The sequence below is a fragment of the Kitasatospora sp. NPDC004723 genome (assembly GCF_040609255.1).
Taxonomy (GTDB): domain Bacteria; phylum Actinomycetota; class Actinomycetes; order Streptomycetales; family Streptomycetaceae; genus Kitasatospora.
In genome coordinates this window covers 1-55,337 of record NZ_JBEXJT010000052.1, presented here as the reverse complement: position 1 = coordinate 55,337, position 55,337 = coordinate 1, and the positions used below count along the sequence as shown (strand labels likewise).

The following is a 55,337-nucleotide window of genomic DNA, read 5'->3' as shown; positions in this document are numbered from 1 at the left end:
CGCCAGTCGGGGCCGCCGGTGGCGACCTCGTTGCGGGCCCACGCGATGGTGTCCGCGGTCGAGCGGGGGTTCTTCACCTCGGCGGGCCAGGGCGAGGATGCGTCGTGGAACGGGGTTCCGGGAGTGCCGGGGGTCTCGGGGTAGCAGTCCGTCGGGTTGCTGGGCGAGGCGCTGGTGCCAGTACCGGGGTTGGTGCCGGTGGCGGTGCCCGCCCGTTCGAGGTCGATGCCGGCCTGTGCGGCGATCCGGCGCGCGTTCTGCTCGTGCCGGTCGTAGAGGTCCGGGTATGCGCTGCGCTGCACGGCCTGGGCGGCGGCGCCGTAGGGCATGAGCTGCCACCCCTTGATGTCGGTCAGGCCGGGTGGGTCGCCGCTGTCGCCGCCGAAGAAGAACATGTGGGCCTGGTAGTCGGGGTGGTGGAGGATCTGCTCGACGGTGCCCCAGCCCTGCGAGGGGCGCTGCTGGAACAGGCCGATGGAGTCGCGGTCACCGCCGGCGAGGTCGACCAGCGAGCTCTCTTGGAGTGCGGTCATGAGGGCGATCAGGGTCGCGCGTCCGGGGAGTCCTCCCCGGACGGCCACCCCGTCAATGATCATCGCGTTGGTGACCTGTCCCTCGGCGACGGGTCCGGGCGGGGCCGGACCGCTGCCGGGCTGCGGGGCACCGGGCACCCCTCGCCCGCCGCAGGAGCTCCCGGCGGCGGCGGCAGTGCCGCCGGTGGTGGCGCCGAGCAGGCCGAGGATCACCAGGAGGATGAGGAAGACGACGGCGACGACGCCGCCGACCTTGACCATGGCCCCGCGGCCCGCCACCTGCGTGAGGGCACGGGCGACCCGGGCCGCGTCGCGGCTGTCCACCTATGCCCCCAGACCGAGGATCGCGGACACCCGCCACCGGTCGCCGTCGAGGGTCACCTCGACGCGCAGCTCGGTCGTCTGCGTGGTGGTGGTGTAGCCCTCGACGGTGACGGCCGCAGTCGCCTTGCGCCAGATCCGCAGCGGGTTGTCGGGCGGCAGGTCGGTACCGGCGGGGGCGAGGGTGACGGCGGTGACGGTGGCGATGCCGGACTGACTGTTGAGCTTGTCGAACGCCGGGTCGGTGTGCGCCTTGAGGTTGTCGACCAGGGCTGCGGTCAGGTAGGGCGCGGCCCGGTCGACCGAGGCCCGGTGGTCCTGGTCCTTGACCGGGTCGCGGGTGAGGTAGAGCCGGACGGCCTCCCGGGCGACAGCCTCCCCGTTGGTGCGGTCGACGGGGGATGCGGTGGGCGACGGCGAGGACGTCGTCGCGGTGGGGGCGGGCCCCGCCCCGGTGGTCACCGGGGCGGGGGCGGAGGTTGCCGCGGGCGGGGCGGCGGCGGGTTGGCGGTCGCCGTTGAGGCCGGGCCACAGCCAGTGGAGGGCGGCGCCGATGCCGATGACGACGGCGACGACCAGGAGGGCGCCAGCAGGGTTGATCGGCTCCCGGGCACGCTCCTCCCGCAGTGCTTCCTTGATCTCCTTCCGTCCGGCGGCGCGGTGGCCGGCGCGGGCCGACCGGCGGTCCCGGCGCTTGCCGGTGCGGGCTTCCGGCGGGGTCTCCGTGGCGCGGGCGAGGAGCTCGCGCCACTGCTGCGGCGTGCGGTCGTCGGACATCGTCAGACCCTCCCGGCCGTGCGGGTGGGCGCCGCGTCCGTGGTGCGGGCGTTGGGTGCGGTGCGGCGGGCCGGAGGCGGCGGGCTGGTCGAGGCCCGGCGGGTGGGCGGACGGTGGGCGACGGTCGGGGCGCTGCGGGCGACGACGGTTCCCCGGATGACGCGGGGCGCGCCGGGGGCCGCCGGGGGCGGGGCCTGCCGGAAGTCGTAGCCGGGCACGGTGTCGCCGCGCTCGGGGCGCAGGGTGGACGTGGTCGGCCGCGGGGTGCCGGTGGTGGCGTCCTGCGGGGTGCGGGCGGGAGGCAGGGCGGGGCGGCTGCCGGTGGCGCCGGCGCCGACCGCGGGGCGGGGCCGGTCGGCGGTGGCGGCGCCGGTGCCGGTGCCGACTGCGGGGCGGGGCGCGCCGGCGGCGGTGGCCGGGATGGGCCGGGGCTGTCGACGCGCGGGGACGGTGGGCGCCGTGGTGGTGCCCGGGGGTGAGGTGCGGTCGAGGCGGTCGAGGGTGACGGCGTGCTCGGGGGTGGGCACGGGTGCCTCGGCCGAGCGGGGCGGGGTGGGTGCGGGTGGGCGGTGGTTGGGCACGCGGCTGGGCGTGCTGCCGCCCGATGGGCCTCCGCTGCCGGGTGCTCCGGCGGTGGCTCCGCCGGTGCTGCCGCCGCTGGGGCTGCTGCTGCCGCCACGGCCGCCGCCGGGGCGGGCCGGGCCGCTGCTGTCCTTGGGGCGCCACTTCGTGCCGCTGCCGCCGGTGAGCTTGCTCAGGGCCTTGGCGGCGAGGAACCCGCCGAGCATGCCGCTGCTGGACCCGGAGACGCCGAAGATCTGGGCGACGGTGGACCGGAACTTGAAGCCGACGACGGCGGTCGCGATCGACAGGCCCACGCTCGGCAGCCAGCCGTACGACCCGAACATCTGCGTCGTGGCGGTCTGCAACGAGAGGACGGCGCCGAGGACCAGGGTCGCGATCAAGCTCTCCAGCGTGCGGCCGAGGAGCTGGTCGAACCACGCCAGCCCCCATTGCCGCGGCTTCCCGGGGATGACCCAGAGGCACGCGAAGATCACGCCCGTCAGCAACAGCATGAGAGCGCCGAGGAGGCTCGCCAGCGAGGTGAAGGCCAGCATGATGACCAGCGCCGCGAAGATCGTCACGCTGATCAGCGAGGGCACGGTCACCGCGATCCGGCCGATCGGGTTGTGCCCCTGACGCCACGACACGGAGTCCGAGCCGACGGCGTCCTTGGTCACGTTGTCCTGCAACCACTCCTTGCGCTTGTCTCGGTCGATGCCCTTGTCGAGCACCTGGCCGCCGAACTTCTTGCACGCCTCGAACGACCCGAACTCGGCCAGGCACCACGGGGTCGCCACGTAGGCGCGCCACACGGCATCCGAGCTCTTGCGGAGCATGTCGTCGCGTCCGTTGCCGGTGAACTGCGGGGCGTGGTCGAGCTTGAACGGATACTCCGTCGTACCGTCGCCGAGGCCGGCGGCGGTCGCGCTCATGGTGACGTTGGCGCCGACGCTGCGGACCGTGTCGACACCCTGCACCCACGCGCCGGGGGTGGTCAGGAGCGACATGGAGACGACGCCGGAGACGACCAGCCAGGCGATCTGAGACATGCCGCCGCCGCCCTTGCGGTGCTGGGCGAAGGCGACGACCGCGCCGACCGCGAGGGCGGCCGGGAGCAGCGTGGCCGTCAGACCGGAGGCCGCGCCGCCGATCGAGCGGGTGATCGAGTCCTCAAGCGCGGGGATCGAGGTCAGTTGGAACACCCACTGCACGACGACGACCGCGGCCGACCCGATGACGGTGATCAGCGCCATGCAGATGTCCGCGACGCCTTCGAGGGTGGAGTCGAGGACGTCGCTGACGCCGAAATCCGAGTCGAGCTGCCACAACAGCAGGTTGTGGTACGTCTCGTACATGGTGCCCTGCCCGGCCGGGACCGACCTCGACGGCGAGGGCATCAGGTCGCCGATGCCGACGGGCTCGATGTTGGCCGCGTTCGCCGGGTGGGCGAAAAGGGTCATGAGGCAAAGCAGGAACAGCAGCGGCACGGCGAGGTTCCGCAGCCGCGGCAGGCGGTACAGGATCGGCACTACTACCCCCCTAGGACGGTGCGCAGCTCCCCCGCGCCCTTGATGTTGTCTTCGTGCTGGTCGACCCTCCAGCCGCCTTCCTCGGCGACCAGGCGCAGCGCGCGGCGGTCCGTCTCGGGCGTCTTGCCGGGCCAGGTGACCGACCAGGTGGCCAGGACGCCGTACCCGGCGGGGTGCGCGCCGGCGGCGGGCACCTGGATGACGTCGCCGAGGGTGACCGGGCTGGTGTCGGCGTAGTCGGGGCCGGTGGCCTTGGCGGTGGCGGGCGGCGGGACGGTGGAGCCGTCGGCGTAGGTGGCGACGGGGCTCGGGCTGGCGGTCGGCGAAGGCGAGGCGTGCTCGACGGAGGCCGGGTTCGCGGCGTGGTCGTCAAGGCAGTGTTGTACGTCGCCGCCGCGCAGCCGGGCGGACATCAGCGGGCAGGCGGTCGGCCAGTCGCCTTTGTTGGCCGCGTCCTGGTAGCGCTTGGCCGTGGCGCGGACGTCCTCGGTCGGGTCGCCGGTCTTCTTGGCGGCGCCGGAGGAGCAGCCGGCGGCGGTGAGGACGGCGGCGGCGGCGAGCGTGGCGGCGAGGGCGCGGCGGTTCACGGGGTGGTCACCTTCTCCAGGGGGACGGCCTGGCCGTCGGGGTCGTCGGCAGGGTCGTGCTCGACGTCGTCCTCGGGGTCGACGTCGGGGCGGGGCGAGGTGTCCAACAGGTCCCGCAGTTCGAGGCTGGGGATGTCCCACTGGACGGTGGCCGCGGCGAACTTCCGGTCGCGCACGATGCTGTGGCCGTGGCGGATCTCGCCGTCCGGGAGGAGGCCGATCGAGCGGATCAGGGCCCGGGTGTGCGCGTCCTGCGGCAGGCCGAGGAGCTCGGCAAGCGCGTCCTGCTGGCTCGGGGTGGTCAACTGGAACCCCACCACCGTCGTGAGCTGCTCCACGACGCCGATCAGCTTCGCCAGGCTCTCCGGGTCCTGGGAGTCGAGCAGCAGGGCCGTCCCGAGGGCGCGGCCGACTCGGGCGATGTAGCTCAGGAAGGCACTGCCCTCCTTGGTCGAAGTGAGGACGTGCACCTCCGGCACCGCGACGATCTTCCGCAGGCCGCGCAGGTCCCGGCGGCCGGCGGTGGTGATGCCGAACGCCAGCATGCTGTGCATGAGGGCGACCGAGAGGCGCTGCGAGACGGACCAGTCCTCGCGGTCCGACTCGATGTCCGGCAGAGACAGGCCGGGCATCTGCACGACCCAGAGCCCCGGTTCGGGGCGCAGCGGCGGGACGTCGGTGGTCGGGCGGCCCATGAAGGGCGCGCCGATCGACGTCTGTGCGAGTTCGTGCAGGGCCTCACCGGCCTCGCGGGCGAGGGGGTCCTCCATCTGCCGCAGGTACTCGATCACCTTCCACGTCGCGGGGTCGCCCTCGGCGATGACCGCGTTGGTGGCGTGCTGGATCGGGGTCTCGGCGCCGCGGGCCCACAGGTGGCCGGGCAGGGCGATGCCGAGCTGAGTGGGCACCTCGGTCTGCGCTCGCTCGCTGCCCTCGCGGTCGAGGAGCTTGAACAGGTCGGCGAAGCCCGACCACCTCGGTCCGGTCTCGACCAGGTGCGCGCTCAGGCCGTAGTACCTCGCGGCGCTGACGAGTCCACCCAAGTCGCCCTTGAAGTCGAGGGCGAGGCCGAACCCGCCGCGGAACCCGGCGTCGAGGAGCGACAACATCATCGCCGTCGTCTTGCCTCGGCCGGAGCGGCCGAGGTAGGCGGTCGTCGTCGCGTCGCCCCTGCTCGAACCGGCGGTCACGTCGTTGCGGAACGGGGCCGGCGTCGATCCGGTGAGGTACCCGGCGATCGGGCCGTCGGTGTCGCCGACGGCCGCGCCGCCCCACCACCACGACCCGGCGAGCGCGGCGACGTCCCGGACGTGGCCGAGGTCGGGCACCCGCAGCCGGTCGCCCGGCTGCGCTTCGAGCCACAGCTCGCGCTGCTCCTCGGTGGCGACGTGGACCTCGATCCCGAGTCCGCCGTAAAAGGTGATCACGGCGTCGACCCGGGCGCGGAGGTCGTCGAGGCTCTCCTCGCTGGTGACGATCAGCCGCGGGTGGTCCTCGGCGAGGGTGACGTCGTCCCTCCTCATGTCGCGGGTGAGCGAGGCCATCACGTCCTCGGTCTCCTCGATCTCCCGGCCCGGGTCCTCCGCACTGTTGGCCGCGGCCGAGCGGCGCTGCTCCTTGGCCTGCTTGCGGGCGTCGTCCACCAGCTTGAGCGCCTCGCGCTTGGGGTGGACGCGGAACCGGAGGGACGCCTCGGGGCTGACGGGCACGACCGACACGTTGTCGTCGAGGTCGCCGAGGTCCGGAACGTAATTGACCTCGGCGAGCATGCGCAGCCACTCGCCCGGCCCGGGGGCTTCCATCGACTCGGGAAAGCCCGTCATGACCAGCACCGAGGACCAGGCCGCCACGCTGCCATCCGGCGCGGTCACCTGTAGGTGGTCGGGGAACGGCAGGACGCGCCCTCGGGTGAGGTTGGCGAGGGCCGCGCCGGTGACGGTGCCGCGGTGCGCCGCCGGGGCCGGGGCCCCGCGGTGCTGCTCCCGGCTGATCATCCATGCGAGCATCTCGACCGAGGCCGGCTGCGCCCGCCAGGGGGACGCCGCGAGGCGGTGTCCGAGGCGGCGCATCTGCGCGTCGAGGCGGGCGAGCTCGCGGGGGCTGAGCGCCGAGGTTCCGATGCCAAGGCTGTTCTGCACCGTGCGGCGGCCGGCGGCCTGTGCCGCGCCGGTGCGGTCGGTCAGCCGGACACCGAGGAGCAGGTGCCTCGACGGTAGCTCGATCTGGTCGAGCCGCTGGACGCGCAGTTCCGCCCACGCCCGCCAGTCGCCGGCGCTGAACATCTGCTCGGCCTCGGCGAGGTAGTCGGCGGCGTGCAGGGGCGACCACAGCACACGCAGGTGGCAGTCGAGGCCCACCAGGGTCCGCGACAGGGCGGCGATGGCCTGGTCGAGTTCGTCGTCGCGGGCGCCCTCCGACATGAGGTCGGTGTTGCTGGTGCCGAGCAGGTACCAGCCTTCGACGTGCGTCTCGGTCACGATCAGGCCGTCGGCGAGCGCGACGTACCGGGGCGGCACCGCCGAGCGGTCGCCGCCGAGGCCGAGGAACCGCCCCACCCTCTCAACGATCTTCACCATGCGTTCTGTCCCTCCCCCTTGAATGCCTTGCGGCCGTAGGCCCGCACCATTGCGTCGGGTCCGTACAGCCGGGACCGGGAGGCCAGGCGCAGCGGCGCGCCCGAGCCTTCCGGGATCTGCCCCTCGGGGCCGAGCCACCGGCTCAGCAGCGGGTCGAGGGGCGAGTCGAGCAGCAGGTCGAGCCGGCCGCCCCAGCGGGCGCGGCGGCCGAGCCATTCGCTCCGGTGGGCGGCGCGGCGGCCCCCGCAGATGATCGGCCGGTGCCCGAGGACCAGGTACCGGATGCCGATCGCCCACATCGTGATGTTCCACCGCCGCTCGATCCGCCCGGAGCGCTGGGCTCCGAAGACGGCGAGCAGGACCGGCGGCAGGAAGTAGAGCGTGAACGTGAACTTGCTCGGCAGCCCGAGCAGCAGCAGGAACGTGCCCGTCCACGCGGCCACCAGGACCAGGCCGAGGATCAGGGCGCGGCGCGGCGCGCCCTCCCCGAGGTCCATGCCGAGTAGTTCGTGCTGCCGCGTCTCCAGGTCGAAGTGACGGGTGTAGGTGTGCCCCTCGCGCGCCATCAGGCGTTTCCGCTGACCTTGGTCCAGATGTCGCCGAGGAGGGCAATCGCGGTGTCGGGGAAGTAGACGAAGCCGGCGACCACGACGCCGGCGACGATCATCGTGATCAGCTCCCCCCACTGCTGCTTCATGAAGTGCCCGACTCCGCGGGCGGCGATGAGGATGATGAAGAAGTTGCCGATGATGATCAGCAGCCACGTCTTGAGCGCGGAGCCGTCCGTCAATGCGGCGAGTTGGACGTTCACTGATCCCCCTTGGTGCAGTGCGACGTTCTGAGCAGGGTGTATGACGAGAGCTCAACTGCGGTGAGTGGTGCTCACCTTGGAGCGTGGGGGTCAGCCGGTGCCGCCGTAGACCGCGGCGACCTGCCAGGTGGCAGCCGCCGCGCTGGTGACGCGGGTGAGCCTGACGCGGTAGGTCTGTTCGACCGTGGCGGCGCCGAGCGTCCAGGAGATCCGGGCGGTGCCGGTCCTGTCGCTGCCGTCGCCGCGGTCGACCGACCAGGCCGCCACGCTGCTGAACTCGACCCCGTCCGGGAGGGGCGGGATCGCGGCTCCGGGAGCCGCTGCCGTGGCCACGGTCCCGCCGGCGTAAGCCTTGAAGAAGGCTTCGACGGCGGGGCGTGACTCGGTGGACAGGGCGCTGTCGACCTCCGCGGTGGTAAGGCGCGGGAGGCTCGGGCCCTGAGACGGGAGACCGACGAGACCGGGCTCGCCGGTGACGGCCATGCGGCCGGAGGAGGCGACCGCGACGGGCACCTCAAGGGCGACCCACTGCGGTGCCGTCGCGGGAGCCGCGGCGGCGGCGGATCGGATGAGCGCCTCGACCCGCACCCGGGCCTGCCCCTGCGCGCCCACGGTGACCGCGCCCGCTTGGACGTCGACCACCTCCTGACGGCCCTTGCCGTTCCAGCCGAGCGACGGGTCGGTGCCCGTCGGGAGCAGGGGGGCGAGGGCGGCGACACGCTGCTGCGGCGTCGTCTCGTCCCACCCGAGGTAGGCGCGCGCGAACCGGGCCGCGAGGGCCTGCGCCTCCTCGGCCGGGTAGGCGGGGGCGGACTGCGTGGGCGCGGGCGCGGCCGGCGGCGGGGCCTTCGGCGGGACGATCCACGACCTGACGCCGGTGACGGCGGCGAGGACGACGACCGCCCACAGGGTGACGCGGCCGACCCGGCGCAGGTGCAGCGCCGATGGCTTCTCGGTCTCCGGCAGCCACGGCACGGCGGCGGCCGGCGGCGGTGTCGGGGTGGCCGGCGGTGCGGCCTGGTCGGCGGCCGGTCCGGCCGCCTGCTGTGCGAGGGCGGCGCCTGCGGCCTCCCATGGATTCGCGGGCGGCTGCGCCGCTCCGGTCTGCACGGGTTGCCCCTTGCGCCCCGCCCGCTTCGTAGTTCGCTCCGGCCGTGTGCCGGGCTCTGGAATGCCTGCGATTTTGCGCGCAACCGTGCCAAAACTGGGCATACCTGTCTAACCCTCCCCCCGGGCCCGTGCGTCACAGGAGTCGCACGGGTGACCGACCATATGTCGAACGTGATCGGCCGTCAAAGAATTTCGTAAAGTTCTTCGGGCCACCCCCGCCCCCCTTGTCGATGACATGGACACAGGGTCGGCGGTTCCCGACCCGATAGAGTGCGGGCCCATACCGTCGCAACGACACGGGGGGTAATCGGATGCGGATTCATGGCAATCTGCTGCGCAAACTGCGGAAACGTCTCGGGCTGACTCAGCAGGAAGTCGCCGACGCTATCGGCTGCTCCCGGAGTTCCGTCTCCGAATGGGAGACGCGCGGAAGAGTGCCGAGAGCGGCGCGGCTAAAAGCCCTAGCCTCGCTTCTCCGGGTGAAGGTTTCCGACCTGCTCGCGCCACCCAATCCGACATCACTCAAGGAATTGCGGACCTCGGCGGGTCTACTACAGGAGAGCGTCGCCAAGAGGCTTGGAGTCAGAAACACGACGTATTGCGACGTGGAGAACGGAAGGCAGCGAATCCCCGCACGCTGGATTCCCATACTCTCCGAGCTTTTCGACATTCCGGGACCGGCATTAATCCAATTACCCGGCCCACCGAAGAAGTCCACCAAGGCGCAGCGGGGGCCGAGGCGGAACATTGGACTCGATTCCGGAGGAGCCCGAGGGAAAGCCTCCACATGAAGGGCCTCACGGAAACCCGCAACCAATCGACCCGGCCGTTTTCCCGGGGCGAAGCCGAGGGATAACCGGATCGCCACTGGAACGCCTCCGCTCCGATTCGGACCGAGTTGCGACACCTGCTCTCTTCCGCCTCTCCGCCGGATCGCCGGGGACGCACCGGCCGGATCGGACACGGAATGCCGGGACGATCGAAAGGGCCGACGGGGCCGAACGGCCTCCGAGGCGACTCCGGCAGGAAAAGAGAAAGGAGGGGCGGGCCCGGCTTCACTGCCGGTACCCGCCCCTCCTTTCGTGACTCCGCCCCTACTCCTCGCCCTCCGCGTTCTCGGGCGACTGGCGCGGGCTCTTGACTCCCTTGTCCCGCTGCCACGCCTCCCACTTGGCGAGCCAATCCCGGAGCTCGGCCTCGCTGTAGTAGGAGGACTGCCCGTCGCTGATTCCCTCGGGCGGCTCGATTCCCCGATCGACTCCCCGCTTGAAGTACGTGCGGCTCGTTGCGGCCTTCCACGGGAGAATGCCCTCGGTGTACGCCTGCGCGAGCGTGTAGGTCTCCGGCATGTCGTCCTCGACCGGGGGCTCCTCCTCGCCGGCCGCTGTCGCACCGGCTGTCGCACCGACCCCCGAACTGTTGCCTGTCGCGTGCTGTGACGTGGGAGAACCCCCTCCGACCCCCGCCCCTGCGCTCGGCGCGACAGGGGCACGCGACCCCTTGGGTCCGTGCCTGCCGCCGGGCATGAAGTCGGCCGTTGCCGCGGTCTCGTGGACCAGGTCGAGGATCTCCCCCGTGATCCACGGGGCCATTTCGCCATTGTCGAACCAGGCCGGGGCCTGCGGGCACTGCGCGAGCAGACTACCGACCTGCGGGGTGATGTAGCTGGATTGGAACTCCCGCACGTAGAGGTGTTCCCCGTCGGGGCTCTGCCGGGTGTCGGAGAATGCGCCGCGCCCGGGGGTGGAAACGTCGTAGCTGATGACCGGCGTACTCTGCCCGAAAGCGACGCCCCACGAAATGCGGTCCTGGCCGCCGAGGACGACGCGGGTTCCGATCTGCGCCCGTTCCATGGTGCCGCCGAAAAACGCATTGGCGAACTGCTGCGTTCCGATGACAACTCGGTGATCGCTGGACCGGCCTTGCAGGAGGATGATCGAGAGCCAGTCCAGGAACGGGGGAGTTCCCTTTCCCTTGATTCCGTACCGCCACCAGGTGTAGGCGAGTTTGATCAGGGTCGGGAGTTCGTCGCACACCAGCAGGCGGGGAACCAGCATCGCCCGGAGTCGGGGGTCGGCTCCCTTTTCGGCAGCGGCTTCGGCCGCCATCATGCTGGTGATGAATTCCGCGAATGCCGCGACGCACGCCCGCGTGTCCTTGTGGATTCGGACGCCCGAATAGCCGTCCGCCTCGATCAGGCTGTTGCGCTTGGTGTCGAGGATGTCCACCAGTTCGCCATGGGTGCGGGCGTGGACGACCGGGATATACAGCACGGAGGACTTACCGGCACCGGTCGGCCCGGCCACGCCCCAGTGCGGCGTAGCCGTCTTGGTCTGCACGACCACGTCGACCAAATCGTTGTCCTCGATCGCCATTCCGAGGAACACTCGGCGGGCGTCGCCGCTCGGCTTCCATCCGACGGAGGCGGGAAGCTTGGCCCTCGGCTTGGGCTTCGGCGCGAGGGTCCACTCGACATAGTGCTCGGGCCCGGTGCGGTTCCACCGGGGAATCCACTCTCCCGGCACGCGGTCCGCGACGGCCCGCTCGACGGACGATTTCGCTTCCGGCCCTCCCGGCCATTTGATGGGGATTCTCAGGACGATACGGGCCCCCTCGGCGGCCGTGTCGTCGGGCACGGAGAGCCACCGTCGATCCGGCTCCGTGTCCTCGAATCGGAGGGCCTGGCGCAGCGCGACCCACACCGCCGGTCCGTAGATTTGTCCATCTGTCCACACCGGCGAGACCCTCCACCAGCCGAGGCCGGCCCGGCTGGTGAGGGCCGCGGCGAGCACCCCGGCGGCGACGCCGAGCAGCGCGAGCCTGGTCTCCTCGGGGAAGCGCCACAGGCCCCACGCCACCGCGAGGGGTGCGAGGCGGACGATCGAGCGGGCGAAGCCCGGCCACCTCCGCCAGATCCGCAGCACCCGCCAGAGCCCGGCCAGGGAGCGCAGCAGGACCCGCACGGGAGCCGTGACGACCCGGACGGTCCGCGCGAGCCCGGAGGCCCTGCTCGGGGTCTTCTTGGCGAGGCTGACCGACCCGGCGCCCGACTTGAGGCCGAGGCGCTCGATCGGGGTCTCGCCCTGCTGGTCGTCGGGGATCGGCGGGGCCGCCCGCCACCAGGTCGCCGAGGCCGACTGCTCGCCGTTCAGGTCGCGGCCGGCGACGTACCGGCCGACGACCCGGGCCGCGCGGTCGACCCCCCTGTTGATGCTCTCGTTGAACGCCTTCTTGCCCGCCGGCGTGCTGGTCGCGTTGGCCATCAGCGCCAGGAGCGCGAGCGCGACCAGGAGCAGCCCGCTCCCGCCGGCGAGCAGTCCGCCGGGCAGGTGCTCCAGCGGTCCGGGTAGTGCAAGTGCTGTCGTTTCCACCCGTTCCCCCCTTTCACCGGTACGCCCGACGCGGGGCGCACCGTGGGGCCGATCTTCACCCACGGGACGCCTGATGCCCAGTGCCTTTCCCGGGACGGGTGCGCCCGGCCCCCTCGGGAGGGCCGGGCGCGGCGGGGGTGAGCGCGGGTCAGTCGCGTTCGGCGGGCAGGGTGGGCAGGGCGGCGAGGGCCGCCAGCCAGGGGTAGGCGTGGCGGTCGCTCGTGCGGGGCTCGTGCGGGACGAACCCGCCCTCGCCGAGGAGGACGTTCACCCCGGCGCCGCGCAGGGTGGCCACGCTGGCGTTCACCGCGGGGTGGGCGGCCTGCGCCCGGTTGAAGTGCGGCAGGGCGATGATCGGGCGGTCGAGGCCGATCGCCTCGGTGATCAGGCCGAGGGCGAGGGTGTCCGACACTCCCGCGGCCCACTTGTTCACGGTGTTGTTGGTCATCGGGGCGACCAACAGGGCGTCCGGCGAGGGGAGGAGGTCCGGCTCGCTCGGGAGCTTGTACGTGTGGCGGACCGGGTAGCCGGTGAGCTCGGCGAGGGCGTCGAGGTCGATGCCGCTGTCGGGGTCCTCGGTCGCCCACCGGTGCACGGACGGGGTGACGATCACGCAGACGTCCCACCCGAGTTCCTGCGCGCCGCGGATCGGGGTCGCCAGGTCGGCCGCCGGCGGGGCGGCGCAGGCGACCAGGTAGAGCACGCCGCGCGGCTTGACGACCCACTGCTCGGACCGGGCCGTCTGGTGAAGGTGGCGGGGCCGGTGGCCGCTGCGGCGGGTGCAGTACCGGGCCGGGTCGTGCGGGTAGGGGAGGCCGCAGATGTCGAGCGGCGGGACGTCGTCCTGTGTCGTCATGGCCTCACCCTACGAAGGGCCGGAGGTCCGCCTCGGCGCCGTCCGGACCTCGGCCCGACCGGCGGTCAGTCAGCAAGCCCGCAGCGCCCTGCCAGCGCCCGCAGGCGGCCCTCTGCCGCCCCCGCGCCGAGGAGGCGGAGGTCGTCGACCAGGGCCCGGGTCCTGGGGCGGCAGCGGACCTCCTCGGGCGCTTCCCGCTCGGCGCGCAGCAGGGCGTCGACCGCCTCCGGTCGGCGGCCCGCCTGCACGTAGGCGGCGGCCAGGTCCGCGAGGTGATGGGCCCTCCGCTCGCGCGGGAGGTCGGCGAGGGAGGAGTCGGGGATGGTGAGCGCGACGGCGACGGCCGCGCCGCCCTCGGCGAGCGCGGTGGACGCGGCGACCCTGTGGATCAGGACGTTGGTCGGCCCGAAGGCCGTCCACACGTGATTGCCGTCGTAGCCGAGCAGCGCGGCGTGCTCGGCGGCCTGGTCCAGGAGGCCGGGCACCCGCCGGGCGGCGGGGACGCTGTCGACCTGCGCCGCAGCCATGGCGGACTTGAGGTAGAGCATGCCGAGCACCGACACCCCGGCGGCACCCCGGGCGAGGAGGTCCGACTCCAGCCGGGCCGCGACGGCGAGGGCGAAGTCGACGCCCGCGGCGGCCTGGCCCTGGTGCGTCATGGCGTCGGCCAACTGCCGGGCGGCGCTGGCCATGACGACGGGGTCCTCGCTGCGCTCGGCGGCGAGCACCGCGCGGTGCCCGGCGATCAGGGCGAGGTCCGGGGCGCCGAACTTCACCGAGACGGCCTCGGTCAGGCCGTACGTCAGGGACAGCAGGCGCAGCGCGGCCCGCTGGTCGTCGCCCTCGTACCGGGCGGCGGCCCGGTTGGCCTCGACCAGGAGCTCGGGCACGACCCGGCCCAGCGAGCCGAAGCTCCCGGCCTGAAAGGCCATCCGGCCGTGCACCCAGCGCCGGCGCAGCTCGGGGATCGGGAGCGGCCCGGCGGAAGCGGCGTCGGCGGTGCCGGTGATGACGTCGTGCCGGTGGAGCGCGAGCCTGATCGCGTCGAGTTCGACGGCATCGACACAGGAGACGGTCGGCGAGTCCTCGATCAGCCACTTCATCGGGATGCGCAGGACGCGCGCGGCCCGCTCGACCACCGAAAGGCGGGGGTCCTGCTGCCGCTTCTCGGCTTCGAGATCCTGCACCCACCGGACGCTGTAGCCGCCCATGAGGGCGCCGAACTCCTCCTGCGTGAGGTTCCGGCGGCCTCGCCAGTAGGCGATGCGGCGGCCGATGCCGCGGCGGGTGGTGGTCATGGGCGGTCCCGGGCAGGAGGTCGAGGCACGCGAAGTGCGTGCCTACGGTCTGTTGTACCGCCATTACCGTGCGGCTATGGACCAGTTCGCCAACTCCGCCCAAGCCTCCGCCGCCGCCTGGTCCGGGCTTGCTGCGCCCGACGCCGAGACGTCCCTCCGCCTGCGGTACCCGACGCGCGAGCCTGCCGCCGAGCTGGTGCCGTGCGGCCGGGAGTGGGACGCGGTGGTCCTGCCGCTCGATCGCGGGCTGACCGCGCTCGACTCCCTCGGCCTGGCGCCGGGCGACGGGTATCCGGTGATCGCCGACTACACCAGGCGGGAGCTGGTCGTCCTGGTGCCGGTCGGCACCGGCCGGACGGTCGAGGGGGTGCCGGACGTACGGGTGTTGACCGAGGGCGCATGGCTGCTGGTGCCGGTCGGCGACGCCGGACACTGCGCCGCGGCCTGGCTGGGCAGCCCCGGCCCGGAGGGCCGGTTCGTCGACCCCGCCGCCCTGCGGTCGGTCCTGGTCGGCACCGAGCAGCGCCGCACGCCCGGCCGGGGCTCCGCCGCGGCGACCGCCGAGGCTCTCGCCTCCACCTGATCCCGTGCCCCGCCCCCGCCCCCCCGTCGGGAGCGGAGCGCGGCCGGCCCCCGGGCGCCCCACCGCCCGGGGGCCGCTCCATGGCGTCATGACGCCCGCTCGCCGCGCGTGAGCTGGACTCATAGGCGCAGCCCGCAGCCAAGGCACGCACAGTGCGTGCCCCCAGCAGGGCCGGACGCTCCGACCATTCCGGTATGACGCACACTCAGGCGACCCCCACCGGCCCGGCATCGGTCGGCGACGACCCGCAGCAGCAGACACCCGGCACCCTTCCGGCCGCCCGCCCCGAAGGCGAGGACGCGGTCGGGGCGGCCCGCCCCGCCCTGCTGGCGACCGTCGGGCGCGAGCTGGTGCAGACGATCGGGGCGGCGACACAGGCACTGACACGCCTCGGGGACGACGTCGACCAGGACATCGGAGTCAGCGCCCTGACCGCGATCGGGTGCGTCGGGACGACACCGGCGGAGACCGTACGGGCGGCGGCCCGCTTCCTCCGGCAGGCGTCCGCCATCGAGGTGCACGGGCTGCTGTGGGCCCGGACCCCCGACGGCATCGGAGGGTGGGAGCACCGGCTCACGATGCTGATCTCCAGCGTCGACCCCGACCTCGGCGAAACCCCGGGGGCAACGCACCACGCCGACGCCCGGCCCTCCCGGACCGTGGTGTACGTCGATGCGCTCGCCGAGCACGACGTCACGGTGACGGCCGCCGAGGGAACCGACCACGTCGGCTACACCCCGGCGGACGCGCTCGACGCTGCGGCCCTCACGCTCGACGCGGTGCCCGCCCTCGCGGTCGACGGGTTGCTGTGGGCCCAAGTGGCCGGGCGGCGGGGCCTGGCGGGGTACCGGATCACGGTGCTTCTCTCGCGGGCCTCCGGGGAGGCGCAGCGGTGACCGCTGCGGGCGATCGGCCCGAGCGCCTCCCGGTACGGCGGGCGGGGGCGCTGATGAGCGGCATGGACGGCCACCCGTGGCCGGCGCTGGTCCACGGGCGGCCCGCCGTGCTGGTCCCCCGCCGCCGGGACGCGGTCGAGAGGCTGGTCGACGCCGCCGACGGGTGGGGCGCCTACCTCGGCGGCCTCTCCACCCCGTGCGAGGAGTGGGCGGCGCAGCTCGACGGCGCCCGGCTGGTGGCGCGGCGTCCGGGCGGCGAGGTGTGGCTCGACGAGCAGCTCCTCTTGTCCGCGGAGTGGCGGCGGGGCGCGCTCGCCCACGGCGCGGTGCTGCTGGTGACCGGGGAGTTCGGCAACGCGGCGGAGGTCGTCGGGGCCGCCCTCGCCGGTTCGCTGCGGGTGCTGGCCGCCCCGCTGCGCTTCACCGGCCGACCCGTCGATTGAGGCCGGAAAGCAAGGAAGCGCCCGCCCCCGGTGTCGGGGGCGGGCGCTTCGGGTTGGCCGTCAGTCGGCCGGAGTGTCGGGGGCGGGCGCTTCGGGTTGGCCGTCAGTCGGCCGGAGTCTCGGGCTTGGCCAGACTGAGGCGCTGGCGGGACTCCAGTTCGGCGGTCGCCTGCCGGGGCAGGACGATCACGCCGTCGAGCAGCTTGCGGGCCTGCTCGTAGGCGGCCCGGCGTTCGTGCTCGTTGCCGCCGCCGTCGAGCGCCGTGGTCAGCAGTGCCCGCGCCCTGCCGACGGTGGCGCGTTCCTGCTTGGGCAGGTGCTCGACGCCGAGCTTGCGGGCGTGCCCGTCGGCGGCGGCCCATGCGAGTTTCAGCGAGGTGACGGCCTCGCGGTAGGCGGCCGGGTCGGTGCCGCGTGCGGCGTCGGCCGCCGCGTCGAGGGCGTGCAGCAGGGCGATCGTCTGCGGCACGGTGACGTCGGCGAGGGCCGGGCGGTCGAGGACGGCGAAGGGGTCCGCGACGTACAGGCCGTACTCCTCGCGCACCTGGTCGTGCTCGGCGGTGATCGCGTCCCAGCGGGCACGGTCCCGTGTGTGGCGGCGGCTCCGGTTCGAGAGCTTCCGCCACAGGGCGGCGCCGGCTGCGACGGTGACGACCGCACCACCGATGACCCACCACCAGGCGCCGAGGTGCAGCCCGGTGTCACCTGCGGGTGCGGGAGCCTGCGGGGCGGGGTCGGAGGAGGTCCCGAGGATCTCCCCGAACAGGTCCCCGACGGTCCGCCGCACCGGGGCGGACACGATCGCCACGGCGACCAGGCAGAGCCCGATGCCGACGGCCAGCCTGCCGAACTCTCTGCGCACGAAGGCGTGCACGGCGGCGATGCCACCGCCGAAAAGGCACAGCACAGAGGCCATGGAGATCAACCATTCGGTCATGTCGGAAGTCAACCACCTTGCTCTGTCGAAGCCGAACGAGAAAGAGAGGACGCCCGCCCCTGCGCGGGGCGGGCGTCGGGTCTGCCGGTGACCGGCCGGTCAGGGACCGGGGATCACGCGCACGATGCGCACGATCCCGGTACGCCCGGCGGGGCGGTGGACGCGGGCGATGACGGAGACGCTGGCCCCGTGCGCGACGATCGACATGCTGTCGTCGTCGGCGGCGAGGCGGGTGATCTGCACGCGCTCCGGGTCGAGCGGCTCGACGGGGCGGACGGTGACGGGGTCGAGGGCGAGCCGGGCGGCGATCACCCGGAGCGCCTGCCGGTGGCCGTACCCGAGGGCGGTCACCTCGGCCGCGAGCTTCTGGTCGGCGGCTTCGTCGCCGGGGGCTCCGGTACCGAGCAGCACCGCCCACCGCTCCGGGCCGGACCCCTCCCACCAGGGGGCGGTCACAGCTCGGCCGCGGCGAGGGCCGCGTCGAGGGTGATGCCCTCCTCGGTCGGCCGGCAGCGGGCGAGCGCGGCGGCGGTGGCGGGGTCGAGCAGGGCCTCGGCGTTGCGTCCCCACTTCTCCAGCACGCGCGACACGTTGAACAGGTCGGCGGCGTGAAACTCGCTGGTGAAGGCTTCGCGCATCTCGGGCGGGAGGACCGCGGAGATGCCGTTGTACGTCCTCGGGATCGGCTGGTCGTGGAACTCGATCGGCAGTGCGCTCACGTCCGCCCCCTCTTCTCTCGGTGTGGTGTCGACGCTACCGGTCGGCAGCGTCGGGTGTGGCGACTACGGACGGCGGAGGATCTGCTCGGCGAGCGCGAGCGCCCCCGCCAGTCCGGGCAGGCAGTCGGGGCACAGGCCCCACGGGGAACGCCGCTCGGGGTGTCGGCGCACCTCCGGGAGGACGATGCTCGCCTCGCCGACGGGCAACTCCCGGGCACAGCCCATGCAGTGCGGCTCGGGGTAGGCGTCCTGGTCCTTCTGGGAGCCGTCCCAGACGTCGAGGACGAAGCCGATCCCCTCGGGGATCTCCGGCCGCCTCGGCGACCGAGCGGTGAGCTCCTGCGCGGCCTGCGCGTGGGTGAGGCCGGTCTCGGCGGCGTGCCGCCGGGTGTCGATCTTGCGGGCGCGGTTCCTGGTCATCTCGTCTACTGCTCTCCGGCGGGGCCCACGCTTCCCCGCCCGCAGCAACGACGGGTCCGGGGTGGCCTGCTGCCGCGATTCGGTGAACCTCTGCACTCGCCTCGGCCCTGGCGGCGTGGTCGCGGGGGCGGCGGTGCGGGCAGGCGTGCTCTGCCGTGGACCACGGTAGGGCCCGACGCCGGCGGCGGGTGCGGGTTCCGCGAAACCGCCGCCGGGTCGTTGCTCGCGGGCCCGTCGTGGACGCCGGGCGCTACTCAGTCCTCGTTGTCGGCGGCCATGGCCTCGATCCGCGCCAGCACGTCACCGAGCTGACTGCGGGTGAGGCGGAAGTCCTCCGAGCCCTCCGGCCACTCGACCGACACCTCGATCAGGTCGTCGGGGTCGTCCCGGTCGGGGTCGAGCTGGTCGAGGAGGTCGCGGAGGTCGGCCTTGTGCAGCGTCGTGCCGTGGTCGTCGATCTCCATGCGGGTCTCGTACTCGGCGAGGAACGCCCGGACGTTGCTCTCCTGCGCCTTGGTGGCGCTCCCGAAGACCAGGGCGGACAGGTCGGCGACGCTCACCTCGACGGGGTCGAGGCCCGGTCCGATCAGCCGGGCCGCGACGGGGGAGGTCCGGTTGAAGCTCATGAAGTGCCGGACGCGGCCAGCGGGGGTGTCGGTGGCTTCGATCACGATGACGGTTCTCCTTCTCGGTGTGGCGTGCTGGTGACAAGTGCGGGTTCGCGCGGGTCGGCGCCGAGTTGCTGCTCGCGGTACCCGGCGCCGGGCGCCGGGTACCGCGGGTCAGGTCTGCGGGAGGTCGAGGGCCGCGGCGAGGATGCGGCGGCCGAGCGGCGGCGGGACGGCGTTGCCGATCTGCTGGCTGATGTCGTCGCCGGACCACGGGTAGTCAAGCGGGAAGCCCTGCAATGCGCCCGCCTCGCCGTTGGTGAACCGGCGCTCGGTGCCGTCCTCGGAGAGAACGCGGTTCCGGCTGATCTTGCCGGTGACGGTGAACGCCGGTTCGTCGTTGCTCCGCCGTCCCCTCGCCTTGGGGTCGCCGCCCGTGCCGTAGTTGGAGACGACGACGAATCGGGCGGCGGTGCCGAGGGCCTGGCCCATCGTCACCCACGGCAGGAGGTCGGGGTCGCCGGCCGCCCGGTCCTCGCCCTTGCGGTAGGCGCGGTGGGTGGGCGCGGGCAGGGCGGCCGTGCCGGTGCGGCGGGCGATCAGCACGGCCCGGCGCCGCGCCTGCGGCACGCCGTGCTGCTCGGCGGCGACCACGCCGGTGGCGACCGAGTAACCCTCGGCGGTGAGCACTTCGCCCATCGCCTCCCACACCGGGAGCGCGGCCGGGACCTGTTCGAGGATCACCGCGTCGTAGGGGCGTCCGGCGTCGAGGGCGGCCAGGGCCCAGCGCAGCGGCTCGACGACCAGGCCGGTGCGGACGTCGTGCTCCTCCAGCTCGGCGAGCAGTGCGGCGGGGTCCTCGCGGGCAGCGAGGAGCTTGATCACGTGCAGGACGTCGGCCAGGGCGCGGCGGCCCTTGCCGTTGCCCGCGATGGTGAAGGTCTGGCAGGGCGGGCCGCCGGTCAACACGTTGGCGTCGGGGAAGTCCGCCGGGCCGTACTGGCGCACGTCGCCCTCGACGGTGTCGAGGCCGGCGGCGCGGCGGGTGGCGCAGGCGTGCGGGTCCTTCTCGATCCCGGTCGAGGGGATGCCGAGGGATCGGGCGGCCCAGTCGATTCCGCCGGGACCGGCGAACAGGTCCACGATCCGGTGGTCGACGGCTCGCTCGAGTTTTTTGATCATGGTCTGTCTCCTACCGCCGTCGTGGCGGGGTCGGGTGGCGGTCGCCGCTGCCGCGGGTCAGTGCGGCGCGTCGCGGCCGGCCGTCACCTCGGCGGCCTGGTGGTCGAGTTGCCGGACGACGTCCCGCCGGCGCCTGCTGATGTGGACCAGGACGGTCGCGGCAAGGATGGCGGCAGCGGCAATCAGGGTGTAGGCGTCGAGGGCGACGCTGCCCTCGCGGACGTACCGGTCACAGTGCGCGTCGTGACGCTGCTCGCGGTCGGCGTCGAGGTCGTCGCTGTCGAGTCCGGCCCGCTCGGTGGCGATGCCCTCGACGGCGAGGCGGGCGAGGGCCAGGGCGACCGGCATCGCCGGGTGGTCGACCCCGGCCTCGCGGGCGCCCTTGGTGGTGTCGGCGTGCTGGGAGATGAGCCACGCCTCGGTGGCGGCGACGTCGTCGCGGTGCATCGCGACGGCGTACGCGGCGGTGCTGCGGGAGAGGGCGGCGAGGACGTCGCGGACGGGGTCGGCGACGTCCTCGACCTGCCGGAGCCAGCGCTCGGCCACCTCGGCGGCGTGGACCTCCCGCAGGCTCTCGGGCGCGCCGTCGAGTATGGCGGTGGCGATCTCCCGGATCAGCTCGACGGCGACCAGGTCCGGGCCGTGGCCGTCGAGGGGGGTATCGCTGCTCATTCGGTTCCGTCCTCGGTACGGGCGTGGCCGGCGGCGAGGAGCGCCTCGGCCAGCGCGGCGGCGGTGGCGTCCGGGTCGGTGCCCGGGTCGGTGGTGCGGAGGGCCTGCGCCAGGACGGCGCGGAGCTGCTCGGCGGTCGGGAGCGGCGGTTCGAGCATGCCGTCGCCGTCGAGGCGGAGCTCGCCGCGGTTGTAGGCGCCGAGGAGTTGCTCGATCACGTGACTCGGCGAGACGCGGTCGGCCTTGGCGTTGGCCTTGGTGGCTGCCCACACCGTGCCGGTCATGCTGATCGTCCGGGGGCCCTTCGCGTCGCTCGCCGGCTCCTCCGTCTCGGTCGGCGCGGTGGACGTCGCCGCCGGGTAGCGCTTGGGCGCGACCCGGGGGCTCAGTCGCGGCCGTTCGACGGGCACGCGGCAGATCGCGCGGGGCTTGCCCTCGGCGTCGGTCTCGACGGTGAACGGGTAGTCGGTGGCGGCGGTGCGGTCCCGGATGGTGTCGGCGTGCTCGCGGAGCACCTGCTCGGCGTGGGCGGTGAGCGGGACGGCGTAGGTCTCGGTGCGGCGGTCGCCCTCGGTCGTGCTCTCGACGGTGAAATCCCGCTCGCCCTGGCGGGCCCGCTGCCGGAGCCCGAGGTCGCGGAGCACCTCGGCGATGGTGTTGGTCGGGGTGGCGGCGGCCATCGGGTCGCCTCCTTTCGGCGCGTGAAAGATACGTAGCTTCCCCTAATCCTGGCAGGTGAGGCAATCGCGATTGCGGCGGCGGGCCCGGAGTCGGACCCGCCGCCGCAGGAGCGGTCAGGCGAGTTCGTCGCCGGCCGCCCGGAGCAGGCGCTCGATCGCCTCGACCGCCGCGGTGCGGGCCTCGCCGAGGGCGTCGAGGTCCGCCGCGCCCCGCATCGCGTAGACCGCCCCGGCGGCGGCGTTCGCCGTCTCGGCGAGCCGGGGCGCGAGCACCGCGAGGGTCGCGAGCGGGGCCGTGATCGCGGCCCGGGTGGAGTGGCTGGCGGTCCGCGCGGCGACGTAGTCCTCGGCCCCCTCGATCCGCCGCTCCTCCCGGACCCACATCGCGCCGCGGTGGTCGGTGAGCGCGACGACCAGATCGGTGATCGCCCGCACCCGGTCGCGGTGCCGCTCCTCCCGGCGGGCCTCGGCCCGCTGCGCCCGAGCGGCGCGCTCCTGCATGAGACCGGCGAGCAGCGCGCCGCCGAGGGTGCCCGCGACGGCGAGCAGGGCCGCGATCATGCGGTCACCAGGCCGACGGGCAGCGCGAGGAGCAGCACCAGGAGGGCGGCGATCGTGACGTCGATCGCGCGGCCGAGCAGGCGGTACTTGTCGCGGGCGATCCGGGACAGGGAGATGACGCGCCCGGCGGGGTCGAGCGTGGCGAGGTCGGCGTCGAGCTGGTCGCGGTCGCAGTGGGCCCAGCGCACCCACGTGCCGGGAGCCTCCTCGGCCCGGTCGCGGTCGCCGTTGGTCCAGTGGACCCACAGACCGGGTGCCATGCGGGGGCGGACGACCGCGAGGGTCATCGCCATCGCGGCGGCCAGGCCGACGCCGCCGAGCAGCACCATCACGTTGACGATCGGCGCGAGGTGGTGCCCGGGGACGGCGGCGACCAGGACGGCCAGGGGCAGGGTCAGGGCCGCCAGCAGGGTGCCGGCCTTGGCGTCGGTCCGGGTGATCTCGGCCGCGACGTCCTTGCGGGCCGCGGCGTACTGCTCGGCGGTGACGGCCTGCGGCCCGGGTCCGTGCTGCTGTTCCATGGGTTCCCCCTCCATGTGGTCGCCCGCTGCTGCGGGCCGGTCGGGCGGTCCGGTCGGACCGCCCGTCGGTGCGTGGTCGTGCGGTCAGCGCCGGCGCCGCACAGTGGCGGCGTCGGGGTGGAGCAGGTGCAGCAGGGCGAGCGAGCGGCCGGGCCGGTCGAGGAGGCCGGCGGCGCGAAGGCCGGCGTTCGCGTTCCACGCGACGCCCTCCAGCTCGGCCATCGCGGCCGGGTCGTCGAGGAGGCGGTCGAGCTCGGCGGGGTCGGCGACGGCCGCCCCGATCCGGCGCGCGAGCTCGGCGAAGGCGGCGACGCCCTCGCGGGTCGCGGGGTCGATTCCGGCGGGGTCGAGGTTCACTGCGGCTCTCCGGTTCGGCGTGGTCGCGGGGTCGGTCAGAGCCAGCGGAAGGCTTCGACGATCTGCCCGGCGGCGGAGTAGAGGTTCTCCGAGGCGAGCCGGTCGTCGGCGTCGTACGGGTCGGTCATCTGCCCGTCGACCTGGCCGGAGGCGGCGGTCAGGACGGCCGCGAAGGCGGCCGGGACGGCGGCCTCCTTGAGGGCCCTGACCGCGGCGTACTGGTCGCCGTCGGCGCGGATGAAGTCGCCGAGCCGGGCGAAGAGGGCCGCGGCCTCGGCGGCGAGGGCCTGCGGGTCCTCCGCGGTCGCGGCGGTGGGCAGGGCCTCGCCGGTCTCGGCGTCGCGGTCGACGACGTCGCGGTGCGCGTCGCGGTGGTGCAGCGTGACGTCGAGGCCCTCGCCGATGAGTCGGCGGGCGAGCTCGGAGGCGACGACGTGGGCACGGTGCCGGCCGCCGGAGCAGCCGACCGCGACGGTGATGGTCTTGTCGGCGGCGGAGGGGCCGGAGCCGTAGGCGTGGACGGCGTCGACCAGGGAGGTGATCAGGTCGGGGATGCCGGCGGTGCCGAGGACCGTCTCGACGATCTCGGCGTCGGCCCCGGTGAGGTCCCGGAGGTCGTCGGTCATGTGGGGGTCGCGGAAGTGCCGCTTCACCCTGGCGACGATGTCGGCGGTCGGGGCGGGGCCGTGGAGCTCGCCGAAGCTGGTGATCTCGATCATGGGTTCCCCTTCTCGGGCGTGCCGGTGTCGGCCCGCCCTGGTCGGTGGTTGCAGAGAAGACGATAGCGGAAGCTACGTAGCTTCCGCTAGTGCATGCCCGGAAACGCAGAACGGCCGGTGTCCGGATTTCCGGACACCGGCCGCACGGCGGGCGAGGCGGGTCGGGGGCGAGCGGCGGCCCGCCTACAGGCGGGCGATCAGCAGCGCGGACACCAGGAGTGCGGTCTGGTGAAGGGCCTGATCTGTCAGGTACATGCCGTTCATGCCCGCCGCCTTGAGGTCGGCAAAGCCCTTCGAGCCGATGTGCTCCAGCAGCCACCGAACCGGCCACCGGCGATCGAGGAAAGCGTGCGTGACGATCGAGACGGCCAGGCCGGCGGCGAGGCCGGGCCAGGAGATCCGAAGCGGGAGCACGGCCCAGACCAGGGCCACCATCGCGCCCATCACCAGGTGGTATTGGGTGACGTGCGCCAGGCAGGCACCCCACCCCCGCCGCGGGTTCGCCCCCTCGGCAACCTCGGCCTCGCTCGGGGCCGCCTTGTGGTCGGCCTGGTGGTCGGTCTGGCCGATCACGTGGTCGGCGAGGTTGTGCCCGACGGCGAGCACGGCCCAGACGGAGGCGAACGTCCCGAGGGTGATCGCCTTGTCGAGGAGGTCGGGGAGGGTGGAGAGGTCCATCGTGTCGCCTCCGGCGAGGTGGGAGAGCCGGACTGTCCGGCTGCGGATCTGGGGTGGTGACGCGCCCGGCGGGCGGGCGGGGTGGCTGGACTGTCAGCGCGCCAGGAGGAGGGCCTCGGCGATGATCGTCCCGTGGTCGAACGCGATGGGGCGGTCGGCAAGCTCGGCCACCGGCACCCAGTGCACGGCGGCGGCGTCGTCGCCCGCGCGGGCCTCGGTGTCGTCCGGCACCCGCACCACGTAGGCGACGGTGAGGACGCGGCCCCGCGGGTCGCGGCCCGGGTCGCCGTAGTAACCGACCTCGACCAGGTCCTCGGGCCGCACGGCGACCCCGGTCTCCTCGCCCAGCTCCCGCGCGGCGGCATCCCGGAAGGTCTCCCCGGGCTTGAGGCAGCCGCCGGGGAGAGCGTCCTCGCCGATGTGGGGCTCCCACCGCCGCTCGACCGTCAGGACGTGGTCGCCCCGCAGGCACACCACGTCGGCGGTGAGGAGCGCGAGCTCGTTCTCCTCCTCGTCGCCCTCGACCCCGGCGGGGTCCGCCGGGAGCGGCGCCTCGGGGAGTCCACGCCGGCGCTCCCACTCCCGGACGTAGCCGCCGACGATGTCGCGGACCACGGGGTCCGGGTCGTCCTGATTCGCCTCGATCACGTCGGCGAGCTCCTCGTCGGTGAGCTGCTCGGCGGGCTTCTCGGGCCACTTGCCCATGTCGGTGCCTCTCGGTCGGGGTCGGGGGTGGTGTCGGCGGGCCGCCGTCCGGCGGCCCGGTGGTGCCTTGGGCGGTGCGATCCCGCCCCGCGGGCGGGACGGCGACCGGGGTTCCGGTGCCGTCCCGCACGCGGGGCGGAGGGGCGGGAGGAGGTCAGCGGTCGCCGGTGAGCTCGGCGACCTGGCGCAGGTTCTCCTTGTGCTGCGCGATCCGCTGCTCGGCGATCCGGGCCAGCGGGCCGGCGCCCGCGGTCGAGTAGACCGAGGACCCCTCGTAGTCGTGGGGGAATCCGATCTCCCAGCCGTCCGCGTCGATGCCGGAGTCGGCGAGGATCTCGGCGAGGGCGCGCTCGTCCCCGTAGTCGAGGGCACGGCTGTGCTTGTCGTAGGCGGTGGCGATCTCGCTCCCGGCGACGTCGAACGCGCGGGCGGCGGCGAGCATCGCGGCGTGGGCCTCGACCAGGCGCAGCGTGCGGGCGTGCCATCCGGTGCTGTCGAGGGTGCTGTCGTCGGTGAGAGCCGCGTAGGCGGCCTCCGCGCTCTTGGCCGCCCGGGTCCATCCCTGCCACAGCGGGAGGGCCTTCGCCGCCAGGAGGCCGAGCTCGCGGGAGCCGCGGGCCTTCTCCCAGACGGCGGACAGCGCCTCGTACTCGCGGCGGATGATCTCGCGGTCGACGTCGGTCAGCGCGGGGTCGCGGTAGGTCTCCGGCTCCCGCGGGGCGGACTCGGCGCCGGTGAAGGGGTGGTGGAGCACCTGCACGTAGCCCTCGCCGTGGGGCTGCATGCTCACGAAGTGCGGGTGGTGGTGCCGGTCGAGGTGGTCACCCTTGGCGGAGGTCAGGGCGGAGTCGGGAACGGTCATGCGGTGGGCCTCCTCGTGTGCGTCCCGGGCCGGTGGGCGCCGGGAGCGGTGGACGGAGCGACGGGCCCCGGAGGCTGGTGCCTCACGGTGGCCACGTGAAGAGATTAGCGGAAGCTACGTAGCTTCCGCTACTCCATGTGAGGACACACCCACCCGGCGTCCGGATTTCCGGACACCAGGCAGGCCAAGGCGAAGCGGGGCGGAGGTGCCCCTACAGCGCGAGGTGATGCCCGTCCTCGGCGTCGGCGCAGGCGGCTCCGCCGTCCACGTCCCGCCACGTGCGAGTGCTCTCCTCGCCGGAGGCGTCCGCCGACCAGTCCACCGGCCGGGCGCAGTGGCGGCACCGGTGCATGAAGACCTGTCGCGACGCGGCGGAACGGGGCTGCTGCTGCACGCCGTCGCGCCGCGGACCGGACAGGCGACCGGCCAGGTCGCGCAGGGCGGTCCGGACGGGCGCGCCGGGGCCGGCCTCGGCGCGGAGCGGGCGGCGCAGACGGCGGCGGTAGGCGGAGGGCGCAGCGAGCGCGAACAGCAGGCCAACGACGAACGCGGCGAGCGGTCGGCCCGGAGCGGGGGCGCCCTGCCACGCTGCGGTGGTGGTCGCGGCGGCGACGGCGGCGAGCAGCAGGCGGGCCGCGGTGTTGCCCCGGCGGGCCGCGGCGTGGAGTACCGCAAGGACGGCGGCCAGGGCGGCGAGGAGCTCGCCGGGGGTCGCCGGTCCGGCGGCGTGGTGGGCGAGGTAGGAGTGCAGCGGCTCGACGACGGTAGCGAGGAGGTGCTCGACCGTGAGGCCGGCCGCGGTGTGCGCGAGGCCCGCGGCGAGGTCGGCGACGGAGGACAGCAGGGCGCCGAGCAGCGAGACCAGCAGCCACCCGGCACCGAAGGCGAGCACGGCGAGGAGGACCAGGAGCAGCAGCGCGGAGATCACCGCGAGTGCGACGCTTCGGGTTCCCGTGCCGCGCTTGCTCTGCCAGGCGTCGCGTCCGGCGGCGAGGACCAGGGCCAGGAGTCGGCCGGCGTGGCGGCCGGCCTGGTGCGGCGGGGTCGTGGGCGTGAGCGGGGGCGTCAACGGGGGTCTCCTTCGGCGGACGGGGCCTGTGTGGGGATGCGACCGCCCGCCGTGCGGCGGGTGCGCGCGGCGGGCGGTTCGGGTGCGGGAGGGGTCAGTCCTTCGGGACGTCCACGGCCTTGCCCGCGCGGCGGTCGGCGAGGCGGCCGTGCCAGCCGAGGTACGCCTCGCCGAGGTGCTCGGCCTGGTCCTCGGCGCGGATGGCGGAGGGCAGGACGGCGGCGGGCCGGTCGGCCGGGTCCTCGGGCTGCCACAGCTGGACCACCTCGGCGCCGGTGCCGGTGACGTAGGCCAGGCCGGACCGGATCGGCAGGCGGGGGGCGTCCTCGCCGGCGGGGCTGAGTGCGCTGATGCGCTGGGGCTCGCGGTTGGGGAGCTCGACGACCGTCCCGCCGGTGAGGGCTTGGCGGAGCATGGCCGATCGGATCGCGTCGAGCGCCGGACTGTGGCTGACGGTGCGCAGGGCGATGCCGACGCGGCGGCCGAGCATCGCGACGCGCTCGGCGATGGCGATGACTTCGTGGACCTCGCTGCTCAGGATGTCCCACCCGACGACGGTGACGGACAGCAGCGGGAGCGGGCTGTCGGGGGTCCACCGGCCGTCCTGGTCGGTGTAGGCGTCGAGGGTGCGCAGGGCGAGGACGCGGTCGAGGGTGCGCATCATGGCGGCGGCCTCCTCGATACCGGGGGCGTAGTAGCCGGTGTGCTGGTCGGCGAGGTCGCCGAGGTCGCCAACGACGTCGGCGAGCCAGGGGTCGACGTGGCCCGAGGCGGCCTCGGCGGTGATCAGGTGGCGGGTCAGGGTGCTGATGCCGGTACCGGTCGAGCCGTGGATCATGCCGTGGACGGCGCCGCGGTGCTGGGCGTGGATGCGGACGGCGGCGGTCTTACCGGTCCGGGTCTTGCCGACGGCGATGGTGCCGGCCTTCCAGTCGAGCGTGGCGGCGGCCGGGCGCTGCGGGTTGGGGCCGAGTTCGGGGGTGGTGGTCATGGCGGGTGCCTCTCGTCGGTGGCTGGTGGGGCCGTGCAGCCCCGCGCCGTGCCCGTGGCCCGCGGCTGGTTGCTGCGGGTTCGGGCGCGACGCCGGTAGCACGGCGGGGTGGCGGGTCGGTCAGTAGCGGTTGCGCTGGCGCCCGATCGAGGTCGACGTCGAGTTCCCGGCACTGACGGTGACGTTGACGTTGTTGGTGATCGAGGGGGCGGCCTGCTGCTGGTCCCGGCCGCCGCGGGCGAACAGGGCCAGGAGCAGGCCGACGCCGCCGAGGGCGGCGGCGGCCCACAGCATCTCGGCGAGGGCGTGCAGGCCGGGGGCGGCCTGCGCCAGGCCGAAGCCGACGCCGGCGGTTCCGGCGCCGAGGGCGACGCTGCCGACGGCCATCCGCAGCAGCCACGGCGGAACGGCCTGGTGCAGGGCGGCGGCGGCCGGGGCGGGCTGCGGGTACGGGTGGGCGGGCACGACGTGCTGCGCCTGGCCGAACGGGCCGGGGACCGGGCCGGGGGCGGTGAGGTAGGCCGGGGTGGTGGAGCCGTCGGGGCCGACGATCGTGACGACCGAGACGACCTGCGGCACCGGGGCGGGGAACGGCTGGGGCTGGTAGATCACGCCCGGCTGCTGCTGGGCGTCGGGGTACGGCTGCGGGTGCATGGGAGCTCTCCTGTTCATGCTGCGGTGGTGGCGTCGCTGGTGGCGTCGGACTTCGGTGCCCACAGGCCGTGGCCCCAGTCCTCGACCCGGCCGGCCTTGGCCTCGCGGCCGAGAGTGGTGCTGACGGTGCCGACCGAGCAGCCGGAGCGGTCGGCGATCTGCCCGGTGGTGGCGGTGCCGAGCTCGGCGAGGGCCTGCATGATCGCGAGCTTCTTCGCGCCGGTGGCCGCCCGCCCGGCCTCGGCCTTGATCATGGCGGCGAGTTCGCCGGTCGGGCCGGCGCTGGTGCGCTGCTGCGGGGTGGACGCGGTGGCCTTCTTCTTGCTCTTGCGGCGACCGCCGCCGCCCTCGCCGTCCTCGTTCTCGTCGTCCTCGACCAGGTCGGTCACGCCGGGTACGGGGAGCTCCTCGCCGGTGCGCCGGAAGTGGTCGACCCGGTCGCGCCACTCGGTGTACGCCTCGCCCATGACCTCGGCGGCCTCCGGGGCCAGGGTGGCGACGTTCGTCGCCGACTTGGGCCACCGGGTGGCGACCCGATCGGGCTCCGGCCGCCAACCGCGGTAGGTCGCCGAGCGCTCACCGCCCGCGGACTTGATGTAGCCGAGTCCGGACGTGGTGGCCGCCGGCCCCTCGACGCCCGGCCAGACGGCCGGAAGGTCGGACGGGTCCGCGGGGAGCCTCACCACGTGGCCGCTCGCGCGGTCGGTGTTCCGCAGAACGATGATGTTGCCCGCCATGACGGGGGCCCGAAGCTTGGCCGAGCCGAGGCTCTCTAGCGTGCACAGGTGGTGCGCAAGCCTCAGCTTGACGCCGACCTTGCGGCCCTTGGTGGCGATCCGGACGGCGATCTCCAGCGCCTCCGGGTACGCCTCCCACACCGAGTCCCACTCGTCGATGGTCACGACCAGGAGGGGGTTCTCCGGGGTCGGGGTGAACCCGATCTCGCCCCACTGCTCGTCACCGTCTTCGTCGATCCACCGGGACGCGCCGATGAGCTTGCCGCGGCGCTCCATCTCGGCCTCGGCGCACCGCAGCATGGCGAGGATCTCGTCGGTGCTGCGCGCGAAGTAGTCGAGGTAGTTCTGCCAGAACCCGAAGCTCGCGCCGCCCTGCGGGTCGCCGCCCCAGGAGACGCACACGCCCGAGTGCCGCTCGATCGTCCACAGCGTGTGAAAGACGGTGCTCTTGCCGGAGCCGGTCGAGCCGGAGATCGAGTCGTGCACCGCGCCGTGCCGGGGCCGGTAGAGCTGATACAGGGCGTACGTGCCATCGACGTGCAGGCCGATCCTGGCGATACCCGTCTCCGGGTCGAACGCGATGTCCATCCCGGGGAAAACCGGGACGTCGATCAGCGGGTTGACCGGGTAGAGCCGGAGCTCGGCAAGGGACGGGTTCGCGGAGGGGTGCGCCTCGATCGCCACCGAGGACACCGGCACTCCGTACGCACCGGCGATCTTCAACGTCGCCCCGATCGCGTCCTCGGCCGACTGCTGCCCGGGGTCGAGCTCGACCGTCGCCCGCCACGCGCCCTCGGCCTCCAGCGGCTCGACGTCGCACAGCACCGACTTGGGCAGGGCCTTGCCGGAGGCGCCGATCCGCTGCGCCCACACCGTCGCGGCGTCGGCCGCGACGACGGGCTCCTCCTCGGTGCGGCGGATGCGGCGCCGCCACCACCAGGTGAGGCCGACGGTCGGGGTCCACACCAGCCACCACCAGCCCGCCATGGGGGCGTGCCAGGGGCCGCAGCCGCTCGCGGCGGCGACGGTCAGCATGCCGCCGGCGGTCGCGGTGGCCGCGGCGGTGCGCAGCAGCTCGGCCCGGCGGACGGGACGGCCGGGCGGGGTGGGGAGTATGCCGTTGGTGGCGAGCCACGCCGCGGCCTTGCCCGCCCACGCCTTCTTCCGGCGCCACGAACGCCAGGCCAGCACGGTGCCGGCGGCGGCGGCGTCGAAGGCGAGCGCGCCGGTTCCTCCCTGCGGGGCGGCGGCGAACGCCTCGCCGAGGCCGGAGAGGAGGACCGCGCCGTAGACGGGCGGCAGGTGCCGGCGGTTGCGGTGGTGCCAGCGGCCGAGGGAGCGGACGGCGCGGCCTCGGCGGGTGGCGGGGGCGGGACGGCCCTGCTCGTCGTAGGCGGTCGGCCTGGCGGAGGGTCGGCGGGCGGGCTTGACGCGGGTGGCGGGCATGACGGGGCCCTCCTCTCGTGCGGGTCGGGGGGATCGGGGAAGCGGAGGGGCCGGCGAGCGCTGTCGCTCGCCGGCCCCGAGGTGCTGGCGGGTCGGGCCCCGGGTGGGGCCCGGGTCCGGTCAGAGACGGTTGTTGTAGGCGCTTTCGTGGGCGGCCGGGACGGTCGCGGAGGCGACGGCGCTGTTGATCCCGCCGTGCCGCTGCTCGATCGCCTTCGCCGCGCTCCGGGCGGTGGCGTTGAGGTCGTTCGCGGCGTTCGCGGCGGCGACCGCGCTGACGGCCTGGCCGGCGAGGCGGTCGCGGACGGTGCCGACGTCGGAGAGGGTCAGCACGTCGAACTTGAGGTCGGTGGTCCGGTCGTAGACGACGCTGGCCTCGGTGGCCTTGGCGGCCAGGCGGCTGCGGCGCTGCGCCGCGGCGGTCACCTCGGCGCCGGTCTCGGCGACCAGCTTCGCAAGGGCGGCCTGTACCTGGGCGTACGTGATCTCTGCCATGGATCGGTTCCTTCTCGTTCGCTGGGGCGGCGGGCCCGGATCGGGCCCGCCGCCGGGGGGAGGGGGAGGTCAGTCGCCGTACGTGCTGGTCTGCGCCATGGGCGCGGTCGAGGCGCCGACGGCCTCCTGAATCGCGCCGTGGCGCTTCTGCACGTTCGACGCGGAGGTGTTGCAGTTCGCGGCGCAGTCGCGGCCGGTCGCCGCGTCCTCCTCGCGGGACTTGCGCAGCCCGCCGAGCTGCTCACGCACGCTGGCGATCTCGGCGAGGGTCTTCGCGTCGTACTTCGAGGCGAGGGCCGCGGCGTGGACCGCGTCGAGCCTCTGCTCCAATCCGCCGATGCGGCGGACGGCCGCGGTCGCGTCGTCGGCCTCGCGGTTGGCGAAGTTCACGGCGTCGAGCAGCCAGGCGATCAGGCTGTCGACGCCGTTGACCTCGATCGCTCCGGGCTTGGCCATGGGTGCACTCCTCTGCGCGGGGGCGGAGGCCGGGGCCGCCGCCGGGGTGGTGGTTCCGGTACCGCCGGTGGTGGCGGCCGGGGCGGGCGCCGCCGCCGGGGCAGCCGGCGGCGGGGTGGTCGGGGCCGCCGGAGCGGTGACCGGCGGTGCGGGGTTGGCCGGGGCGGCCGGGGTCGGGGCGGCCGGGGGCTCGGGCGGGTTCTTGACGACGTGCAGCGGCGGACGTCCGCCCGTCGGCGCGGCAGCCGCGGGCGCGGCCGGGGCCGCCGGGGCGGCGGTCGGCGGCGCGGCCGGGGCCGGGGCCGGAGCGGCGGGCGGGACGGGCACGGCAGCGGGGTCGACCACCGTCCCGGCGATGACCTGCCCCCGGAGGTCACGGGCGGTGTTGATCACCTGCGCCTGCGCCGCGCCCGGGTCCTGCCCCGTCCGCCTCGCCTCGCGCCGCGCCTCCATGACCTCCCGACGGACCGGCCAGGCTTCCGACCAGCCCTGCCCGAAGCCCTTCACGAAGGTCTGCGCGGCCGTCGCGCCGGTCACCAGGCCGGTCGCCACCTTCGCGCCGGTGTTGGTGCGGTCCATGGCTTCGCTGCGGGCCTTGTGGTCCTTCTTGACGGCGTCGCTGCCGGTGCCGACGCCATGCCCGAAGGCCCAGACGACCAGGAAGATCGCGAGCATTTCCATTGGGTTGCTCCCCCTCTCAGTTGATGCCGAACGCGGAGCCGATCAGGCCCCCCGTGGTGCCGCCGAGCCATCCGACCCCGCTCGCCACCGCGTGACCGACGTCGCCGGGGATCACCCCGACCACGTTGGGCACGGCCAGGGCCAGGCCGAGGCCGATCGGGCCCGCCTCGTTGTCCTTGAAGCGCTTGATCAGCAGGACGAGCGCGCCGCCGGCGACCAGCCAGCCGACCCCCTGACCGACCCACTCGGTCAGGAACCCGGAGACCTTGTCGTCACACCAGGTGACGGCGGAGTTGATCGCCCGGCCGAGGCCGGTCCCGGCGATGCCGACCCCGCCGGCCAGGAACAGGGACAGGTGCAGACGCTCGTACTCCATCGCGTCGAACACCTTGCCGACCTTGCCGAGGCCCTTGGTCCCGCCCTTGCCGAGGAACTGGAGTCCCCCGCTGACGGCCATCGAGGCGACTCCCGCGCTCGCCGACACCGCACCCTCGATTACGGACATTCCGGTCACCTTCCTTGATCTCTCGTCTAGGTGCTTGCAATCACGCAAAGTGGCGGTACTCTCGCGCGCGCCCGCGCGCCCGCCTACGCATTGGGGGTCCGGCCGACGACGGCCCCGTGTCGAGATCCGTGTTGAACTCAACAGGGGCCGTCACTGACGGTCAGGACCGCAGGCCGTCGCTGACGGACCGCAGGATCTTCGCCAGCCGCTCGAACTCGGCGGTCTGACGGTCGGCCGGGAGCTTCCCGATAGCCGCCTTGAGGATGTTCCACTCGGCATCGGCGAGGCCCCTCGTACCGCGCCGGAGGCCCTCGCGGCGGAGGGTCGTGTTGTGGCCGTCGACCCTCCGCGCGCTGACATCCCGGCGCTTCTCCTCGCGCTTCCGGCGCCATGTCGGCCGGTCAGCCTCCGAGGCTTTCGTCACTTTCCGTCACTCCTAGGCGGGGCGGCAGTGGTGTGCGGTGGGGCACGGGATGGTGAGCTCGTACCGGTGGTACAGCCGGTCGACCGCGGCGAGGCGGAGGCCGATCTCGCTCGCGTTGCCGGCGGGGTCGTGGAGGAGCTCCACCACCCGGGCGAGCTCGGCGTCGCCGAGTTCGAGGTACGTCGGCCCCTTGTTCGCGCCGGTGACGGCGCGGGTCAGCGCGTCCATGACTCCCATGTGTTTCTCCTGGTCAGGGCAGGTTTCGGGCATGACGGCATCGCCGGTCGGCGACCGGCCCGAAACGGGGTGGTTGGCAGGTGGCGCGGGGCGGGGGCGGTCACCGCCCCGCGCGGTCAGAACAGGCCGAACTGCTGCTCGGCGTCGTGCTCGGCATCGCGATGGGCACGGTCGGCCCGGCCGCGGCCAGCCGCCTTGGCGAGGCAGTCCCCGCACCAGGCGAGGAGCTGCTCGACCGGCAGGCGGGCGGCCTCGGCGTCGGGCATCGACGGGTCGGCGGGGGCCGCGATCAGCGGCCGTCCGGCCCGGTGCTCCCGTTCGCAGCGTCCTCCGGACGCGGTGTGCCGGTTGCCGCACCGTCCGGTGCAGGCGCAGCGGCGTTCGCAGCGGGCGGCCACCCGGTCGAGCAGGGGGCCGCCGATCCGCGGGCGCCGGTGGGCGGTCACGGGGTCGCCCCCGGGCCGTCCGGCGGGGCGTCCGTCACGCCGTTCGCCCCCTGCTCCTGCTGGACCTCCTTCTGTCGGTCGTGCCCCCACGTCTTGCCGTAGCCGAACGTCCGTCCAACCTCCGAGGCGGAAGCGCCGGGGTTCTTGATCAGCCACGCCCGAGCGGCGGCCTTGTCGGCCTCGGCGCGGACGGGGTCGAGGCTCCGGCGTGCGGTCTCGGCTCGGGCGGCAGTCACTCCGCCGACCCTCGCGGTCGTCGCCGGCCGCTTGGTGGCGCGGGCGGCGACGGTCGTTCCGGCCCGGTCCGCGAGCGGGTCGGGCTGCTGCTCGGCGGCCGGGGGTACGGACTGCGGTTCCTGCTGCTCCGCGCCGTTCGGGCGAGCGACGTCCGGGGTGATCGCGTCGAGCAGGCGGTCGAGGTCGTCGGGGGCCTGGTCGTCGCCGTCGGCCTCGGGCTCGCCGTCCGGCACGGTTCCGTCGCAGGTCGGCGGCTCCTCGACGTCGCCCTCGACGACCTCCGCCTCCGGGGTGGCGGCGTCGGACTCGGCGGGGTCGGTGTCGGGCTCCTCGGCGTCCGCGAGGGGCTCCTCTACGGCCGGGGCGGGCTGCTCCGGCGCGGCGGGGTGCTCGTTCGTCGGACCGTTCGCGGGGTCGTTCGCGTTCGCCACGGGGGCGGCGGTGGGCTCGGCGGGCGTCGGGCCGTCCGCGTCCGCGAGGGGCTCCTCGACGGCCGGGGCGGGCTGCTCCGGCGCGGACGGGGCGGCGTTCGCGGCCGTCTTGACCAGGTCGACCGGGGCGGGCTGCGGTGCGGCGGCCGGGGCGATGGCCGGACGCTCGGCGCCAGCGGCCGGGGCCTCGACGTACAGCGGCCCGTGGCCGTTCGCGTCGAGCGCACTGTCGCCCGCCAGCAGTTCGAGCGCGTCGGCGAGGTGGTCGTCGAGCGAGTGCTCCGCAGCGCGGTCGGCACGCTCGACGGTGATCGTCTCGGGGGTCGGCTCGACCTGCTGCTCCTCGACGGCCTCCGGCTGCCCGGCGGGCAGGGGGACGGCGGCGTACTCGGGGAGGACGGCGTCGGCGGCGACGAACGCAGCCAGGCGGGCGCGGGCCGCGGCGACCCGCTCCTCGGTGGGGGCGATCGAGCGCTCCTCGTGGTAGCGGGCGACCGACCGGGTGATCACGGCGCCGGGCTTGGTCAGCTTGCGCCGCGACCAGCGGGCGGAGCGCATCAGCCAGCGGTCGGCGCGCAGAACCCGGGCGTCCTCCTCGCGCTGCGCGGCGTACTGCTCGGCACCCAACTTGATCGCGATGGTCGCGGTGATGACCCGTTCCAGGATCTCGACGGAGATGATCGTCGCGGCCGGGATGGCGAGGTGATAGACCAGGCCGACCCAGTCGACGCCGGCGAGGGTGAAGTGCCCGCCGGCCAGCACCGACGGGGCGACGTTGAGCGAGACGGCCAGCAGCGCGGCCAGCCACGTGCCGAGGCGGGCGATCATCCCGGCGGGTCGGCGGCGCAGACCGCAGAAGATGCGCCAGCACGTCAGGAGGATGAACAGGCCCTCGGCGCCCGCGAAGGGCGTCCAGGACGCGCCCTCGGTGAAGCCGTGGCGCTGCGCGGAGGCCGAGATCGTGTCGATCGCGCCGACGCCGCCGAGGATCGCGAAGCCGACGCCGAGGAGGCCGATCACGGCCGCCACGGTGGTCAGCAGGTGCGGGTGCGCGGCCAGCCAGGCCCGCCGGTTGGCTTCGAGCTCGGCCTCGCTGCGCGGGTTCTCGTAGGGGAGGGGGTCGCCCTCTCTGGCGAGGGGGCGTGCGGTGTTGACGGCGAGGGTCATGTCGGCTGCTCCGGGGGCGTGGTGGTGCTGGTGGTCGGTCGGCTGGTGTGGTGGTGGGCGGCCCGGGGGGTGCCGCCCGCGAGGATGATCATTCCGGGCGTCGTGAGCGCACCGCGGGGCGGGGCCTTGGGGCCCGGCTTCTGCGGTGCCGGAGTGCCCGGCTTCGGACCCGAACCGCCGCCGATGTAGGAGGCGCGGCCGGTGCGGGTGAGGGTGTCAGCCACGGCCGCCGCCCGAGGAGTTCGAGGAGGAGCCGGAACCGGCGTCGCTGTTCGGTTGCCACGGGGACGGCCCGCCGGCGAGCAGCGAGGCGTTCTGCTCGGTGCTGCCGCCGAGCGCGCCCGACAGGTGTTGCTGCGCGTCGCGGACCAGGGCGTCAGCGGCGGCGGTCGTGGCGCTCACCGCTCGGCCCTGTCCCACGCGGCGGCCAGGGCGGCCATGCGCTCCCCGACCTCGACCTCGCGGGCGGCGAGCTCCGCCTCGGTGAGCAGCGGCTCGGCCTCGCCGAGCCTGCTCTCGTCGTCGTGCTGCGCCTGCACCGCCCGCCGGTCGCGCTCGGCGTATGCCTCGGTCTCGGCGTGGTCGACCTCGGCGGCGAGGATGCGGTCGAGGCAGTCGACCTCGGGCGCGGTCGGGTCCTCGCAGGCGCACAGCCCCTCGTAGTGGCGGGCGGCGGCCCGGTCGGCGCGGGGCATCCGGATCTCTCCGGAGGCGACCGCGCCGAGGAAGGTGTCGCCCTTCTGCCGGCGGGCGAGCTCCTCGGCCTCCATCGCGTCGTTGTAGTCGTCGCAGTCGGCCAGCATCGTCCCGGGGGCGCAGGAGCAGCGGCCGAGGGCGTGCGCGAAGGCGACGACGTCCTCGGCGCTCACCTCGTAGTCGGTGCCGTGGTCGGCGATGAGCTGCTCGCCGTAGACGGTCAGCTCCTCGTCGGTGAACACCCGCTCGCCCGAGAACAGGCGGCTGTCGCCGTCGTACTGGTCGTACCAGCCGGCCGCGTACCAGGGCCAGGGGTCGAGGCGGCCGAGGCGCTGGGCCTGCTGGCCGGCCAGCTCGGCCAGGTAGCCGGGCCAGTCGGCGAGGAGCTCGCCGAGCTGCGCGACGGTCTCGATGTGCCGCGCCTCGCCGATTCGGATCAGGCTGTCCCCGGCGGCCGTGACGGCGGTGAGGACGGCCTCGACCGGGGCCAGCAGAATGCGGCCGAGCAGGCGGGCGGAGCGGATCGAGCGGCTGTCGGAGAGGAGGCCGGCGGTCGCGGCCCGGCGGAGGGTGCTGCTCATGTGGTCACCTCGGAGAGGGTCGGGAGGTGCGCGAAGCGGGGGGAGCCGACCGGGAGGGCGGCGGGGTGCGATCGGTCGAGGCGGGCCGACAGTCGGACCCCGTGGGCGGCGCGCAGCCGCTCGCATCGGGTCTCGCTGTCGACCGACTGCTCGGCCGGCGCGTCGTCGAAGTCGTTGGCGGCGAGGACCAGGGCGACGGCCTGCTCGGCGGAGAGCCGGCGACGGTGTTCCTTGATCCCCGCGGCTCGGCCGCGGCTCATGCGGTCGGGCCCTTGGTGTGACCGGTGTCCGGATTTCCGGACACGGCCGTGAGGCTGGTGTCGGGCATGCGGGTACTCCTGACGGAGTCGGTCGTACCGGGGAGGGGAGCCGGGGGTACTTCCCGAGTGGGTGACCATGTCCGGCGGGGTGAGGCTCTGCTCGACGGCGGCCCGGCGGCGGTGCCTGCGGGGCGGGCGAGCTGGTCCTCGACGACTGACTAGGCGACGGCGGCGAGGAGCTGCTCGGCGTGCTCGACCGGCACCCCGAGCTGCGCCGCGACCTGCCGCGGGAGCTGCTCGGCGATGCGGCGGATGGCCGCGGTGTCCTTGCTCTTGTCGCGCAGCAGGAGCTTGCGCTGGGCGCGGGTGAGGCCGCCGTTCACGCCGTCCTGCTGGGCCCGGGTGGCGACCGCGAGGGCCTGCCGGAGACAGGCGACCTGGTCGGCGAGCGGGCAGTCGGCGCAGATCGCGAGGGCCTGCTCCTCCGACGGCCGGGCGGCCAGGGGGCTGCCGGACTGGTGGGAGGGGTGGAACAGGTCGGGGTCGACGGTCGCGCACGGTCCGACGACGTCGGCCGGGTGGGCCCGGTAGGACGTCTCCGCTCCGCTGCTGCTGGCGTTGGCGAGGGAGATCATGCCGCTGCCCCCATCTTGAGCAGGGTCCGGGCGGCGGCGAGGTCGGCGCGGCGCTTGCGGCGCTTCGCGGCGAGCTCCTGCTCCTTCTGCTCGGCGGCCTGCTCGGCGGCGATCTCGGCCGCGATCCGGCGGTCGCGCAGCTTGTACGCGAGGCGCTTCAGCGCGGGGGCGTCGAGGTAGACGCCGTTCGTCCTGGCGTAGCGGGCCGCGGCGGCGAGCTCCTCGCGGGTCAGACCGTCGGCGGGCTGGGCCTGGTCGGAGGCGGCGCGGCGGCGGGCGTTGCGGGCCTCCTGCTCGGCGCCGGTCGTGCCGGGGAGGGCGTGGTCGCGGTTGCGCTGGTCGCCGAGGAGGGTCCGGGCGGCGCCGGCCGCGGTGGCGGCCGTGGTCTTGTCCGCGGCGAGGAGGACGTCGGCGGCGTGAACCAGCCGCCGCGCTCGGGCCTCGGCGCTCTCGTCGAGGGTCTCGCCGTCGGCGTCAACCGGGAGCCACAGGTCAGCGGTGGTGCCGGTCAGCGCGGCGATTTCGTCGGCCAGGCCGCGCCGGCTGCGACGGGTGGTGAGGGGCGAGATCGCGACGTTCCGCGTCCCGGTGCCGAGCCGCAGCCCGGCATGCGTCAAACTGCTCATGGCGGTGTATCTCCCTGGTCAAGTCAGGTGATGGTGCGCCGCCAGAGGTCCCCCTCGGCTTCCTAGGGCCATACGAGGGGGGCCTCGCCCTTTTTTCGGAGCTTGCGCGGCTTCCTAGGGCCATACGCGCAGGTCTCTGATCAGGGCAAAGCGGCGGTGCAGTGCCGTCACTCCCCGTTGCCTTTCGGCCCCGGTCGGTGTCGACGTGATGAGACTGACATCCGAACTGAGGGGTTGTCAATAACCGTACTGTTGCGGTTATCCTGGTTCCTACGAGCCGACCTGAGAGGGCGTCATGTCAGACAGCAACATCCCCAAGTGGCAGCAGCTCGCCAGCAAGCTGCGCGCTCAGATCGCGGACGGAACCTACCCACCGGGCAGCAAGCTGCCCCGACAGGTGGACTTGGCGGCGGAGCTCGGATGGTCCGACGCCACCGTGCGCCGGGCATACGGCGACCTGGCCGCCGAGGGGCTGGTCACAGCAACCCGGAACGCGGGCACCGTCGTCAACCGGCTTCCCCACCTGTCGGGCGCCGACCGCGCACGCTCGGTGCGCAACACGGGCAAGATCTACATTGAGGGCGAATACGCCCGGATCACCTCCGCCGAGCTGGTCGAGGCGCCGGCCGACGTGGCCGAGGTGCTCGGGATCAAGGCAGGCACATCGGCGATTCGCCGAGTGCGCGTCACGTACGGCCCCGACGGCAAGCCCCGCAGCGCGTCGACCTCTTGGTACGACGGCGCTCACGCCGAAACCGCCCCGCTGCTCCTGATCGCGGAGCGGATCGAGCGCGGGTCGTGGCGCTACCTTGAGCAGCAGGTCGGGGTGACCGCCCGGAAGGGGCGCGACTCCATCGAGGCCCGCCTCGCCACCGAGGCCGACGCCGAGGCCCTCGGCCTCGAACTCCCGGCCGCGGTGAAGGTGTCCACCAGCGTCCTGCGCACCCTCGACGGCGTCGTCGTCGAGTACGGCGTCAGCGTCGCGGGCGAGGGTCGCACGTCGGTCTACGACTACGACCTCCCCGACGCCTAGCAGCACCCGGCCCGGCCAGTCCCGCAGATCACCAGGGCTGGCCGGGCCGACACTTAGCGATCACCCGCGAGCGAATGCGTTCGGGCGTGGCGTGCCCCGACACCACCCTCCCTCTGCCATTATGAGCATGTCTCACCGGAAGCGAGGAAAGGTCATATGGAGATCGAGGAACTGTTCCGCGCCACCGTGGCCGCCCTACTGCGCGCCAATGCGGAGCATCAGTCGAGCTTGGCTCAGGCCCTCGGCATGACCCACGGTGCGGTCAGCCTCAAGCAGTCCGGGAAGACGGCATGGTCCCTGCGTGACGTCAGCGGAGTCTCGCGCCACTACGGCATCCCGGCCGCCGACCTCATGTCCGGCCCAACTCGGGCTCTCGAACGGCTTCCGTTCCGCCGCCGCCTGGTCATCGACTGCGAGGCACTGTTCCGCGACACGGTGGCCGCCCTGCGGCGCGAGGCCGGAGAGACCCAAGCCGACCTTGCCGACGCCCTCGGGGTGACTCAGGGTGCGATCAGCCTCAAGCAGCGCGGGAAGACCGCATGGTCCCTGCGAGACGTCGGCAACGTGTCCCGGCACTACGGGATCTCCGCGTCGGACCTCATGGCCGGCCCCGAGTACGCGGTGCGCCTGCTCCCCCGGATGCGAAGGGCCGCCCTGATCGGCGGCCGTCAGGAGGTCGTGCCCGTCTAGGCCGCCTCACCAGACCCCAGAAAAGCAAAGGCCCCGCCGGTGTTCCCCGGAGTTACCAGCTCCGGACCGATCGGGGCTCTCGCCGACCCTGCTCAAGGTCTATGACGAGTGTACCCGCGGGTTCCCCGGGCACGCTCGACACGGGCCGGAAAGGCCAATTCGTGCCCCAGCACCGCGACATCAGTCCACGCGACTGCGAGTCGTGCCGCAAGGTCTACGCGGCACTTGAAGATCACAAGGAAGCCGCTCCGGAGGAGTGGCTCACGACCGAGGCCCTCGGCCAGGCCGCCGGCCTCGGGGTCCGGGCGACACAGGTCCACAGCGCGCACCTGGTCGCGCACCACCTGGTCGACGTCGACCGCCGCACCCTGCTGCCCGGACGGTCGAGGATGGCCAGCGAGCCCGTCCTCCCCGGCGCGGTCGCGTGGGCGCAATCGGTGGTCGCACCCGACCCGACGTGCGCCCGGTGCCTGATCGCCCTCGCCTCCGTGGGGTGGGAGGGGCAGATCCACACCGAGGAACTCGCCAAGGCGGCCAACGTCTCGCCCCGGTCGGTCGAGCGGCACCGGCCGCACCTGGTCGCCGCGGACCTGGTGCAGTTCCGGAAGGCCACCCGGACCGACCCGGTCACCGGGTTCGTCACCAAGCTCGCGGACCGGTTCACCCTGCTGTCGACGTTCGCGGCCCGCCCGTTGGAGGGCAGGGCGCGCGAGGCCGTCCCGGCGCGGGCGGCGGCGCTGGTGCGTCGGGTCCGGTGGCTCAGCGGCGTCACGGCCGATGAGCGGAGGTTCGCCGAGCAGGCCCTCTACTTCTGCATGTACAACGGGTGGCCGGACGAACCTCTCCTCGCCGCGCTCGACGCCACCGTTGACCGGCGGGTGTATCACCCGAACGGGTACGTGGCGAAGCTGCTCAGGAAGCTCCCTTTGGAGTACATCGTCCCGGCCCGTGACGCCTACACCGGCACCACCGGCCGCCGCATGGTCGACTGCCCCGCCTGCCGCACGCCCTACTCGACCGAGCGGCCCGGCCGGCCGATCTGCGGGCCGTGCCGGGACGCGGGCGCGACGATCCCCGCGCCCGGCCAGGAGCTCACCCGCATCCCCGTCCGCACTGCCTGAAAGGAGCCTGAGCCATGGCCAGGAGCAGCACCCCCATTCTCGACTGGATGCGCGGCCGGTTCCTTACCCGGGACGTTGCCAAGACGCCGCAAGGCCAGTTCAACGCGGTCATGCGCGCGCACAAGGGCGACCGCGCCGCAGTCGCCGCGGCGCTCGGCGTCAACCGGCGCAGCGTCGACCGGTACATCGACGGGACCAGGAAGCTCAAGAACTCCCCGGAGGCGGTCAAGGCGGCCCTGCGCAAGGAGGCGGCCCGGGTCCATCAGCCACGGGTGCAGTCGCGGGCCCGCCGGGAAGCCGAGCAGCGCGGCTTGATCGTCGACACCCGGGCGCGACTGGGGTACCACACCAGCGCGGCGGGCCAGACGGACCAAGCCCGGCTGCGCACCCTGACCAGGGGCGTGCCGAGCCGCCTGGTCGGGTCGATCTTCGACGCCATGCAGGCGGGCGATGAGGAGAAGCTGCGGGAGCTGGTCGCCGAGGGCCTGGCCGAGGACTATTTCCGCGAGCCGGGCGGCGGGGCCTCCGACCTGACCATCACGTTCACTGACATCGACTACATCGAACTGGACCTCCCGTGATGACGCCGAACACCACGTACACCGCGCCCCTGGTCGTGCTCGAAGCCATCGACGGCACCCTCGTTGCGCACCGGCCGGACGTGCAGCGCGTCGAGCTCCCCGCCGAGGTGACCGACCTCGCCTCGGCGGCGGCGTGGGCCCTGGCCTACGGGCTCGGCTCCGCCCGGCTGCACAAGTTCGGCGAGGACTCGGGCCCGCTGCTGGTGCTGACCGAGTCGGCGACGGTGGCGTTCGGCCTGCCGGTCGAGATCGAGGACCGGAAGAACCTGCGGCTGCCGGCCGACCACCCCGCCGCCGTCGCGCTGACCGAGGCCGGGTGGAGCCTGAGCCGTGCCGGTCTCGCCCCGTGGTCGCTGCTGTTCAAGGGGCGCGAGGAGGTGCGGATCGCCGTCCTGCCCTGGGACGCCTTCGGTGATCACATGCGCTGGGGCGGCATCGCGGACGTCGCGAGCACTCCCTCGGCCCTGGCGTACAGCCTCGGCCTGTACGCCGAGCGCGTTCTCAGCCCGACGGGCTCGACGGCCGGGTGCGGCCTTGCCCTCATGGAGGCGGTCCGGCCGCCGACGCGCATCGTGTTCGAGAAGGGCACGGGCCGGATGCACCGCGAGCCGATCGAGGGGTCGCTCTCCGTGCCGGTCGACCCGGCTCCGCCGGAGGCCATCGACGAACACCCCGTCGCCGAGGGGCGCACCCGGGAGGAGGCCGAGAGCCCGGCTCATGTCCAGTTCGAGGAGGTTCTCGCCTGGTGGCGGGAGCCGACCGAGGAGGAGCGGCGACTCCCGTACGTCGTCGGCCTGGACATCAACACCGCCTTTCTCGCGGCGTCCAACAGGTTGACCGTCGGACTGGGAGCGGCGGAGTACACCGACGGGCCGGCCTTCGACAAGAAGATCCCGGGAACGTGGCTGGTCGACTTCTCCGGCGTCCGGCTGCGCACCAGGGATCTCGCCACGAAGCAGTGGAAGGAGCTCCCCGAGCACTTCCCGTCGCCGTTCACGCCGACCGGGGCCGCGCCGACCGGGCCCGCCTGGTACACGACTCAGACGGTGGCGTACGCGGTGGAGCTCGGGGTCGACGTCCGGCCTATCGCCGGGTGGCTGCGCCCGCAGCCGTTCGGGTACCTGAACCTGTGGTACGAGAGGCTGCAAGGCGCCTACATGGAGACGCTGGCAGACCTCGGGATCACGCCGGACATGCCGGAGGAGAAGTTCCTCGACGCGATGGAGTCGCTGGGGTCGGCCGACCCGGAGGCCCTGGCGGTGCTGTCTGCGATCAAGCAGACCGCCAAGGGCGGTCTGGGCAAGATGCGGGAGAGGCCCCGCGGCAAGCGGGCGGGCGGGCGCCACGCGCCGTGGCCCGCGCTCAAGCGGCCGACGTGGCGGGCGGACATCCGGGCGGCGGTCATCAGTGCGGCCCGGGTCGGCGGGCACCGCAAGATGGTGAAGACGTGGAACGCGAACGGCCTGGTGCCGCTCGCGGTGCTGTCGGACTGCGTGATCTACGCCTCGGCGTACCCGACGGTGCGGGCCGTGGTGCCGCGCACCCCGGAGGGCGGGCCCCTGTCCGGCGGTTTCCGCATCGGCCCGAACCCTGGCTACTGCAAGCAGGAGGGGGTGCGGCCGTTGGCGTGGTACGTCGAGACGATCGGCAAGGGTCTCAACCCGGGGCGGTACATCAAGGCGGGCCGGGACGCGGTCGCCGAAGGCGAGTAGGTCACGGCCCCCGCGGGTCGGACACGGCGAAGGGCCGGCACCCCAGTGGGGCGCCGGCCCTTTCTGCGTTCACCGCCGGGTCACCGACGGGCTAGTTGACGATCTCGGCGTCGATGATCTCGGCCGGTACTTGGGTCCGGCGGCCGAGCCACTTGCCCGCGACCGTGATCGCCTTGACATGCCGCTCGGCGGCCTCGGCGTCGAGGGGCGGGGTTCCGGCCTTCATCAGGGCGGCGACGGTCTCGACCAGCCGCTCGGCGGTGGCGGCGGCGTTGGCGAGGGCGCGGTCGACCGCCTCGCGCTTCTCCTGCTCGGAGGGGAGGAGCTTGTCGTCGGTGACCGTCTGGCCGCGGTCCTTCCGGACGCCGCGGACGTCGGCGGCGGTCATCTTGGCGCCCCGCCCGGTGGCCCGGTCCATGGCCGCGCCGAGGAGGTCGGCGACCTGGTGCTCGCCGTCCTCCGCACGCCACACCGGCAGGAGCGCGAGGGCTACCGACTTGCTGAGCTCTGCCCTTATCTCCGGCTGCTGCTGCGCCTCCGCCGACTTGCCGCCCTTGGGCCGTTTGCCGTCCGGGCCCGCCTCGATCGCCTTGCGCTCCTTGGTGTCCGGGTTTCCGGACGCGACGCCCTGCGCCACGGCGAGCCGGATCGGGGCGGTGTCCATCAGCTCGTACAGGGTGCTGCGCCGGTACCCCCAGCGCTCCCACCCGTACTCCTCGATCGTGCCGTGCTTGATGAGGTGCAGCTCGCGCTTGCGGATCTCGGCGAGGAGGAGGCCGATCTCGACCTCGCCCCGGAAGCGCGCCCGGTGGATGCTCTCCAGTCCGGCGGCCTGCGCCGCCTCGATCGCGGATTCGAGCGCGGCGAGCTGCTCCTCCGGGGTGCCGGTGACGGCGGCCGGGTCGAACGCGCGGATGGCGAAGGGGTCGGCGACAAGGGCCTGACCGCCGCCGAAGTTGTCCAGCAGCTTGCCCTTGGGCTTGGCGGCCGGCGCTCCGCCGGTGCGCTTGGCGGCGGTGGCCGACGGGGGCGCGGAGCCCTCCGTCCCCGCTCCGGCCGTGGAGCCGTCGGCGGCGTCGGCCGGCTTCCCCGTGGGCCTGGTGCTCAGGTTCAGCCCGGTGCGGTTGCGCGTCCGGGGGGTCACTGGTCACCCTGCCGGGGGGCGGGGAGCAGCAGGCGAGCGATCTGCTCATAGTCGGCGGTGGCGGTGCAGCGGGGGGCGTGCATCCGTACCGGGGAGAAGGTGCCCGCGGCTTCGCTGACGGAGATCGTCTGTCGGACGGGAGAGATCAGCGCGTCGGGGTAGTCAAGCGCGACCTGCTCCTCGATGTCGCGGGCAAGGTTGGACTTGCCCCACATCGTCGTGAGGACGGCCGCGACCCGGAGATCCGGGTTCTCGTCCTCCTGCACCTGCTCGATCGTCTCCGCGAGCGCGCCGACCGCCTTCGCGTCGGAGTAGCCGACCTTGACCGAGACCACCACGGCGTCCGCCGCGATCAGTGCGGAGATGACGACAAGGCTCATCGACCGCGAAGCGTCGATGATCGTGACGTCGAACTGCTCCTCGCTGGCCTCGATGGCCCGCTTGAGGCGCTTCTCGGTGCCGCCCTTGCGTTCGTACTCGACCCGGGCGAGGTCGCCGTACGACGGGACGATGTAGAGGTTCGTGAACTTGGTGGGCCACGTCGCCTCGTCGAGCCCGACCCGCCGCGCCTTGACCTTCCGCACCGGGTCCTCGTCGACACCGAGGAACACATGCCGCAGGTTGTAGCGCTCCTCCGGCACCAGGTCGCCGGGGTAGATCGGCTCAATCCACCCGCTGAGGGATTCGCCCTGCGTGTCCGCGTCGATCAGGCGCACGCGAAGGCCCTTGGCGGCCCACGCCGCGGCCATCTCGACCACCGTCGTGGTCTTGCCGACGCCGCCCTTGTTGTTGGCGACGACGATCGTCTGATGCCGGTTCAGCGGCTTGAAGGTCGCCGGTACGCGCACGGACGGGCCCCACTCGGCCCACGTGGCCTCGGTGTTCCAGTCGGTGACGACGTCGAGGAAGTCGAGATCGAGTCCCGCCAGGCTCGGGAGCGGGATCGTTGCTGGTGCAGTCATGGCGTAGACGGTATCCGCGCGGACTCCCTCCGGTCAGCCAACCCCCCGCGTTCGCACCCTCCCGGGGGACGCTGCCGCCCTTGCGCCGCCCGGTGTCCGGATTTCCGGACACCGGGCGCGCCCCCGGCGTACGCTCCTCGGTGAACAGCAGCAGCGCGGCCCCGGACCACCACCACGGTCCGGGGCCGCGCTGTTCGCGTTCACCATCCGGGGTGCACGGTGCCGGTGGTCGAGGTCGTCGGGCCCGGCCCCACGACCGGCGGGGCGGAGGCGGCGACCGGCGGGGCGGAGGCGGCGACCGGCAGGCCGGCGGCGGCCAGGACGGGCAGCAGGGCGGCAGTCAGGCCCTCGGCGGCGGCGAGGACCGCCGGGTCCTCGCCGCGGCGCGCGAGGAGGGCGCGGGCGAGGTGGAGTGCCGACTCGACGGCGGCGGCGGGTACGGCGACGGTGCGCAGCGGGGCGAGGGCGTCGAGGGCCCGGTCGGCGGGGGTGGCGGGTACGGCGGCCGGACGGGGGAGCCATGCCGGGGGTCGGTGCGGGTGCGGGGCGCCGGGGGCGGGGAGGCCGGGGCCGAGGGCGCGGCGCTGGGGCGGGGTCACGTGGGGGTCAACGAGTCGCGGGGGCGGTGGGCACCGGGCCGGCGAACCGTGACCGCCACGGGGTGCACCGGCCGGTGACCGTGCCCGCCATCCGGTGCGCCCCGCGGCGGTCGAACGGCCCGGCGAGGGGTGGCCGGGGGGTCGCGTTTCCGCAGGTGGGACCGTACCCGCCAATCCGTGCACCCCCATTCGGGTGCCGATGTACCGTAGCCGCCAAACCGTGCACCCCCTCCCACCAGGCGACATGACGGGCCATCACATGAGGTGAGCTCGGCTCATACGGGCGGGCAGCAGAAACGCCCGGCACCTCGGGGTCGAGGTGCCGGGCGTCCGGGCGGTGCGCGGAGTTGGCGGCTACGGTGCGGCGGCGACCGCGGGGGAGTCGAGGCGGGCGAGCGGCGAGCGGCGCCCCTTGCCGACGGACCGCAGCTCGACCCAATCCACCTCGGGGTGCGCACCGGGGAGGGCGTCCACGTCCGCGCTCCGGTAGAACGGGACCTCGACCGCGCCGGCGCGGCTGGTGCCGTACTGCACCTCTCGCCACTCGGCGGGCCGGACCCACCCGAGGCGGACCACGTGGTCCCACTCGGTGCGCCGCACGCCGAGGCGCTGCGCCGCCTGGTCGGGGCCGAGGCCCGATTCCCGGGCGACCAGGTCGGCGAGGTCGGGCCGCGCGCAGACCTCGGCGACCTGGTCGGGGTGCAGGAGCAGGCCCTCGGGGTTGCCGGAGAGGTCGACCAGGAGGCCGAGGGCGACGAACCGGCGCACGGTGAAGCCGGCCACCTTCGGCGGCTCCCCGGGGCGGTTCGGGGTGCCGAGGGCCTCGGCGATCCGGTTCGCGGCGCCGCCGGTGGCGTAGAGGTCGCCACCGGGCACCGACGCGATCACCTCCTCGCGGTTCATCGTCTCGACCGCCGCGCGGGACCAGGTCGAGGCGCTGGCGTCCGGCGGCGGGACGATGCCCGCGTGCCGGGCCCAGCGCAGGGCGGTGATCGGCACCCGGAGGCGTCCGGCGGCCTGGCGGTCGGTGTACTCGGTGAGACGGTGCGCCATGGTTCAAGATCCTCTCTGCTGTGGTCGGTGGTGGCGGCTTCGGTGCCGTGCGCCCGGTGCCTGTTTCTGCTGCTGCCGGAGGGTCAGGCAGGCGCTCACCACCGGTGGTCCACGCCGTCCTCCAGATCCGCCATGTTCGAGGGCTCCCGGTCGTAGTCGTCCGGACTGTCGCACGTACAGGTGCCGCCCTCGTACATGAGGCGTTCGCAGTGGTCGAGGTCGCGGCAGCCGCGGGGCGGCTCTGGCGCCTCGGCCGGGGCCGGCGGGCTCACGGGCGCCAGCGGCGGCAGTCCCGCGAGTTCGCGCCGGAGCTCCTCGAACGTGCGGCCCTCCCAGTCCTTACACAGCTCGCAGCCGCGCCCGCCGGGCAGGGTTCCCGGGCAGTCGTACATGTGCATCTCGGGGTCGATGTCCAGGCGGGTCACGGGGTCCTCTCGTCGCTTCCTGGTCTCGGGTGTCGGCGGGGAGGTCAGAGCCACCACCACCTGACGGGCTCGCCGGGGTGCCGGGGCGGGAGGCTGACCGGCTGCTCCCCGGTGAGCCGTCGCCAGAGCCAGGCGGGCAGCGGCCGGATCGGCCGGTCGCGGGTGATGGTGTAGGCGGTCCCGTCGACCGTCGACCCGGGGCCGATCAGGTAGCCGCCACTGCGGGCGCCGGGGCCGCGGACGTCGATCCCGGGCCCGAGGACGCCGGAACTGCTGGGGATGGTGCACCAGTGCGCCACCCGGAAGTAGAGGTGACTGCCTCCGCTCGGGGTGCGCACGGTGAGGGTGTCGAGGGCCTGCGCCCACCCTGCGGCGTGGGCGGTGCACATGTCGGCGAGCGTGGCGGCGCCGTCCCCGGCGAGGTCGAGGTCGAGGCCGACGATCGCCGAGACCCGGCAGCCGATACCGACGTTGGCGCCGGCCGGCCAGTGGCTCCGGACCGCGTCGGCGGTGGTGAGGCACCGGCCGGACCACCCCGGGGAGTCCGGGCGGCGCCCACCCCGGGGAAGGGGAAAGACCGCGAGGTGCCGCTCGACCAGGTCGACGACGTCCTCGACGGTGGGCTCAGCAGACACATTCATAGGTGTGCGCCGCGCTCTCGTACGTCCCGCCGCACTCGTCGCACAGGTCGTCGGGGTCGGGGTCGAGGTCGTCCTCCTCGACCAGCCAGTACCCGGGGCCGTCGTCGAGGCCGTCCTCGGCGTCGCCGTCGGGGAAGTTGGGATGCCGCACGCCGTCGTAGACGACGGTGACGGAGGTCGGCCGGCCGTCCTGGCCGGTGCCGCTCTCGCGGAGCTCGCCCCACGGGATCTCGGGGAGCTCGACCCCGCCCTCGAACACCGCGCCGCACCCGGTGCACTGGTGGGAGTCCCACCATTCGGTGAGGCCCCACATCGACCCCGGGTAGCGGTCGACGTGCACGAGACGGCCCTCGCAGCCCTCCTCGGCGTCCGGGCACGGGGCGCCCTGGTGGCATCCCGTCCCGGAGCACCGGCACGGCCGGTCGGGGCCGGCGGAGGTGCAGAACGTCGCCTCGGCGCGGGCGCGGTGGGCCGGGGTCGCGTCGGCGGCCAGGGCGCGGACGCCGAGCGTTCCGACGGTCACCCCGGCGGCGGCCTCGGCGGCGGTGGGACGGGCTGTGAAGGCCGCGAGGAACAGCTCCTCGACCGTCGGCTCTGCCGCCGGCTGCTCGACGCTCTGCGCGGCGTCCGGCTGCTCGGCCCGCGCCCGGATCAGCGCGTCGTGGTAGCCGATCCCCTCGGCGTCCTGAATCTGGCGGGCCCTGCGCTGCGTGGCGGTGCGCCTGGTCACGAATCCTCCCGACCCGGGCCTCGGTCCCCACGCAACCCGCCCGGTGCTTCGGTTCGGATCGTCAACGCTCGGATGCTCTCTGCCGGATCGCTCGCGCGACCTCCTACCGCTGGGGCCGGCGGCGTGGGTGCCGGTCGCGGTGTGGGCGTCGGTGCCGCCCTGTAGTCGTCGGACCACGCTACCGGACCCCACCGACACCCCGGGAGCTCCTCGCCGGAACGAGTGACCTCCCGGGCTGTCCGGGCCGGGCGCTGCGCCGTACCGGAGTCGGCGGCCGGAAGGCCCGCCGGGTTCTCGGACCCGGCGGGCGGCCTGCGGCTCAGCCGGGGATCGAGACCTTCACCCCGGCCGCGTACTCGACGGCGTCGCCCGAGGAGTAGGTCACGCGCACCCCTCCGCCCGGCAGGTCGTCGACCGCGTCGACCAGGTAGGGGAGCTCCTCCGCGTCGATCACGACACGGTCGTTGCGGCCCAGCTCCTCGACGGCGACGCGGGGCAGCGCGCGGCGCTGCTGCTCGCGCCGCCACTGGGCGAGCTCGGCCTCGGTGAGCTCCTTCTCGCGCAGCGGGACGGAGCCGAGGCCGTCGGCGCGGTAGACGGCCCGCACGGTGCGGTCGCGGCGCCGGGCGAGGGCGAGGGCCTGGTCGCGGTCCTCGGCCATCACCCGGATGAGCTCCCGCTCGGCCCGGTTGGTGATGGACCACCACCCGGTGATGGGGCCGAGGGCCTCGCGCTCGGCCTCCCGGGCCGCAGCGGCGGCCTGGTCGATCACCTGGACCCGGTCCGCGAGCTCGACGCCGGGCACCGCGACCGACTGCGCCGGGCCGGTGGCGCTGCCGACGATGAAGACGATTCCGCCGTCGGGCCCGTACAGCTCGGCGACCATGGCCGGGCGGCGGTCGCCGTCCTCGGTGTGCACCCAGCACAGGGCGTCGGCGGTGATCTCGACGCCGGTCCGGTCGCGGCGAGCGGCGAGCTCGACGTCGAGGGCGCGGAAGTAGGCGACGGCGCGCTCGCCGGTGTTCGCGGAGGCGTCGACCATCCGGCCCAGCAGGGCGACGAAGCCCGCCGCGTCGAGGCCGTTCACGCAGGCGCGCACGCGCTCGGAGGCCGCGCCGTCGTCGAGGGTGACGTGCCGGTGCCAGCCGCACGCCGCGGTGAAGCCGGCCCGCAGCGCCTCGCGGGCATCGGTGCGGTCAGTGCGGGAGCGCTCGCGTACGCGCTCGGCGACGACCAGGTGCCCGGCCGCACCGGCGGGAAGGTCCGCGGCGTCGGCGAGATCGGCGAGGACCAGGGCGACCAGCTCGGCGCCGAGGCCCGGCCGGTTGGTCGGGGGCTCCTCCTCGCGGGCGCCGGTGGGGGTCAGGGTCCGGCAGGCGGCGGCGATGCCGTCGAGGACGTCCTCGACGGCCGGGCCGGGACGCTCGGCCCCTGCCTGCGGCTGCTGCGCCTCGGCGGCCGGGGCGGTGCGGCCGGGCACCCGGACGGCGTGGCCGGCGCGGACGGTGCGGAACTCGGCCTCGGCGAGGGCCCGGTCGTAGACGGCGAGGCGGTCGGCCCAGCGCTCGGCGTCGGCGGTGGAGCCGCGGCGGGGGGTGATCCGCGCGCCCTCGCGGTGAATCACCATCCGGTCCCCGGTGGCGCCGCTGGTGGTGATCATCCAGCCCCGGCCGTCGCCGTCCTCCGCGCTGGGCAGCCCGGCGGCAGTCAGCGCGGCGGCGATGGCCTCCTCGCCGACCTCGGCGAGGGTGCGGGCCCGCTCCCAGCGCTCGGCGATGTCAGCGGCCAGGCGCTCGCAGTCCTCGGCGGAGATCACCAGCGGGCGGCGGGTGAGGGGGCGGCGCGACGTCGCGCGGGGCTGCTCCTCGCCGACGACGACCTCGACGGCGCCCTCGATCGCGCCGGGGGCGATCCACACGACGGCGTCGGCGGGGGCGCCCGGGACGGTCAGCCGGACGCCGTCGGCGGCGAGGACGACCAGCGCGCCGGAGGTGACGGCCTCGGTGATCCGGCGGCCGGCGGTGCCGGGAGTGATCTCCAGCAGGCGGGCGGCGCGGCGGCCGGCCTCAACCCGGGTCAGGAGGTGGCGGGCCGGGACCTCGGGGTCACGGTAGGCGGCGGCGACGGCGTAGGCGGTGGCGGCGGCGCGGTCGTTCTGCATGGGGCGTCTCCTCGGTGGTCGGTGGGCCGAACACCAAGTTAGCGGAAGCTACGTAGGTTCCGCAATCCCTTGCGGGTGACCCGCTGCGTCGAGCCCCCGGGCGACGGCTGCGCCTGCTTGGATGGCAGGCGTCGAACCCCGAACCGGCGCTCCCCGATCAAGCCGGACCCCTGTCGCGCCGCCTGTCGCGCCCACCTGTCGCGCGGCACCTGTCGCGTGCTGTGACATGGGAAAACGCCCCCGAACCCCCACCCCTGCGCCCGACGCGACAGCAACGGCGACAGCCCCCCGCAGGTCGGGCGGCTGTCGCCGTTTCGTCGCGCTCCTGTCAAGTTTTGGGGTGTGCCGAACAAGCCCAACCCGGGCGGGCCGCTACGCCCGGCAGTGCTCCCGCGCACCCCGCCGCCGAGCCGCTCCCCGCCGACCGGGCGCACCCGCCCTCGCTCCGCGACACGCTCGGCGGCGGCCCCGGCCTAGCTCGGCGAGCACGCCCTCGACCGCCTCCTCGATGGCGCCCGGTGAGCGGTGGGCCACTCCAGCGAGCGCCCGCTCGACCCGCCCGCGCACCACCTCGGCGACCCGCTCGACGGCCGCGCCGATCACCCGCTCGACGTCCTCCCCGACCCCGTCCCGCTCGACGTCCCCACCGGGCGCGGGGAGGGGCCCGGCCGGCCGCTGCGGGTCACGGGTGCCGCCCGTACTGGCCGGCGTCCGACCCGCTCCCGGGGTCGGCGCGGCCGGGGCGACCGCGGGCAGCGATCCGGGCCGCTCGACCTCGGCGACCGAGTAGACCGTCGGCTCGGCGGCAAGCCGCCTGATCCGCTCGACCAGCCGGGTTCCGGCCTCCCCTTCGGCCCGCCGCCGCCCGTGCTCGCGCAGCGCGTCGAGGGCCTCCTCGACGCTGCCGAAGGTGCCGAGGTCCGCCAGCTCGCGCGGCAGCGGCACCCCGCCGGGAACGTCCGTCGCCTCTCGCGTGCGCTCCATCACCCACCAGCGCCCGCCCCGACGGTGGTTGATCTCGAACCCGAACCCGTGCACCTCGCGCAGGAGCCACCACTCCTGACCCCATCCCGGACTCATCGGGGCAACGCGCTCCCCGTCGACCAGGTCCGCGGGGAACTCCGGGTCGGGGCCGGCCTCCCGCCGCCGCTGCTCCCGCTTGCCGTCACCGGCGATCCGCCACACCGCCCGCCGCTGCTCCTCGGTGGTCTGGTGCCCGAGCTGTGCCGCGACCCGCTTCTCGACCGCCGCGACCGCCTCCGGCGACGGCTGCGCCCCGCCGCCCGCCTCCGGTCGCGCGCTTGCCGCGACCCTGTCAACTTCTGCGGTCAACAGGTCGTCCGAACCCGCCGCCGACTCCTCGACGACCCGCTCGACCTCCTGCTCGACCGCCACGACCGTCAACACCCCCCGGAGGGCGCCGGCCGCAGCCTGCTCCCGCTGCTGCTCCTCCGTCAGCCCAGCCACGTCGAGTGCCTCCGCGTACTCCCGTTCCGCCCCCTCGACCCGCCCCAGAGCCTCCCAGTACCGAAGATCGGCCGCGTCCATGCTCAGCCGGGTGCCCCAGCGCTGCGCCGACGCGCGGCGCGCCTTGGCCTCCTCCAGCGCGGTCCGGGCGGTGTCCAGCCGGATGCGAGCCTGGTCCGCCACATCGGCCGGGGTCAGCTCGGCCGTCATTGCCCACGCATACCGATCGTCGGTGGCGTTGCCGGTGGCCATCAGCCACGCGACGAACTGCGCGGCCGGGTCGAGGTCCGCCGGGTCGCCGGTGTAGGTGTCGCGCACCCAATCCGAGTAGGCAACCGGCACGCTGCGCCGCTCCTCCCACTCCTGCACGCCGGCCCAGTCATCGGCGAGCGTGAACACCTTGTCGCGGCGCCGATCCTCGATCAGCTCGGCCACGTACGAGCGGTCATCCTCCGTGAACGCGGGGGTGTCCAGCGCGGACACCGGGCACCCAGCCGCAGCGGCAGCGTGCTCGGCGCACCGGTCACCGATGGACAGACCGGGCACCCGGTAGACACGCCCGATCACCTCGCAACCGCGCTCCCCGCACTCCGCGGCGAACTGGTAGACCGGCCGGCCCTCGACGCGCTCGGCGGTACGAACCTCGACCGGCACAACCTCGGCCAGCGTCAACGGCTCCTGACCGGCCGTCACCGGACCGGCGAAGTAGAACGACAGACGCTCGGGCAGGTTCCCGTCGGAGGGCAGCAGCACGACGTGCGCGGTGTCGCCCGACTCCCACCCGGCAAGTTCGTAGTTCCGGGTCATGGCGACGCCCCACCCGAACACCGGGTCGAATCGCTCGACGGTCACGGCGTGCACGATGCAGACCAGGGGGAGCAGACGGCCGGCCTCCGCGGCCTCTTCGTCCGTCTCGCACGCGCACTCCCCGAACTCCTCCGGCTCGACCAGCTCGGCGGAGTCGATCAGTTCGGCAACCGCGGGCAGACGCATGTCGGTCATGGCCACACCGCGCACGCTCCCCTCGCTCTCCTTGGGCAGGTAGCGGAACCCGCGCGCACCGCGCTCCCATTCGAGCACCATCTCGACGGCGCCCGCGGTCGTCTCGGCGTCGAGGGAGAGCACCCAAGCGTCAGCACTCCGGCCGTTCACCCCCTGCGCCACGAACGACACCCGGACGGACCAGTCCTGCTCCTCGGCCGCATTCATGATCTTCTTCGCGCTGGCGGGCAGGGTGGCCTTGACGTCGGGAGTGATGGCGGACACGAGCGGCTCCTCGGTGGGTCGGTGCGGTGGCGATATGAACAACTTAGCGGAACATACGTAGCTTCCGCAATCCCTTACCGCCAACCCGTGCACCGAACCCGCCACCCAGCCAGGATCGGCCAACTCGCCTATGCGCCAAGCGAGTTGACGCGCACCCACCGAAACCGCCACCACCAACCCACCCCCGCCCACCGAACCCGCCACGCTGCGCACCGCGCGCCCGCGCACCGCCACGCGGGTGCGCCTCCGTCAACTCTCCTGCAAGCAAAGCGAGTTGATGAAACGACCGGCATCAAGGGGCCGCGGTGTCGACGGGCCGGCGACCCATCGGCACCGAACCCGCCACCGTCCGCCGGCCGCCGTCGATCGGGCCACCCAATCGACACCGCAGGCTCGACACGCAAAGGGTCCGAGAAAGCCACAGGAGGGGTCGCCAGCAGCCGCGCACCCCCACCTCGCCCCCTCCTTCCATATGGACACCGCGCAAGCGAGGAGCGCCACAGATGGCCGTTTCGAGCGTTCGCGTTTTCCACAGGGTTTAGTGGACAAAGGGCGCACGATTTGGCGGTTATGGGGCTGACCTGCGAAAACGCACCGTGACCGCCACGACGTGCGCGGGTTCGGTAAGGGTTCAACCTTTCGTTGTGACTATTACTCGAACACGCTAATGGAAACGGTCACCATCTGACGATACGTCAGATATACTCTTCTTGCTGGTCACCACCGTTCCCGCCAACCCGTGCACCCCCCTCCCCGTGTTCGATTTCGAGTCTGTGGACAAAGGGCGCACGGATTGGCGGGTTCGGTGGTGCACCCCTTACACCGTTTCAGGGGGTGCACAGGCCAAAACCAGCGCTGACCTGCGAAAACGCATTTTCCACAGGGGTGCACGGATTGGCGGGTTCAACCTAGAGAGTCAGCCCAACGGCGAGGCGCACTCCGTGCGCACGAGCGGCGAAGCCGCTCGATAGCCGGCGGCGAAGCCGCCGGCTTGGGCGACTACGGAGGCGAAGCCCTCCGTATAGCACACGGAGCCGGGGTCTCGAGCCGACCGAGCACGCCGGCAACGCCATGGGCGAGGTGTTCCAGGCCAACAGCGGCC

General features: G+C 73.9%; 61 protein-coding genes (1 of these 61 running past the window's edge). 9 read left to right on the top strand and 52 right to left on the bottom strand.

Annotated features, from left to right (window positions below):
- The 8 genes from ABZW10_RS33160 to ABZW10_RS33125 all read right to left on the bottom strand — a co-directional run.
- On the bottom strand, positions 1-857 hold the 5' portion of the coding sequence (locus ABZW10_RS33160) for a peptidase M23 (protein ID WP_355373529.1). 346 nt of this gene lie to the left of the window's left edge; the window shows 857 of its 1,203 coding nt (coding positions 1-857); it begins with the start codon at positions 855-857; its stop codon lies off the left edge, out of view.
- Positions 858-1,631: a hypothetical protein gene (locus tag ABZW10_RS33155; protein WP_355373526.1), complete on the bottom strand. Its 774-nt coding sequence runs from the start codon at positions 1,629-1,631 to the stop codon at positions 858-860.
- Between the two features lie 2 nt (positions 1,632-1,633).
- On the bottom strand, positions 1,634-3,724 hold the full coding sequence (locus ABZW10_RS33150) for a hypothetical protein (RefSeq protein WP_355373524.1): 2,091 nt from the start codon (positions 3,722-3,724) through the stop codon (positions 1,634-1,636).
- 2 nt (positions 3,725-3,726) lie between these two features.
- Entirely contained in the window at positions 3,727-4,311 is a 585-nt protein-coding gene (locus ABZW10_RS33145; protein ID WP_355373522.1) for a hypothetical protein, read from the bottom strand.
- Positions 4,308-6,887, bottom strand: coding sequence for an ATP-binding protein (locus ABZW10_RS33140; RefSeq protein WP_355373520.1), 2,580 nt, complete (start codon positions 6,885-6,887; stop codon positions 4,308-4,310). The genes ABZW10_RS33145 and ABZW10_RS33140 overlap by 4 nt, the downstream gene beginning before the upstream one ends.
- Positions 6,881-7,453, bottom strand: a complete 573-nt coding sequence (locus ABZW10_RS33135; protein WP_355373517.1) for a hypothetical protein — start codon at positions 7,451-7,453, stop codon at positions 6,881-6,883. Before ABZW10_RS33135 ends, ABZW10_RS33140 begins: the two co-directional genes overlap by 7 nt.
- Positions 7,453-7,698, bottom strand: coding sequence for a TcpD family membrane protein (locus ABZW10_RS33130; protein WP_355373515.1), 246 nt, complete (start codon positions 7,696-7,698; stop codon positions 7,453-7,455). The genes ABZW10_RS33135 and ABZW10_RS33130 overlap by 1 nt, the downstream gene beginning before the upstream one ends.
- Positions 7,699-7,788: 90 nt before the next feature.
- Positions 7,789-8,808, bottom strand: a complete 1,020-nt coding sequence (locus ABZW10_RS33125; RefSeq protein WP_355373512.1) for a conjugal transfer protein — start codon at positions 8,806-8,808, stop codon at positions 7,789-7,791.
- Between the two features lie 311 nt (positions 8,809-9,119).
- Between ABZW10_RS33125 and ABZW10_RS33120 the strand changes: the two genes are divergently transcribed.
- Positions 9,120-9,599, top strand: coding sequence for a helix-turn-helix domain-containing protein (locus tag ABZW10_RS33120; RefSeq protein WP_355373510.1), 480 nt, complete (start codon positions 9,120-9,122; stop codon positions 9,597-9,599).
- 303 nt (positions 9,600-9,902) lie between these two features.
- Here the strand turns inward: ABZW10_RS33120 and ABZW10_RS33115 are convergent, their stop codons facing one another.
- The 3 genes from ABZW10_RS33115 to ABZW10_RS33105 all read right to left on the bottom strand — a co-directional run bounded on the left by ABZW10_RS33115 (position 9,903) and on the right by ABZW10_RS33105 (position 14,333).
- Positions 9,903-12,179, bottom strand: a complete 2,277-nt coding sequence (locus tag ABZW10_RS33115; RefSeq protein ID WP_355373508.1) for a type IV secretory system conjugative DNA transfer family protein — start codon at positions 12,177-12,179, stop codon at positions 9,903-9,905.
- 148 nt (positions 12,180-12,327) lie between these two features.
- Complete coding sequence (locus ABZW10_RS33110; protein WP_355373506.1) at positions 12,328-13,035, bottom strand: flavoprotein; 708 nt, start codon at positions 13,033-13,035, stop codon at positions 12,328-12,330.
- Positions 13,036-13,100: 65 nt separating this feature from the next.
- Entirely contained in the window at positions 13,101-14,333 is a 1,233-nt protein-coding gene (locus tag ABZW10_RS33105; RefSeq protein ID WP_355373503.1) for a helix-turn-helix transcriptional regulator, read from the bottom strand.
- 76 nt (positions 14,334-14,409) lie between these two features.
- Between ABZW10_RS33105 and ABZW10_RS33100 the strand changes: the two genes are divergently transcribed.
- The 3 genes from ABZW10_RS33100 to ABZW10_RS33090 all read left to right on the top strand — a co-directional run bounded on the left by ABZW10_RS33100 (position 14,410) and on the right by ABZW10_RS33090 (position 16,255).
- Positions 14,410-14,916, top strand: coding sequence for a hypothetical protein (locus ABZW10_RS33100; RefSeq protein ID WP_355373500.1), 507 nt, complete (start codon positions 14,410-14,412; stop codon positions 14,914-14,916).
- A gap of 194 nt (positions 14,917-15,110) precedes the next feature.
- Entirely contained in the window at positions 15,111-15,812 is a 702-nt protein-coding gene (locus ABZW10_RS33095) for a hypothetical protein (protein WP_355373498.1), read from the top strand.
- A complete protein-coding gene (locus ABZW10_RS33090; RefSeq protein WP_355373495.1) occupies positions 15,809-16,255 on the top strand; it encodes a hypothetical protein in 447 nt (148 codons plus the stop codon). Before ABZW10_RS33095 ends, ABZW10_RS33090 begins: the two co-directional genes overlap by 4 nt.
- A gap of 103 nt (positions 16,256-16,358) precedes the next feature.
- Here ABZW10_RS33090 and ABZW10_RS33085 read toward each other — a convergent pair whose 3' ends face one another.
- From ABZW10_RS33085 to ABZW10_RS32930, 32 genes are all read right to left on the bottom strand, one after another.
- Entirely contained in the window at positions 16,359-17,171 is an 813-nt protein-coding gene (locus ABZW10_RS33085; protein WP_355373493.1) for a hypothetical protein, read from the bottom strand.
- A 120-nt stretch (positions 17,172-17,291) separates the two neighbouring features.
- On the bottom strand, positions 17,292-17,648 hold the full coding sequence (locus tag ABZW10_RS33080; RefSeq protein ID WP_355373490.1) for a hypothetical protein: 357 nt from the start codon (positions 17,646-17,648) through the stop codon (positions 17,292-17,294).
- A complete protein-coding gene (locus ABZW10_RS33075; RefSeq protein WP_355373488.1) occupies positions 17,645-17,911 on the bottom strand; it encodes a hypothetical protein in 267 nt (88 codons plus the stop codon). Before ABZW10_RS33075 ends, ABZW10_RS33080 begins: the two co-directional genes overlap by 4 nt.
- A gap of 63 nt (positions 17,912-17,974) precedes the next feature.
- Positions 17,975-18,331 (bottom strand): hypothetical protein, encoded by a 357-nt coding sequence (locus tag ABZW10_RS33070; RefSeq protein WP_355373485.1) that lies wholly within the window; start codon positions 18,329-18,331, stop codon positions 17,975-17,977.
- A gap of 254 nt (positions 18,332-18,585) precedes the next feature.
- On the bottom strand, positions 18,586-19,002 hold the full coding sequence (locus ABZW10_RS33065; RefSeq protein WP_355373483.1) for a hypothetical protein: 417 nt from the start codon (positions 19,000-19,002) through the stop codon (positions 18,586-18,588).
- A gap of 111 nt (positions 19,003-19,113) precedes the next feature.
- Positions 19,114-20,121, bottom strand: coding sequence for a DNA cytosine methyltransferase (locus ABZW10_RS33060; RefSeq protein ID WP_355373480.1), 1,008 nt, complete (start codon positions 20,119-20,121; stop codon positions 19,114-19,116).
- A gap of 57 nt (positions 20,122-20,178) precedes the next feature.
- Positions 20,179-20,793 carry a hypothetical protein gene (locus ABZW10_RS33055; RefSeq protein WP_355373477.1) on the bottom strand — a complete coding sequence of 205 codons (615 nt, stop codon included), beginning with the start codon at positions 20,791-20,793 and terminating at the stop codon, positions 20,179-20,181.
- Positions 20,790-21,473: a hypothetical protein gene (locus ABZW10_RS33050; protein WP_355373474.1), complete on the bottom strand. Its 684-nt coding sequence runs from the start codon at positions 21,471-21,473 to the stop codon at positions 20,790-20,792. The genes ABZW10_RS33055 and ABZW10_RS33050 overlap by 4 nt, the downstream gene beginning before the upstream one ends.
- A 114-nt stretch (positions 21,474-21,587) precedes the next feature.
- Entirely contained in the window at positions 21,588-22,034 is a 447-nt protein-coding gene (locus tag ABZW10_RS33045; RefSeq protein WP_355373471.1) for a protein kilB, read from the bottom strand.
- Positions 22,031-22,555 (bottom strand): Pycsar system effector family protein, encoded by a 525-nt coding sequence (locus ABZW10_RS33040; protein ID WP_355373468.1) that lies wholly within the window; start codon positions 22,553-22,555, stop codon positions 22,031-22,033. The genes ABZW10_RS33045 and ABZW10_RS33040 overlap by 4 nt, the downstream gene beginning before the upstream one ends.
- An 84-nt stretch (positions 22,556-22,639) precedes the next feature.
- Positions 22,640-22,912, bottom strand: coding sequence for a hypothetical protein (locus tag ABZW10_RS33035; RefSeq protein ID WP_355373465.1), 273 nt, complete (start codon positions 22,910-22,912; stop codon positions 22,640-22,642).
- Between the two features lie 35 nt (positions 22,913-22,947).
- Positions 22,948-23,685, bottom strand: coding sequence for an RNase adapter RapZ (locus ABZW10_RS33030; RefSeq protein WP_355373541.1), 738 nt, complete (start codon positions 23,683-23,685; stop codon positions 22,948-22,950).
- A 129-nt stretch (positions 23,686-23,814) separates the two neighbouring features.
- The gene (locus ABZW10_RS33025; RefSeq protein WP_355373462.1) at positions 23,815-24,309 is read right to left on the bottom strand and encodes a DUF3307 domain-containing protein; all 495 of its coding nucleotides are present in this window, start codon (positions 24,307-24,309) and stop codon (positions 23,815-23,817) included.
- 93 nt (positions 24,310-24,402) lie between these two features.
- Positions 24,403-25,014 (bottom strand): NUDIX hydrolase, encoded by a 612-nt coding sequence (locus tag ABZW10_RS33020; RefSeq protein ID WP_355373459.1) that lies wholly within the window; start codon positions 25,012-25,014, stop codon positions 24,403-24,405.
- 154 nt (positions 25,015-25,168) lie between these two features.
- A complete protein-coding gene (locus tag ABZW10_RS33015; RefSeq protein ID WP_355373456.1) occupies positions 25,169-25,876 on the bottom strand; it encodes a hypothetical protein in 708 nt (235 codons plus the stop codon).
- A gap of 211 nt (positions 25,877-26,087) precedes the next feature.
- Positions 26,088-26,945 (bottom strand): hypothetical protein, encoded by an 858-nt coding sequence (locus ABZW10_RS33010; protein WP_355373453.1) that lies wholly within the window; start codon positions 26,943-26,945, stop codon positions 26,088-26,090.
- A 94-nt stretch (positions 26,946-27,039) separates the two neighbouring features.
- On the bottom strand, positions 27,040-27,936 hold the full coding sequence (locus ABZW10_RS33005) for a hypothetical protein (RefSeq protein WP_355373450.1): 897 nt from the start codon (positions 27,934-27,936) through the stop codon (positions 27,040-27,042).
- 120 nt (positions 27,937-28,056) lie between these two features.
- Entirely contained in the window at positions 28,057-28,590 is a 534-nt protein-coding gene (locus ABZW10_RS33000; RefSeq protein ID WP_355373447.1) for a hypothetical protein, read from the bottom strand.
- Positions 28,591-28,604: 14 nt separating this feature from the next.
- Positions 28,605-30,773 carry a hypothetical protein gene (locus ABZW10_RS32995; protein WP_355373445.1) on the bottom strand — a complete coding sequence of 723 codons (2,169 nt, stop codon included), beginning with the start codon at positions 30,771-30,773 and terminating at the stop codon, positions 28,605-28,607.
- 120 nt (positions 30,774-30,893) lie between these two features.
- The gene (locus tag ABZW10_RS32990) at positions 30,894-31,268 is read right to left on the bottom strand and encodes a hypothetical protein (RefSeq protein ID WP_355373442.1); all 375 of its coding nucleotides are present in this window, start codon (positions 31,266-31,268) and stop codon (positions 30,894-30,896) included.
- A 69-nt stretch (positions 31,269-31,337) separates the two neighbouring features.
- Positions 31,338-32,405, bottom strand: coding sequence for a hypothetical protein (locus ABZW10_RS32985; protein ID WP_355373440.1), 1,068 nt, complete (start codon positions 32,403-32,405; stop codon positions 31,338-31,340).
- A 16-nt stretch (positions 32,406-32,421) separates the two neighbouring features.
- Positions 32,422-32,910 carry a hypothetical protein gene (locus tag ABZW10_RS32980; RefSeq protein ID WP_355373437.1) on the bottom strand — a complete coding sequence of 163 codons (489 nt, stop codon included), beginning with the start codon at positions 32,908-32,910 and terminating at the stop codon, positions 32,422-32,424.
- 160 nt (positions 32,911-33,070) lie between these two features.
- Positions 33,071-33,334 carry a hypothetical protein gene (locus tag ABZW10_RS32975; RefSeq protein WP_355373434.1) on the bottom strand — a complete coding sequence of 88 codons (264 nt, stop codon included), beginning with the start codon at positions 33,332-33,334 and terminating at the stop codon, positions 33,071-33,073.
- A gap of 12 nt (positions 33,335-33,346) precedes the next feature.
- Complete coding sequence (locus tag ABZW10_RS32970; RefSeq protein WP_355373431.1) at positions 33,347-33,571, bottom strand: hypothetical protein; 225 nt, start codon at positions 33,569-33,571, stop codon at positions 33,347-33,349.
- A gap of 116 nt (positions 33,572-33,687) precedes the next feature.
- Positions 33,688-34,017: a hypothetical protein gene (locus tag ABZW10_RS32965; RefSeq protein WP_355373428.1), complete on the bottom strand. Its 330-nt coding sequence runs from the start codon at positions 34,015-34,017 to the stop codon at positions 33,688-33,690.
- Complete coding sequence (locus ABZW10_RS32960) at positions 34,014-35,852, bottom strand: hypothetical protein (protein WP_355373425.1); 1,839 nt, start codon at positions 35,850-35,852, stop codon at positions 34,014-34,016. Before ABZW10_RS32960 ends, ABZW10_RS32965 begins: the two co-directional genes overlap by 4 nt.
- Positions 35,849-36,076, bottom strand: coding sequence for a hypothetical protein (locus tag ABZW10_RS32955; protein ID WP_355373423.1), 228 nt, complete (start codon positions 36,074-36,076; stop codon positions 35,849-35,851). The genes ABZW10_RS32960 and ABZW10_RS32955 overlap by 4 nt, the downstream gene beginning before the upstream one ends.
- Entirely contained in the window at positions 36,069-36,254 is a 186-nt protein-coding gene (locus ABZW10_RS32950; RefSeq protein ID WP_355373421.1) for a hypothetical protein, read from the bottom strand. The genes ABZW10_RS32955 and ABZW10_RS32950 overlap by 8 nt, the downstream gene beginning before the upstream one ends.
- Positions 36,251-37,129, bottom strand: a complete 879-nt coding sequence (locus tag ABZW10_RS32945; RefSeq protein ID WP_355373419.1) for a hypothetical protein — start codon at positions 37,127-37,129, stop codon at positions 36,251-36,253. The genes ABZW10_RS32950 and ABZW10_RS32945 overlap by 4 nt, the downstream gene beginning before the upstream one ends.
- On the bottom strand, positions 37,126-37,389 hold the full coding sequence (locus ABZW10_RS32940) for a hypothetical protein (protein ID WP_355373418.1): 264 nt from the start codon (positions 37,387-37,389) through the stop codon (positions 37,126-37,128). Before ABZW10_RS32940 ends, ABZW10_RS32945 begins: the two co-directional genes overlap by 4 nt.
- A 218-nt stretch (positions 37,390-37,607) precedes the next feature.
- Complete coding sequence (locus ABZW10_RS32935) at positions 37,608-38,024, bottom strand: WhiB family transcriptional regulator (protein WP_355373415.1); 417 nt, start codon at positions 38,022-38,024, stop codon at positions 37,608-37,610.
- Positions 38,021-38,650, bottom strand: a complete 630-nt coding sequence (locus ABZW10_RS32930; protein ID WP_355373412.1) for a hypothetical protein — start codon at positions 38,648-38,650, stop codon at positions 38,021-38,023. The genes ABZW10_RS32935 and ABZW10_RS32930 overlap by 4 nt, the downstream gene beginning before the upstream one ends.
- 295 nt (positions 38,651-38,945) lie before the next feature.
- On the opposite strand from ABZW10_RS32930, the gene ABZW10_RS32925 reads away from it, so the two are divergent.
- The 5 genes from ABZW10_RS32925 to ABZW10_RS32905 all read left to right on the top strand — a co-directional run bounded on the left by ABZW10_RS32925 (position 38,946) and on the right by ABZW10_RS32905 (position 43,787).
- The gene (locus ABZW10_RS32925) at positions 38,946-39,683 is read left to right on the top strand and encodes a GntR family transcriptional regulator (protein WP_355373409.1); all 738 of its coding nucleotides are present in this window, start codon (positions 38,946-38,948) and stop codon (positions 39,681-39,683) included.
- Between the two features lie 156 nt (positions 39,684-39,839).
- Complete coding sequence (locus tag ABZW10_RS32920; RefSeq protein ID WP_355373406.1) at positions 39,840-40,373, top strand: helix-turn-helix domain-containing protein; 534 nt, start codon at positions 39,840-39,842, stop codon at positions 40,371-40,373.
- A gap of 161 nt (positions 40,374-40,534) precedes the next feature.
- Positions 40,535-41,494, top strand: a complete 960-nt coding sequence (locus tag ABZW10_RS32915) for a hypothetical protein (RefSeq protein WP_355373403.1) — start codon at positions 40,535-40,537, stop codon at positions 41,492-41,494.
- A 14-nt stretch (positions 41,495-41,508) separates the two neighbouring features.
- Entirely contained in the window at positions 41,509-42,075 is a 567-nt protein-coding gene (locus ABZW10_RS32910) for an XRE family transcriptional regulator (RefSeq protein WP_355373400.1), read from the top strand.
- Positions 42,075-43,787 (top strand): transcriptional regulator, encoded by a 1,713-nt coding sequence (locus ABZW10_RS32905; protein ID WP_355373397.1) that lies wholly within the window; start codon positions 42,075-42,077, stop codon positions 43,785-43,787. Before ABZW10_RS32910 ends, ABZW10_RS32905 begins: the two co-directional genes overlap by 1 nt.
- 91 nt (positions 43,788-43,878) lie before the next feature.
- On the opposite strand, the gene ABZW10_RS32900 is transcribed toward ABZW10_RS32905, so the two are convergent.
- The 9 genes from ABZW10_RS32900 to ABZW10_RS32860 all read right to left on the bottom strand — a co-directional run bounded on the left by ABZW10_RS32900 (position 43,879) and on the right by ABZW10_RS32860 (position 54,235).
- Positions 43,879-44,931, bottom strand: coding sequence for a hypothetical protein (locus tag ABZW10_RS32900; RefSeq protein WP_355373394.1), 1,053 nt, complete (start codon positions 44,929-44,931; stop codon positions 43,879-43,881).
- Positions 44,928-45,893, bottom strand: coding sequence for a ParA family protein (locus ABZW10_RS32895; protein WP_355373391.1), 966 nt, complete (start codon positions 45,891-45,893; stop codon positions 44,928-44,930). Before ABZW10_RS32895 ends, ABZW10_RS32900 begins: the two co-directional genes overlap by 4 nt.
- Before the next feature lie 200 nt (positions 45,894-46,093).
- Entirely contained in the window at positions 46,094-46,492 is a 399-nt protein-coding gene (locus tag ABZW10_RS32890; RefSeq protein WP_355373388.1) for a hypothetical protein, read from the bottom strand.
- Positions 46,493-46,846: 354 nt separating this feature from the next.
- Positions 46,847-47,545, bottom strand: coding sequence for a hypothetical protein (locus tag ABZW10_RS32885; RefSeq protein WP_355373385.1), 699 nt, complete (start codon positions 47,543-47,545; stop codon positions 46,847-46,849).
- A 95-nt stretch (positions 47,546-47,640) separates the two neighbouring features.
- Entirely contained in the window at positions 47,641-47,970 is a 330-nt protein-coding gene (locus ABZW10_RS32880; RefSeq protein ID WP_355373382.1) for a hypothetical protein, read from the bottom strand.
- A 44-nt stretch (positions 47,971-48,014) separates the two neighbouring features.
- Positions 48,015-48,605, bottom strand: coding sequence for a bifunctional DNA primase/polymerase (locus ABZW10_RS32875; RefSeq protein ID WP_355373379.1), 591 nt, complete (start codon positions 48,603-48,605; stop codon positions 48,015-48,017).
- The gene (locus ABZW10_RS32870; RefSeq protein ID WP_355373376.1) at positions 48,595-49,341 is read right to left on the bottom strand and encodes a hypothetical protein; all 747 of its coding nucleotides are present in this window, start codon (positions 49,339-49,341) and stop codon (positions 48,595-48,597) included. Before ABZW10_RS32870 ends, ABZW10_RS32875 begins: the two co-directional genes overlap by 11 nt.
- Before the next feature lie 319 nt (positions 49,342-49,660).
- Positions 49,661-51,502 (bottom strand): hypothetical protein, encoded by a 1,842-nt coding sequence (locus ABZW10_RS32865; protein WP_355373373.1) that lies wholly within the window; start codon positions 51,500-51,502, stop codon positions 49,661-49,663.
- A gap of 372 nt (positions 51,503-51,874) precedes the next feature.
- Complete coding sequence (locus tag ABZW10_RS32860; protein ID WP_355373370.1) at positions 51,875-54,235, bottom strand: hypothetical protein; 2,361 nt, start codon at positions 54,233-54,235, stop codon at positions 51,875-51,877.
- Positions 54,236-55,337: the final 1,102 nt, after the last annotated feature.

Coding starts and splice junctions, on each gene's coding strand:
- ABZW10_RS32960 (WP_355373425.1), bottom strand. CDS start 35,852: ATGACCCTCGCCGTCAACACCGCACGCCCCCTCGCCAGAGAGGGCGAC.
- ABZW10_RS32980 (WP_355373437.1), bottom strand. CDS start 32,910: ATGTCCGTAATCGAGGGTGCGGTGTCGGCGAGCGCGGGAGTCGCCTCG.
- ABZW10_RS32940 (WP_355373418.1), bottom strand. CDS start 37,389: ATGAGCCGCGGCCGAGCCGCGGGGATCAAGGAACACCGTCGCCGGCTC.
- ABZW10_RS33050 (WP_355373474.1), bottom strand. CDS start 21,473: ATGGCCGCCGCCACCCCGACCAACACCATCGCCGAGGTGCTCCGCGAC.
- ABZW10_RS32945 (WP_355373419.1), bottom strand. CDS start 37,129: ATGAGCAGCACCCTCCGCCGGGCCGCGACCGCCGGCCTCCTCTCCGAC.
- ABZW10_RS33120 (WP_355373510.1), top strand. CDS start 9,120: ATGCGGATTCATGGCAATCTGCTGCGCAAACTGCGGAAACGTCTCGGG.
- ABZW10_RS33085 (WP_355373493.1), bottom strand. CDS start 17,171: ATGGCCTCTGTGCTGTGCCTTTTCGGCGGTGGCATCGCCGCCGTGCAC.
- ABZW10_RS32895 (WP_355373391.1), bottom strand. CDS start 45,893: ATGACTGCACCAGCAACGATCCCGCTCCCGAGCCTGGCGGGACTCGAT.
- ABZW10_RS33025 (WP_355373462.1), bottom strand. CDS start 24,309: ATGGACCTCTCCACCCTCCCCGACCTCCTCGACAAGGCGATCACCCTC.
- ABZW10_RS32990 (WP_355373442.1), bottom strand. CDS start 31,268: ATGGCAGAGATCACGTACGCCCAGGTACAGGCCGCCCTTGCGAAGCTG.
- ABZW10_RS33105 (WP_355373503.1), bottom strand. CDS start 14,333: ATGACCACCACCCGCCGCGGCATCGGCCGCCGCATCGCCTACTGGCGA.
- ABZW10_RS33140 (WP_355373520.1), bottom strand. CDS start 6,887: ATGGTGAAGATCGTTGAGAGGGTGGGGCGGTTCCTCGGCCTCGGCGGC.
- ABZW10_RS32995 (WP_355373445.1), bottom strand. CDS start 30,773: ATGCCCGCCACCCGCGTCAAGCCCGCCCGCCGACCCTCCGCCAGGCCG.
- ABZW10_RS32930 (WP_355373412.1), bottom strand. CDS start 38,650: ATGAGCAGTTTGACGCATGCCGGGCTGCGGCTCGGCACCGGGACGCGG.
- ABZW10_RS33045 (WP_355373471.1), bottom strand. CDS start 22,034: ATGATCGCGGCCCTGCTCGCCGTCGCGGGCACCCTCGGCGGCGCGCTG.
- ABZW10_RS33070 (WP_355373485.1), bottom strand. CDS start 18,331: ATGACCAGGAACCGCGCCCGCAAGATCGACACCCGGCGGCACGCCGCC.
- ABZW10_RS32935 (WP_355373415.1), bottom strand. CDS start 38,024: ATGATCTCCCTCGCCAACGCCAGCAGCAGCGGAGCGGAGACGTCCTAC.
- ABZW10_RS32985 (WP_355373440.1), bottom strand. CDS start 32,405: ATGGAAATGCTCGCGATCTTCCTGGTCGTCTGGGCCTTCGGGCATGGC.
- ABZW10_RS32920 (WP_355373406.1), top strand. CDS start 39,840: ATGGAGATCGAGGAACTGTTCCGCGCCACCGTGGCCGCCCTACTGCGC.
- ABZW10_RS33110 (WP_355373506.1), bottom strand. CDS start 13,035: ATGACGACACAGGACGACGTCCCGCCGCTCGACATCTGCGGCCTCCCC.
- ABZW10_RS33005 (WP_355373450.1), bottom strand. CDS start 27,936: ATGACCACCACCCCCGAACTCGGCCCCAACCCGCAGCGCCCGGCCGCC.
- ABZW10_RS32885 (WP_355373385.1), bottom strand. CDS start 47,545: ATGGCGCACCGTCTCACCGAGTACACCGACCGCCAGGCCGCCGGACGC.
- ABZW10_RS33015 (WP_355373456.1), bottom strand. CDS start 25,876: ATGACCGTTCCCGACTCCGCCCTGACCTCCGCCAAGGGTGACCACCTC.
- ABZW10_RS33000 (WP_355373447.1), bottom strand. CDS start 28,590: ATGCACCCGCAGCCGTACCCCGACGCCCAGCAGCAGCCGGGCGTGATC.
- ABZW10_RS33135 (WP_355373517.1), bottom strand. CDS start 7,453: ATGGCGCGCGAGGGGCACACCTACACCCGTCACTTCGACCTGGAGACG.
- ABZW10_RS33155 (WP_355373526.1), bottom strand. CDS start 1,631: ATGTCCGACGACCGCACGCCGCAGCAGTGGCGCGAGCTCCTCGCCCGC.
- ABZW10_RS32925 (WP_355373409.1), top strand. CDS start 38,946: ATGTCAGACAGCAACATCCCCAAGTGGCAGCAGCTCGCCAGCAAGCTG.
- ABZW10_RS33020 (WP_355373459.1), bottom strand. CDS start 25,014: ATGGGCAAGTGGCCCGAGAAGCCCGCCGAGCAGCTCACCGACGAGGAG.
- ABZW10_RS32865 (WP_355373373.1), bottom strand. CDS start 51,502: ATGCAGAACGACCGCGCCGCCGCCACCGCCTACGCCGTCGCCGCCGCC.
- ABZW10_RS32970 (WP_355373431.1), bottom strand. CDS start 33,571: ATGGGAGTCATGGACGCGCTGACCCGCGCCGTCACCGGCGCGAACAAG.
- ABZW10_RS33040 (WP_355373468.1), bottom strand. CDS start 22,555: ATGGAACAGCAGCACGGACCCGGGCCGCAGGCCGTCACCGCCGAGCAG.
- ABZW10_RS33060 (WP_355373480.1), bottom strand. CDS start 20,121: ATGATCAAAAAACTCGAGCGAGCCGTCGACCACCGGATCGTGGACCTG.
- ABZW10_RS32905 (WP_355373397.1), top strand. CDS start 42,075: ATGACGCCGAACACCACGTACACCGCGCCCCTGGTCGTGCTCGAAGCC.
- ABZW10_RS32910 (WP_355373400.1), top strand. CDS start 41,509: ATGGCCAGGAGCAGCACCCCCATTCTCGACTGGATGCGCGGCCGGTTC.
- ABZW10_RS33055 (WP_355373477.1), bottom strand. CDS start 20,793: ATGAGCAGCGATACCCCCCTCGACGGCCACGGCCCGGACCTGGTCGCC.
- ABZW10_RS33095 (WP_355373498.1), top strand. CDS start 15,111: ATGACGCACACTCAGGCGACCCCCACCGGCCCGGCATCGGTCGGCGAC.
- ABZW10_RS33100 (WP_355373500.1), top strand. CDS start 14,410: ATGGACCAGTTCGCCAACTCCGCCCAAGCCTCCGCCGCCGCCTGGTCC.